Source organism: Paraburkholderia sp. BR10141, assembly GCF_056155635.1.
In genome coordinates this window covers 1-53867 of sequence record NZ_JBMIQH010000048.1, presented here as the reverse complement: position 1 = coordinate 53867, position 53867 = coordinate 1, and the positions used below count along the sequence as shown (strand labels likewise).

Sequence of the window (53867 nt, the reverse complement as noted above, 5' to 3'; positions counted from 1 at the left end):
CTGGGAGTCGGTGCCGTCGCAGACGGCTCTCGTGCAAACCTCCTTTGATCGCTATCCGGCGCTTTCGTGCTCGCTGTCTTGCACGTGACCATATTCATTGGACAGGCTTTGACGGATGGGCTTGCCGCATCGCAGATTCAGGTCCAGACGACAGAACGGGCTCGCGAGGATATCGTCGACGCGATTAGCGGGAAAGAGCGAGTGGAGCGTCAGCCTGATTGCTCGCCAGTCGGTAAAGGCACCGCTTTCGGCAAGTTCGAAGGCCCTCCTCCGGATAATCCCGCGGCACTCGATCGTGTCGGCGTCGGCCATATTTTTCATAGTCGCACCTCCTCCTGAGTAACAGTCATTCGTGCGTCATCCTGACGCGTAACTTCTGGGGAATTCCGGATCATGCGGCCTTGGCACGATGACGAGGAGCCCCCGGGCGACTACGTTGATGGTTTCTCTGCTGCGAACCACGATGCGCCACAAACTAAAAACCTGCCGCCGCCCGCTCGCGCACCTGCATTAGTGAACATGCGCGCGCGATTCACCCTCGATGTTGATATGCGTCAATGCTGCGAACGAGCCAACCAACACCGTGATGCGGCCGGAGTAGAAGTAGCGAATATAGTCCCTCAATCCCATCTCGTTGTACAGAAGTTCGTACTCTTCGCGCAGGATCTGTAAAGTGGCCCCCGGATTTGAGACAGTAATTTAGTCGACCCTGAAAAACTCGAAGCGCCTTGCGCGGCAAGGGTTTGAAGCTGATAGTTGTTGATGCATTTGCAGGAACTTCCCGCTCGCGGTGATTATGACTGGTGTCAACCGCAACGATCCCATTCAACTTCTAGCGTTCGTCGAGGCAATTCCGCCCATCCGTGGCAAGCCTGGCAAACCACTATCAAAGCCTCGGGTCGTTCAGGGCGATAGAGGTTACGACCACGACAAATATCGATGTCCACTGCATGCGGTCATGCATTGCAGAAATCGCTCGACGTGGTCAGCCTCTGTTGAGCAGACCATCTCGTGGCTTCACAACTTCCGCCGACTGCGCATCCGCTTCGAACAGATCGATTCCATCCACGGAGGCTTTCTTCAGAATTGCCTGCTGCATCCATATGCTGGCGACCACCTGAAAAAGTGATTCTGCAAACCCCTTACTGCCGGGGCTTTCCGACACAGCATCAACGTTGAGTGCAAAGTGAGCCACGTCACCCCCGAGCCGTGCGCGGGGCTTCTGCGAGAAGAATCAGCGAAGCATTATTCAGTCCCAGCTCGAACTCAAGAGCCGCGAGGAACCGGCTTTGCGCATGACGCTATCCGACGGCTAATGGGTCTACAGGCGGAGCCTTTTCCTCAGGCGTGACGTCAGCGCGCGGGCCGGCAGGCTCGCGAGCGAGGCAACGGCAAATACGGACAGGATCGTCACTGCATCTGCAGCGAGACCCAGCCACACATCATGCTGGCCGCCGGTTGTCCGGGCCAACACGGCATCGGCGCTCAGCGAAACTACGGTGCCGGCGACGAAGCACGGCAGGCTCTTACGGCCGATCGCTCCGACCCACGGTGCCCTCTCAGCAGCGTGTCGTATCCAGCCACGGCGGACGAGATCGGCGACCAGCCACGCCAGCGCGATGAAATTCACCGCGCGTGGCCATTCGAGGTCCCGCTTCATGATGCCAGGCGTTGAGGGCTCGATCCTCAGCTTGTAATAGGCACCAGAGGCGATGATCGCGAGCGCTGCAAGCCACGCGATCCTGCCGAAGCGCGCGGAATCGATGTGTTGATAAACGGGCTGGCAGCGCGCGAGTGCGCCGAGCACAAATACCAGTTGCCAGGCGAACGGATTGAAATCCCATCGGTTGTTCAGTGCGGCGGGAAGATACCAATATAAGGTTCCCGCGACCGCCCAGAGCCCTAACGATAGCGCTACAAGTAGCCACGGGCGCTCGCGTGCGAGCGGTACCATCACCGGTGCTGCCAGCGCGAAGAGTACGTACATCGGCAGCACCGACGCAAGATATGGTTGACGGCGTAACAGCACGATATCGCGCAGCACCGTTGCCGGCGACGCAATCAATTGCTGCAGATCACGTGCCGTGTGCGGCGTTTCGATGTGGAACGCGCGCAAGACGGCGCTCGCCAGCAGCAGTAAGCCAGCCGTGAAAAGAAATGCCCGATAGATCACCCACGCTCGTTTGATAAACCACCTACGCGCGGCCGCTTTGTCACGGTACGCTGCCAGAGTAGTCCACGCGGTGGCTGTCGAGTAGCCCGCGAGAAACACAAACGCTTCAGCAGTGTCGCAAAGCGCATACGTGTGCAACGTAATGTGCGACACGACGCTGCCGCTGACGTGATCGACGACAATGATCAGCAATGCGAGACCGCGGAGAAAATCGAGTTCTGGCAGCCGGGAGGTCGATGAATGCATGGAGTATGGATGGTGCGAGGCTGGAGCACTCACGGGCTGGGCGCTCGGGTGCAAACAGAACGCATGAAGGAAATTTCATTACGGAAAGGATTCGCCATCAAGAAGAGAGAACGAGCTACCACACTGCTGCCGACGTAGTGTCTTGAAGGCTTAATTTTGCCCGCTAATATGCCCAATATCATTGGGCTTTGCGAACCGCATCGGCTGGCATCTGGCCGTCCCGGGCAGGGCTTCGCTCCTGCTAGCCGCGCAAATATTCTTTCGACCGCGTAGACATGAAGTCTTCTATGCGCGTGTAATAGTGTGGAGCATCTGTTTGCGTCCAATCCAGAATCCGGGTTAGCTCTTCCCAATAGGCAACTGCAGATTAATTGGTTGTTGCATTCTGCTTCGTCGAACGCTTCGCTCTATAGCCATCACATGCCTTGCTGAACGCGCCTAGCATCTTCCGGCTCCTCGTCGCTTGAGGCGTGCCATTCAGGAGGCCACTGCAGCGCGAGTTGAAATGTGGATGCGTCCGTGTACAGTGCTTCCATGCCTCCGTCATCCGCGACTGCCTCCAACCGAACTCTTTGGCCAACCTGTGCGATTCCTTGCTTGTATAGCGAGTTGACGCGTAACTCGCTGCCGTCGATGACCGACGACCGCAGTCCGCCAGACGCGACGACGACAATCAGACATGCTCGAAGCGGAGCGCGTATTCATGTCCCGTCAAAGCGATATTGCCACATTGGATCAGTTATTGAATATGAATTTTTATTATGGAAACCTAACGCATACTAATGCGTGTATGCGTGGAAGATGATCTTGATGTCAGGTTCGTCAGGTTAGTAGGTATGGCTCAACCAGCATGAAGCCGCTCACCCTAGCGGCAACGCCCGATTTTCGTCCCATGATCGGTTGCAGCATTGTCATCTTTTCGGCACGGTGCTGCGTCGTTCGTAATACCGTAGATCACGTAGTTTCGCGGAGCTAAAGTCGAAAGTAATGGGATCGACGCCCCCACCCGAAGCGGCATCAATTTGCCAAATCTATGGTCCGCCCCATTTTTGCAACCCTGATTTTCGATGGCGAGTTGGTTTGCCTAAATCTATTCGGCGTCGTTTTGGGGGGCGCACCCCGCGCCACGATGAGATTCGCGCCTGACGATCCTTAACAGTGGGTCGGCTTCGAAAGCCTGCTTGGCACGCAGGTTCTTCGTCAGGCCGGTATGCCATGAAGCGTTGATGGAAAGCCCCCCTACTTGCCTCCTGGAGATCATGCGCGGCGCCGACACATTCACGAGAGTTTGCTTTCCATGCGCAAGCTGGACGACTTCGTCCCGAAGTCTGATCCGTTGCGTTCAATCCATGTGATGGCGAACGAAGCGCTGACGAAGATGGATCGGTTGTTTGCCGGGATGTACGAGGCCGTACATCAAGGGTGGGCGACCGAGCATCGCACCGGAGAAGTTGCTGCGAGCCATGCTGATCCAGGTCCTCTACAGCATCCGCTCGGAGCGCCAACTGATGGAGCAGGTGCAATACAACCTGCTGTTTCGCTGGTTCATCGGCTTGAGCATGGATGACGAGGTTTGGGTGCCGACCGTTTTCACGAAGAACCGTGAACGACTGATCAAGCATGATGCGATGATCGAATTTTTCAATGAAGTAGTGGCGATCGCCGAGAAGAAGCACGTTTTGAATAGACAGATCCGTGCGCTCCACGAACTGCGTTGCCGACAAGCAGATCAATATGGCCGGTTGAGTCTTCGAGACTTCCACGTCCGCGACGAGTTGCCGCGCTTCCGGGCGACATCGCAAGTCAGCGTCAAGGTGCTTCGGCGAGGCTGGGTAGGACGCTCGTGCGCTAACCTGGCTAATGGCTTTCGCGATTGCGTCGTCCTGTCCCAATCGTAAAGTGGCACTCGCCAACCCCCAACCAACATAACCCGAGCGATCGCCAGGCCGATAACTGGTCCGTCCTGTGAACAGGGTGATCTTCATGCGGCAGTCCGACAGAGATATAGTCATGCGACGTTCTCCACGTCCAGAATAACCGCACCTGTGCGCTGTCCGCTCTCGACCAGCTCGTGCGCGCGTGCGCAATCCCGAAGCGGCAGTACCTCATGGATTGGTACGTCGAGCGTCCCCAGCTCCAGAAGATGATTGATGCGCATAGCTGCGTCGGCTCGTTCCCCGGGTGTGAGCAAATAAACCAGCACGAACTGAAGCTCGATGCCCTTGAACAGAAACTTGTAGAACGGTATCTCCGGCCGCATCACCCTGGCTGAGCCATAGGTCACCACTGTCGCGCGATCCGAGAGCAGATCGGCCAGAGACTCCACATTGGCGCCGAATTCGACTTCAACGGCGTGATCGATTAGTCGCCCATTTGTCGCATCGAGCACGTCCGCAACGAAGGTGGGGCTCGTGTAGTCAACGAAGGCATCGGCACCAGCGCTGGTGATGCGTTTTTCATCAGCTGAGCCATGTCCGGATGCGACCACGAACGCGCCTGCCTGCCTGGCGAACTGCACGGCCAGCCGTCCGACTGTGCCGGCTCCGCCACTGATCAGGACGGTGCGCCCGGCCACGTCGCCGAAAGCTGTCGTGACGTGGCACGCCGTGAGGGTTGGAATGCCCAGTGCTGCGCCAACCAGGTAGGAGGCGTTGTCCGGGAGCGGGAAGACCAGCTTCTCGTCAATCGCAATGTACTGGGCAGCGGTGCCGGAAGCCCGTCGCCACTGCCCATTGCTTACCCAGACGCGGCTTCCAGGGGTGAGCCGGTTGCATCCAGGGCCACACTCGATAACGATCCCGGCACCGTCGCTGTGTGGAATGACGAACGCAAAGGCAAGGTCGCTCTTCCCGCCGCGAGCCCCCGCCCTCGCCTTGACGTCCGAGGGGTTGACGCCCGACGCATGGAGTTGCACAAGGACTTCCCCATGACCGGGGGACGGCATTGGACGCTCCCCGTTCACTAGCACCTCGCGTGCGGGTCCGACCCGCTCATACCAGACAGCTTGCATCGCGTTCTCCATTCATTTTCGTAACGAGGAAATCGTATCGCGGAGCCATCAAGCTGAAGAACGCATAATACCGATCGCAGCTATCGTTATTGGAGATTGATGTGCGAGACCTTGACATAGACCTCGTCCGCTGCTTCGTTGCTGTCTCGGATGCGCGGAGCTTCACCGGTGCATCGAAGCGCCTTTGCAGATCGCAGTCCGCGATCAGCACGCGGGTTCAGCGGCTTGAAGATTTACTCGGGGTCGAGCTTTTTTCCCGCAACAGTCGCCAGGTCGAGCTAACTACTGCCGGGGAACAGTTCCTCAACTACGCTGTCGGTCTGCTGCGTCTGAACGATGAGGCTGTCGGTATGGTTGGCCGCAGGAACCTCGAAGGGCGCCTGCGCCTGGGCATCGTCGAGTATCTTGTTCCTCACCGGCTGCCGGAACTGTTAGGCCGGATTCGTCGACTGCTCCCGCGGGTTGAGCTGAGCGTCAGGGTAGCGCTTAGTGAGGAGTTGCTACGTGCGTTCGATGCCGGTGACCTTGATGTCGTTCTCGTAAAGGAGCAGGAGGGTCGCGGCTCACCTCACCTGTTTCGCGAGGAAAAGATGCACTGGGTCGCGGCTCAAGATCTGGACGTCCCACCACCCTTGGTTGACCTGTGCCTGCTGCCCGCTCCCTGCGCGTTCAGAGCTGCTGCCATCTCGGCGCTCAATTCGGGCACGATCCAATGGCGAGAAGCGCTGACTTTGAGTGGCGTCGTCGGTGTCCAGTCCCGCATCAAGGAGGGCCTTGGCATTTCGGTCCTTTGCGAATCCGCGCTGGACGACGGACTTGTTACCTTGCCGCAAGGCAATGGTGCCTGGCCCGAATTGCCGGGGATAAGGCTGGTGACCTATGAGCGAAGTCCTGATCCACTTGGTCGTGCGCTGATTGACCTTCTGAAGGAGTGAGTGCGGCTACCCGTGCGGGAGTGGCGGCAATTTCCGGGCGCCTTCGTTAAAATGCTCGGTGCTGCGCGCGCCCAGCACCGACGCAATGCTTGACCGCTATCGTGCACGCCGAGCCGGGGCCAAAAAAAAATCGGCGCAGGCCCCGGCAAGAAGTTGTCTGTTGCATATGCGAATGCAACCGCGACTGTATGGCGTTCCTCCTTGAGGCCGAGCTTCGCGAGATCGAACTGCCCATTGCAAATGCGATGCGTCAACTCGATTCCTGAAATCGTGGTCGCGGCGCTCCCGAATCGCTTGAAACCAGGCATCACGTTCGTTCTGGACTTGATGTGGCGATGGCCTTGCTCGATCCCGTTGTTCAGATATTTTGAGGAGCGGACCTTCGTGTCTTCAGCCAGCAGACCATCGGTCTTCATTTCGCGTACCGCGCGGTGTGAGGCGGCATAGCCGTCGAGCGTGATGGTCTGCAGCGGCTGGCCCAGACGCTTGATGGCCTTGCTGAAAAGAGCTTTGGCCGCAGCCACGTCGCGTCGGACTCTGAGCATGAAGTCCACCGTCTGCCCAGCCCGATCCACTGCCCGGTACAGGTAGACCCACCTGCCGCGAATCTTCAGGTAGGTCTCATCGGTACGCCACGAGCGAGCCGCAGGTGTAGCAAAGCGGTTCCAGCGTTTGACGAACTCGGGTGTATAACGCCTCACCCAGCGCAGAATCGTCGTGTGAGCCAGCGACAATCCCCGTTCGGCCATCATCTCGACCAGATCGCGAAAGCTGAGCTTGTAGCGCAGGTACCAGCGAACGCACAGGATGATGATCTCCCGATCAAAATGGCGTCCGCCGAACAACTTCTCCGGACTCTTCAGCTTGTTCATCGCGGCTCGTCGGTTTGTTTTGTTCCGACAACTCTAACCCATTCGCCGGCCCTATTTGCACCAGAGCCCCACTGAGATGCCTCGATGCGCCATCATTCTTCCAGGTTTCTCAGACTGAGCGGATAGGCCACATACCAGCGCACGCAAGTCAGGATCACATCAAGCGGGTAATGCAGGCGTTTGAGCACGCGGGCCACGGTCGGATTCAGCGTCTTCATCCAGCTTTCAGTCGTTCGTCTTGTTACGAACATCATAGCCGACTCGACCTATTGCAACAAAACACAGCAACATCACGTCTAGCGGGTGATGCAACTGTTTGAGTACTTTTGCCACAGCTCGGATTGAGCTTCTCGGTCATCGATCAAGTCACACATTAAGGGCCGTCAGCATAGCAGACCGCCGTATTGCGACAGATCACCGCAGAGCAGAATTTTATGCGGTCGAGGTTTTGTACCTTCCGGATTTTCTCCTATGATCAATGCGGGCGCGGTACCTCACGCCGACGAGCCTGGAGTGTCAGTGTACGCGTCGTTTGCTCAACGCGTATTCGGCGGTCTGATTCACGAACGGAAGAGATTTAGGATTCCCGTTGCATTGAAAATCCCTGTGGCTGCTCGATGCCACCCGCAATTCGCGGGGCGACACGTAAACGCTGCGCCGCAATCGCACGTGTTATCGGATCGCCACAATTTGACCGGATTCACTCCGGGGACGAAGGAGCATTCAATGGGGCAAGCGAGCCGATCCATTTTTGCGCGCGCATGGCCGGCAGTGGTTGCGCGCCTCATCGGGCTGTCGTCCGGTCGGCGTCGCCATAGTGTGATACGTAGCGCATCAGAGGACGTCGCGCAGGCGGAGCCTGTTTCCACACACTCGTCCCGGACGTGTCCTGAGGCGAATGCCACGTATCCCGATCTTGACGGGCACGCGAGCTGGCTCGACGAGCGCTCGTTCTGCCTTTACGTACCGATCGTCGCAGGCAGTGGGGAAAGGGGGCTCGCCGTATGGGCGGACCGGTTGCGTACGCTCGGTCTCGCTTCGGTCGTGACGACGGTCGGTGAATCGTTGCGTGACAGCGTGGACGTCCTCCATGCTGGTTGCGATGCGGGTTTGGCCGAACCCGAACCTTATCTCGAAGTCCTCGTCGGCGGCGAGACGGGCGCTTTTCTCTACTATCGCGGCGACGAGATCGAAGACGAACTCTCCGCCTTACACGACGCGCTCGATCGTCGCAGTCATGCCAGCCGTCCACCATCCTGACAGGGCTTGTCGCCCGTATTTCACAGCGATGCACGCCGGCATCTGCGGTGCCGCGTGCGCGCTTGTTTTCGATAGGGGGTTACACGATGTTGAATGCAGTCATTCCGAGTCAGGCGACCGTCTATCAGCAATGGGTACAGGGCCTGAGCGACTCGAACGAGGCGTTCCGCAGGCTCGCTGACGCGCAGTTGCGCATCAGCGCTCTTGCGATCGACGTTGGCGTCGCGTCGCTTGTGTCGTACCAGTCGGTGCTGCGCGTGGTGATCGACGAGAACGTCGTTGGCAGGCTGTTCGGCCAGCCGCTACGGCAGGCGATGACGGCTGCGGTCAAAATGGCAGCGTGCGGATCGGCGAGCGACGGCGCCGTCGTCTCTCACGCGTCGAGGTAGGCTCGCGATGACGACCTTTCTGCAGCAGCGCATTCGTTCTTTCGGTCCGCGTCCGTGTCTCGTGTCGGCAGGCGAGACCGTCACCTATGATGCATTCGGCAAGCGGATCGATTTCTGGCACGGCGAACTCGACCGTTGGTGCGTGAGGCGCGGTGACACGGTGGCCGTGTGCGGTGACTATGCGCCTGATGTCTGCGCATTGCTGCTCGCACTCGCGTTTGCCGGAGCGATCATCGTGCCCATTGCGTCTGCCGGCGTGAAGCGCGACGAGTTTCTTGAGATTGCGGAGGTCGGCCTCGTCATCATGTTCGACGTGGCAGGTGCTCCCCGAGTTGAACGCCGGTCGATGCCCGTTACCGCGCATCCGCTGATCCGGCAGTTGCGCGCGGAAGGTGCCGCTGGCCTGATTCTCTTCAGTTCCGGCTCCACAGGCCGAAGCAAGGCTTCCCTGCTTGACTTTGACCGGATGGCAGCGAGGCTCGAACGGGCGAAGGGCCGCGCGTACATCACGCTTGTCTTTCTGATGCTCGATCACATCGGCGGCATCAACACGCTGCTGAACGTGCTGTGCCAGGGTGGGACGATTGTGACGCCGGCTACGCGGACACCCGATGCGGTGTGCGAAGCGATCGCGCGCTACCGTGTCGAGTTGCTGCCGACCAGTCCGACGTTCATTAACATGATGCTGATTGGCGGTGTTGCGGCGCGCTACGACCTGTCGTCGCTGAGGCTCATTACATACGGCACTGAACCCATGCCCGAAACGACCCTTGCCGCGCTGCACGGCGCACTGCCCGGTGTGAAGCTGAAACAGACGTACGGACTGTCCGAGCTTGGCATCCTGCCAACGCAATCGAAAGGCGCGGGTTCGTTGTGGATGAAGCTCGGCACGGACGGGTTCGAACACAAGATCGTTGACGGCGTACTGTGGGTACGTTCCGCAACGGCGATGCTCGGCTACCTGAATGCCTCGTCGCCCTTCGATGAGCAAGGGTGGTTCAACACCCAGGATGTCGTCGAGACTGACGGCGAGTATGTGCGCGTGCTCGGGCGCCGCTCGGAGATCATCAATGTTGGCGGCGAAAAGGTTTACCCGGGCGAAGTTGAGAGCACGCTGCTCGCTGCCGGTAACGTCCGCGACGTGACGGTGTCGGGCCGGCCCAATCCGGTGACCGGACACGTCGTCGTCGCGCGCGTATCCTTGATCGAGCCGGAGGCGCCGGCGATGCTTGCCGCCCGGCTCCGGGATTTCTGCGCGGGCCGCCTCGAACGTTTCAAGGTGCCGGTCCATATCGATGTCGATGACGGCGTGCATCATAACGACAGGTTCAAGAAAGCCAGAGTGTCACGACCGACGGAGCAGCCCGTATGAGCGATGCAGACGACGTAGTTATCATCAGTGGAGGAAGCAGGGGCCTGGGGCTTGCGCTGGTGCGCACGTGTCTGAGCGCTGGCCGGCGGGTCGCGACCTTCAGCCGTGCGCGCACCGGCGACATCGACGATCTGATCGAACGCGACACGCACGCCGCGCGGTTTCACTGGCAAGCAGTTGACAGTACCGACAGCGCGGCGGTCTCGCAGTTCGTTGCGGGCGTGGCGGACCGCTGGGGTGGCGTCAGCTCGCTTGTGAACAATGCAGGCGTGAGTCACGACGGGCTCCTGGCGCTGATGCGCGAGGATGCGATCGAACAGATGATCGCGGTCAATCTGACTGGCACGATCCTGCTCACGCAAAGCTGCACGAAGTGGATGCTCCGAGCGAACCGCGGCGCGATTGTGAACATTGCGTCGGTGAACGCGATTCGTGGCCACGCGGGGGTCGCCGTCTACAGCGCAACGAAGGCGGCGCTCGATGGCCTGACGCGCAGCCTTGCGCGCGAACTCGGTGCGTGCAACGTTCGTGTCAATTCGGTCGCGCCCGGTTACTTCGAAAGCGATATGGTGCAGCACCTCGACGAGAAGGCGCGTGCGCGGATTGCGCGACGCACCCCGCTCGGCCGGCTCGCCGATACGACCGACATCACAAACGTCGTCGAATTTCTGATATCCGATCGCGCCTCGTTCGTCACGGGGCAGACGGTCGCCGTGGACGGAGGCATCACATGCTGAATCAACGATTTGAGCGCCACGAGACCGAGCGGCTCGTCCATGGTGCCGTGAGCAAGATCATGAGCCAGCGCGGGCTGCCGGCGCGAGAACTGCGTGAGGACGACAGGCTGAATGCGACGCTCGGCCTGAGTTCGCTCGATCTCGCCCAGCTTGTGTTCGATCTGGAACTGACGTTCGGCGCCGATCCGTTCCAGACCCTCGTGCCGATCACGTCGGTCCAGACTGTCGGGCAGCTCGTTGGCGCCTATCTGCGGCTCTTCGACGACACGGGGCTGGCCGACCCGAATGACGAACTGGCCGATGCGCAGGCGGCAAGCGAGCGTCGCCGACAACGGCGGGGGGCGCGAGGATGACGGACGCGACCACGCACACGCCCAACGACGGAGCGAATACTTCTCCGTCGTCCTCCAGTCGTGGCATCGCGATCGTCGGGATCGGCTGCCGGTTGCCGGGGGCGAGCGACTGGAAAGCGTACTGGCAGAATCTCATCGATGGTGTCGAGTCCATTCGTTTCTTCGATGATGCCGCGCTGCTGCGCGCGGGGGTCGACCCCGCGCAGCTCGCATCGCCCGGTTACGTGAAAGCGTCGCCCGTCATTGACGACTTTGACCGCTTCGACGCGGGCCTGTTCGAATATTCGCCACGCGAAGCACGCGTGATCGACCCGCAGCACCGCGTCTTTCTCGAAGTTGTCCACGATGCGCTCGAGGATGCCGGTTACTGGCCAGATACGTATGACGGTTCGATAGGGGTGTTCGCTGGCGCGGGCGGCGTGGTCAGCAGCTACTTCGCGTCGAACCCTGCGTTGCGCGGCTCGACGGGCGGTGTCGAGCACATCGGCAACGACAAGGATTTTCTCGCGACGCGTGTGTCGTACAAGCTGAACCTGACGGGGCCGAGTGTCACGGTGCAGACTGCATGCTCGACGTCACTCGTCGCGATCCATCTCGCATGCAGCAGCATCCTGAACGGTGAATGCGACATGGCGATCGCCGGGGCGTCGACCGTACGCGTGCCGCACATCGCCGGGTACACGGCGCGCCAGGGCGATATCCTGTCTCCGGATGGGCATTGCCGCGCGTTCGACGCGCGTGCGCAAGGCACGGTGTTTGGCAGCGGCGCGGGCGCGATCGTGCTCAAGCACGTCGAAGACGCGCGTGCGGATGGCGATCACATCTATGCGGTGATCCGCGGCACGGCGATCAACAACGACGGTGCGTCGAAAGTGAGTTACACGGCGTCGAGCGTGAGCGGGCAGGCGAAGGCGATGCTCGACGCTTTCGCCTGCGCGGGCGTTGCGCCACGGGCAGTGGGCTACGTCGAGACGCACGGCACCGGCACGGTAGTCGGCGATCCGCTCGAAATCGATGCGCTGACAAAGGCGTTCCGGCGCCACACACAGGACAGCGCGTTCTGTGCGGTCGGTTCGGTGAAGACGAATATCGGACATCTCGAACAGGCGTCGGGGATCGCAAGCGTGATCAAGGTCGCGCTTGCACTCGATCGCGGGCAGATTCCACCGAGCCTGAACTTCGATACACCGAATCCCAGGATTGCGTTCCCGCAGACCCCGTTCTTCGTGAACACCGCGTTGCGCGACTGGCCGCGCGGCGCTGCGCCGCGGTTCGCGGCCGTCAATTCGCTCGGTCTTGGCGGCACAAATGCGTTCGCCGTGCTTGAGGAGGCACCCGTTCGGGCGCCGACGACCGTTGAGGACGACCGTCCGCTGCACGTGCTCACGCTGTCTGCCCGCTCCGGGCGCGCGCTCGGAGCGCTCGCGGACCGATGGCGCCAGTCTCTTGCGACGACAGACAAGCCGGTTGCCGACCTCTGCCATACCGCGAATACCGGGCGCCAGCCGTTCAACTGGCGGCTGACGGCGATCGGCGGCACAGCGAGCGAACTGGCGGCGCAACTCGCTGCGCCCCCGTCGGTGGAGCGCCTTGGCAAGCGCCCGCTTGCGTTCCTGTTTGCCGGGCAGGGCGCGCAGTACGCCGGGATGGCGGCCGCGCTGCATCGAACGCAGCCGGTATTCCGCGCTGCGCTTGACCGCTGCGACACATTGTTGCGCCCGCATCTCGGCAAGCCGCTGCTGTCGGTCCTGTATGGGGACGCGCGCTCAAAAGCGCGCATTGACCAGACCGCGTATGCGCAGCCAGCGCTCTTTGCAGTCGAATGGGCGCTTGCCGAACTCTGGCGGTCGTGGGGCATCATGCCGGACGCAGTGCTTGGGCACAGCGTTGGCGAATACGTGGCGGCCTGTGTGGCCGGCTGCTATGACCTCGAGACAGGCATTGCGCTGATCGCGGCCCGCGGCCGGCTGATGCAGGCGTTGCCGAAGGGCGGTGCGATGGCCGCGCTCTTCGCAGGGGGAGAGACGGTCGCGCAACTGCTTGACATTTGCGACCCGCAGGCAATTGGCATCGCTGCGTACAACGGGCCCGAGAACACGGTCGTGTCGGGTCGCGCAGAGGCCGTCGCCGAAGTGCTCGCGCGTGCGCAGCAGGCGGGCATCGGCGGGCGGGAGCTGAGCGTCTCGCATGCATTCCATTCGCCTTTGATGGCGCCTGCTGCGACTGGGCTCGAAGCGCTTGCGGGCAACTATTGCGCGGCCGCGCCGACGATCCCGCTCGTTGCGAACCTGACTGGCGCCTTCGCGGACGCTCCGCCGACACCCCGGTACTGGAGCGATCACGCGCTGCAGCCGGTGAGTTTCATTCGCGGTGTGCGCACGCTCGCACAGGCTGGCATTGTCGATTTCGTTGAGGTTGGCCCCGGCACGACGCTCGTGTCGCTCGCGCAGCAGATTCTGGGCGATGGCGAAGCAGGCGAGCGGCGCTTCCTCGCCTCGATCGGACCCGACCGTGAATGGAGCGAGCTGACGGCGTCGCTTGCCGCGCTGTGGCGCAGCGGCACGCCAGTCGACTGGCGTGCGTTCGACGCACCGTACTCGCGGTGCCGCGTGTCCGCCCCGACCTGTGTGTTCGAGCGCGAGCGTTACTGGCTCGACGCGGGCCGCGGCGTGCCGGCGGGAAACATTGGTTTTGCGGTCGGTACCGCAACGGGACCCGGAGGCGATATTCCGGGCAGGCGTCTGCTCTCGCCGCTCGCCGCGTGGCAGTTCGCCGCGACCTACGACCTCGACACGGTACCGTGGCTCACCGATCACCGGATTTTCGGGATGGCAGTGCTACCGGTGACAGCGGGGCTGGTTGCCCTCGCGGTGGCCGGGAACGAGCGTTTTGCAGGCGCGCCCGTGTCGGTTGAATCTTTGACGTACGACGATGCGCTCGTTGTCCCCGATGACGGCGCGCGCGCCGTTCAGGTCGTTCTGCAAGGCGATGGGAGTGACATTGATGCCGAACTCGTCAGCCGCAGTGCGACTGACGACGCGTGGCGGCGCCACCTTCGCGCGCGGGTGTGTGCGCGTGCCGCACCACGCCTCGCGCCGATCACGATGCCGTTACCCGCATCGGCAGACCTCGAAAGGATGGTGCCGATCGAGCCGTTGCGATACTACGAGGCGATCGCACCGCTCGGATTCGGCTACGGCCCGGGCTTTCGCGGCATCGTCGCATTGTGGCAGGGCGATGAGGAAGCGCTGGGCCGGGTGGAACTGCCCGCGCATCTCGAAGTGGCCGCGTATCCGCTGCATCCCGCTCTGCTTGACGCGTGCCTGCATATCTATCCCGCGCTCGTACCCGAGTACCGTAGCCTTACCGGCCTAGAACCGAAACCGGAAGGCACATGGTTGCCGATTTCAGTCGAACGGTTCGAGATCGAGCGCACGGGTGCCGGGCACGTATGGGTACGGGCGAAACGGCGCCCGGCGCAGGCGGACGTCGTCACACTGGATATTGAGATCTACGGCGATGACGGCGCTCCCGTCGCACTGCTCGGTGGACTGACGGTGAAACCGATCACGCGCACGCAGATTTCGCCGCAGGTCAACTCACGCAATCGCGCGCTGCATCGGCTCGAATGGATCGAGCGGCCCATGCAGCCGCTGCAGGACGCGCCTGCGGCCGGACCGTCGAACTGGCTGATCGTCACCAGTTCCGATCTCGGCATCGCCGACGCGCTCGACGCGCGGCTACGTGCACTCGGACACCATACGTCCGTGCTGCCGCTTCCGGAAAGCGGCACGGACGGCGACGGGCAGGCGTCGCTCGGCACCGCGCTGTCCGCGCACCCCGACGGGACCGGCTCCGTTGGTGTGGTGCTCCTGCATGGGCTCGGCGAGCGCGTGGACGAGGCCACCTCAGTCGACGCACTCGCCGCGGCCGAGCGCCGCTTCAGTGGCGGTACGCTTGCGCTCGTGCGTGCGCTCGCCGAAGCGAACATCGAGGCCGCGCCACGCGTCTGGCTCGTCACGCGCGGCGCGCACGCCCCTGTGGCGCGCGCGCCCGGCGGCGACCCGCTGCAGTCGTCAGTCTGGGGCATCGGACGTGTTGCCGCGCTCGAATATCCCGAACTATGGGCCGGGATGATTGACATCGGTGGGAACGAAGACGCCGCAGCACTGGCAGCGGAGTTGTTCGCCGTTGACGGCGAAAATGAGGTCGCGTTGCGCGCGGGGCGCCGCTATGCCGTGCGCCTCGATCAGGATGACGAACCGGCGCCCGAACGGATTGTTCCGCCGTTCGATCCGGCCGCGACCTATCTCCTTACCGGAGGGCTGGGGGCGCTCGGTCTGAAGGTCGCGGACTGGCTCATCACCGCGCAGGGCGTCCGGCATCTGGTGTTGACGGCGCGTCGCGCTCCAGGCGAACAGGCCAGGGCGGTTCTCGAGCGTTGGGAAAAGCAGGGGGCGAGTGTGGTCGTCAGGCAGGCCGACATCACGCGCGAGGCGGACACGCATGTGCTGATCCGGCAGATCGGGGCCGAGCTACCGGCACTGAAGGGCGTGTTCCACTGTGCAGGCAATCTTGACGATGGCGTGCTAGCACAGATGGACTGGGACAGGTTCGCGGGAACGACCGGTCCCAAGGTGCTCGGTGGCTGGGCGCTGCACGTCGCGACGCGTGACCTGCCGCTCGATCATTTTGTGTTGTTCTCCTCCGTGCTGAGCGTGACGGGGGCGATGGGGCAGGCGAATTATGTCGCCGGTAATGCATTTCTCGACGGTCTGACCGAATATCGGCGCCGGCTCGGTCTGCCGGCGCAGGCGATCAACTGGGGGCCGTGGGGCGGTGAGGGTCTTGCGACTGAGTCAGGAGAACGGGGCGCGGCAATCTGGCGCGCGCGCGGCACAGTGTACATTGAAACAGAAGAAGGGATCGCGCTGCTGCACGCGATTCTCGCGCGCGGGGTCCAGCAGAGCATCGTTTCGATCACTGAATGGCCGCAATGGGCCGCGCAGTACCCGAGGCGCCCGCTCCTGCTTGAGCGGCTCGTGCGTGGTGCGCCAGCGCCTGCTGCCAGCGCCCTCTTCACGCGCGCCCAGGTGAATACGCGGCTGGGATCGGTGCCGGACCACGAACGGCGTGACGTGCTGCGCGACATCGTCGGTCAGATGGTCCGCGCCATCCTTGAAGTCAAGGGCGCTTTCGATTCGACACAGCCGCTTCGCGAGCTAGGTCTCGATTCGCTGATGGCGATCACACTGATCAACCAGCTCGATGCGGCCATTGGCGTGAGATTGCCAGCCGCAGCAATGCTCAAGGGGCCAAGTCTCGATCAGCTTGTCGACGAACTGCTACCGAAGGTCAAGGTTGAGAGCGACGACGCCGTACCCGAACAGATGGGGGCAGCAATGCCTGCGCTTGTACAGACCACCTTGAGCACGACGGCTTCGGCGACTGTGCCGGCCGAACGATGGCTTGTCCGGATCCGGCCGAATCCCGACGCGCGTTACCGGTTGATCTGCTTTCCGTTCGCAGGTGGCGGTTCAGCCGTCTACCGCGCGTGGGCAGATGCGACAGGCCTGGATGCGGAGATCCTTGCGGTCGAGCCGCCCGGCCGGCTCTCGAGGATTAGCGAGCCGCCCGTGAACCGGATCGACGCGTTCGTCGATGGTCTGCTCGCCGAGCTGCGTCCGCTGCTGGACCGGCCGGTCGCATTCTTCGGGCACTGTGTCGGCGGTCTGACCATGTACGAAACGACGCGTGCACTGATCGAGCGCGAGGGCGTTACACCCGCGCACCTGTTCGCATCGGGTGCGCGTCCACCGCACCGCCTCGTTGCCGATGCCGCGTTCGAGCGCAGGCTCGCGGCGACGCTTGTCGAACTGCGTGAATTCGATATTATCGCGCCGCTCTACCGGCAACCGGATGACGTCCTCGCGGAAGCGCTGCGTCACTTCCAGATCGAGGCGACCGAGCGGATGCTCGCGATTCCGGAGTTGCGCGAGCTCGTGCTGCCTGTCGTGCGGGCGGAGTTCGAGATGGCAAGCCGCTACGTGTTTGTGCCGCGTTCGCCGTGGTCCGTGCCGATCACCAGCTTTCGGGGCAAGGACGACATCTATGTGACGCACGAGGACGCGCTCGCGTGGCGCGATTTCACAACAGGTGAGTTCAACCTGTTTACACGCGACGGGGCGCATTTCGGCGTCGTCGACGATCGCGCGTTCATTCTGGATGCGATTTCGGACGCGCTTGCCGGGTGAACACCGATGACAATGATGCCCGTAATGACGACTCGGTGGTTCCCCTCGGCGACCCCGACGACGACAGCGCGGCTGTCGCTGTTCTGTTTTGCGCATGCCGGCGGTGGCGCGTCGGCGTTTCGCGGCTGGCGTCGCCTCCTCGAACCTGCGATCGATGTGTTCGCTGTCCAGTTGCCGGGGCGCGAGAGCCGGCTCGACGAGGTTCCGCATACTCGCATGGACCAGGCTGCAGACGAGGTCGCAGCGGCAATGCAGCCCTATCTTGGTCGACCGTTTGCGTTGTTCGGACACAGTATGGGGGCGGCGGTCGCGTTCGAGGTGGCGATGCGGCTCACGTGCGCGCCCGTGCATCTGTTCGTGTCGTCGTGGCTGCTGCCTAAATCTGCGCCGCATCCGGGACGTTTCGTGAACCAGGTGACGGACACGGAGTTGCTCCAGGCGGTTTCGCGATACGGCGGCCTGCCCGACGGGCTGTTGCGCGACGCCGAATTCGCACAGGAATTCGTGCGCGTGTTGCGCGCCGACATGACGCTGCTCGATGCTTACCGGCCCGCCGTGGTGCAACTACGCTGTCCGGTGACCGTACTCGGCGGTGCAGACGACCCTGTTGTGCGTGCCGCCGAACTTGAACGCTGGAGGGGGTTCGAGCGCGTCGCGGCAGTGCGTGTCTTTCCGGGTGGCCATTTCTATCTGCGCGATTCGCAGTCGGCATTGCTCGACACGATTTCGCGGCAAATGCTTGGCTTGCCCGCCGACCTGCAATGAGCGGGGCTTCATGGTGACGCGGGAGGGGGAGCAAATGGACGACGATCTACAGTACCTGAAGGAAATGAAGCACCGGCTCCGGCGCATTCGCGAATATACACGGGAGGGCCGTCGCGCATTCATGGCGTCGAACATGATGCAGGACGCTGTCGTGCGCAACATTGAAATGATCGGCTACACATGGACCTGTCTCAGTCCAGAGTACCGGTTGAGGTTACCGGACTTTCCGTGGCGGCTGATCGGCGCGCGCGTCGACTACCTGATGCACCAGCGCAACCCGGAACGGTTGAGGAAGCTCGTCTGGCTCGCAGTGCGGCGTAGTGTGCCAGAACTGGAGCGGGCGATGCGCAAGCATGTTCCAGAGATCGATGGAATGCCCGTGGACCGCGGTGCATTGCCCGGCCCGCGTCCGGACCTGAAAGCCGTAGCGCAACGGGATGAACGGGCCGCATGACGGATCGGTCGCATCACCGTACCCTGTGTAGCACGATGTCCAATCCGGACGCAGACGTAGGCGAAAGGAGCAGTCATGAACCTTGCCGGAAAAACGTTGTTTATGTCGGGGGGTAGTCGCGGCATCGGTCTCGCGATCGCGCTGCGCGCAGCCCGCGACGGTGCCAATGTTGCGCTCGCCGCGAAGACCGCGACGCGACATCCCCATCTCGAAGGGACGATCTACACGGCTGCGAAAGTAATTGAGGACGCAGGTGGCCATGCGTTGCCGCTCGTCGCCGATATCCGCGACGAAGCGCGGGTGCAGGCAGTTGTCGATGAGACAGTTGCAGCGTTCGGCGGGATCGACATCGTGGTCAACAACGCGAGCGCGATTCGCCTGACCGGCACACTCGACACGCCTGTCAGTCGCTACGACCTGATGCATGGCGTGAACGGACGCGGCACGTTTGTCTGCGTACAGGCGTGCGTGCCGCACCTACGCAGGTCGTCAAATCCCCATATCCTCACACTGTCGCCACCGTTGTCGACGAACCCAAGGTGGTTTCGTGACTACCCGCCGTACCTGATCGCAAAGTACACGATGAGCCTGTTCACGCTCGCATTTGCGGCAGAATTCGCGGACCTTGGAATCGCCGTCAACTCGCTGTGGCCCAGAACGACGATTGCGACTGCGGCGGTGCGCAACGTGCTCGGTGGCGAGGACATGATCGCGGCGTCGCGCACGCCTGAAATCGTTGCCGACGCCGCGTACGCGATTCTCACGCAGCCGGCAGCCTCATGCACTGGCAGGTTTTTCATCGACGACGAGGTACTGCTTGCCGCAGGCGTGCGCGATTTCGCCTATTATGACATGCAGGCGGGCGCGCCCTTGCAGGCGGACTTCTTCGTCGATGCGTTGCCGGGCATGCGCTCTGCCGACATGTTCGCCAAACAGATCGCGTCGCGAACCACAAGGACATGACAATGAGCACATCCCGACTCAAGGCACTGATGCTGAAGGAAACGGACAATGGCGTCGTACCGTCAATCGAATGGCTGAACGTCGACAATCTGCCGGACGGCGATGTCGTCGTCGACGTCCATTACTCAAGCGTCAACTAAAAGGACGCGATGGCGATTGCCAATCGCGGGATTATTCGTACGTTTCCAGCGATACCGGGCATCGATCTCGCCGGCGTTGTCGCGACGTCGGCCAGCCCCGGGCTCCAGCCGGGCGACGCAGTCGTGCTGACAGGCTGGGGGATAGGCGAGCGCCACTGGGGCGGTTTGACACAGGTCGTCCAGTCGGACTGGCTCGTCCCGTTGTCGCCTGGTCTCACGCCAAGGCGGGCGATGGGGATCGGCACCGCCGGGTTCACGTCAATGCTTTGCGCATTCGCTCTGGAACCGCACGACGTCCGTCCCGCAGGCCGGAGAGATTCTCGTGACAGGCGCGAGTGGGGGCGTCGGTAGTTTCGCGATCGTGATCCTCTCACAACTCGGCTATCGCGTCGTCGCAATGACCGGGCGGCCTGAGCACGACAGCTATCTGAGGTCGCTCGGCGCGGCCCGGACCATCGGCCGCGGAGATTACGCGGTGGCGTGCAAGCCCGGGCGTCACGGCATGATGTCCGAACTGTTCGCGAGTGTCATCGATACCGTTGGCGGCCCCCGTGCTGTCGTCAGCGATTGCACGGCTCGCATCCGGCGGCTATGTGGCGGTCTGTGGACTCGTGGGTGGGACCGAACTTGAAACCACTGTGTTTCCCTTTCTGCTGCGCGCGATCAACGTCGTTGGCATCGACTCGGTGCGCTGTCCCACGCCGCGACGCGTCGAAGCGTGGGAGCGGCTTTCGGAATGCGTGCCAGGCTCAAAGCTCGACAGCATGATTCGCGAGATATCGCTCGAACAGCTCGTCGATGCTGCGGACGCGCTGGCAAAAGGGCGGGGGCATGGCAGGACGGTAGTCAATCTGAAGGCGGACCCCAGATTGGGGTGATGTGTCGGGTCGATGTCACATGCCTTTGTGAAGCGTTCGGTGTTGACCGGGCTTGGCGAGAGATGTCGCCGGGAGACATGACGGACGGGACGTCGCGAGGTCGTAGTCCCGCAGCGATGCGCGTCCGGCTGGTTGCTTCCCGCGCAGGATTCAGCTTGTGCAACAAGCTCGCGAAATGGGACAGGCCACCGGGTATCCGCGAAAACGCGGCGAGTCCCGGCATGTCCGTTACGGACGGCTTCGCGATGTGCAGGCCGCATTGCTGCTCGAAAGAGGTTCGAAGCGACCAATGGGATGCGTGAGATGTTCTGGCCTGGAGTGACACGCCCATGTATCAACAGTTTCTTTGCCGGCGCGAAACAGGCGTAGGTGTGCCCGACGATGTTCGCGTACTGCGGAGCGTACCGAAGCGCTTTCAGGCGCGGGCGTGACGCCCGTCATCCCACCGCCAGCTCACGCTGTCGGACACGGCGAGGAGCGAACCCGCCGGCATGACCAGATCGTCAGATACATCGAGGACAAAGGCATCTTGCATTTCACAAGAAATACGGCTACGTGTGCGCTCGCTGGTCGAGGCGCAGATCTCGCGCATCAAGCGCTGCATCGGCAAGCGCCTGCTGACGCAGGAGCTTGCGTCGCAGGAAGGCGAAGGCGTAATCATCGCCAACCTGCTGAACCGGTGGAACGCCTTCGGCAAACCGGTTTGCGTCAAAAATGCATAGTCGCGTCCATAGCACGGGAACTCGTACCCATCCGGACAAAGCCACTCGCCGAGCTGCTATCCGGCTATGGCTCCAAATTTCAAGTCAATTTCTCGTGAACACTTAGATCGCACTTACAAATGAATCAATATTAGGAATTCTTAATCGCATAGAAAAACATTTTATATCAGTGCGGCTGGCAATTAATGATACCGTGGTATTCATTTTGCATCGCATGGAGAATCCAGTTTTTTCGCCCTTGTGCGCGGCAATGAATTTGCGCAATTACAGCAATCCCCGTCTGGCCCTTGATGGCCGTCGGTGCCGACATGGATGATGGTCGTTGACGATCGGAAGTCAGAGATCTACACGTTCACTGGGCGGAGTTGCAGAGATTTAGCTCTTAACGGACTTCTAACGCGATATTGAGAACAGGAAATACTGAAAATTTCCTTGTTTTGTTATCAGTGCGGCAATGGAGGACGCAGCATGAATATAAAGATATTCGCAATATCCATGATTATGTCTTTTACGCCAGTAGCTGCCAGAGCGGATACTCCTTTACCGGTGATACCCTCCAGCTACGTAGTCGACAAAATTACTCAAAGGATGTTCGAGCCATCGAGTACCTCTTCCGATCTTGTCCTGCTGTCCGCCCACCGCGGATATTGGGAAATATATCCTGAGAACTCGTCTTACGCCCTACAAGATGCTTGGAACCGCGGATACGAAACTGTTGAGATCGATGCGCGATTTACCGCCGATAAACAGGTGATTGTCGCGCATGATTTTAATATAGACCGTATTTCGACAGGATCTGGCGCGGTGAGCAGCCTAACATATTCGCAACTTAAGCAGGTCGATCTGAAGGATCGGCATGGAAAAGTGTTTTCAGATGCAAATGGTAATAAAGGAAAATTCTTGGGCTTCTCAGAGGTTTTGGATCTTCTTGAACAGTACGTCACCTCAGACGGTCTAGGTTATGTCGTTATTGTTGACATCAAGACGGCGCCCGGCGGGTCCGGCCTGGAAATCATGCAGAAACTCCTGGACCTTATAGCTGCCAAAAATAATCCCTCACTAAGCAAGGCCGTTGTAATCAAGATTAACGCGAGAGATGCGGTTGATCTCGGGTCTGTACTGAGTCGAACTACATACAATCCCAACGTGAACGGCGGCTTGGTTCTCGTAGAAAATCCTGACGCCGACAACGTCAAGATATCAAATTATGATCCCAATCAGGACGTTAACTACGGTCAGTGGAACACCGCGCCATTCCCTATGCAGTTCGAGATGAATCAATACTATCGAGGTGATGGTCTCGAAAATTACTTCCATTATGCAGATCAGCAAAAGGGATTTGCTACGTATATAGAAAGCAATCTATTTCCAGAAGGAGTGGCTACCGCAGCCGGAATGTGTTGCGTAGCTCACATCACGGACCCGAAGTCTACAGCGTCGGCCCCAATCATCCCGGATTATCGAGGTGATCCGGAGATGGCAGTTATAAATCCTACCAACCTGATAACAACAGACTCGGTCGATGCAGTAGGGGATATGCTGCAGGCATTGGGGCGACGAAATATCAACTTACTAAAGCGATAGATTATTCCTGTCTTTTACAAGGTGGCTCCGTCATGTCAAAGCTTTTTAGACTCTTTGTGCTGCATGGCACTGCAATTGCTGGGCTATATATAACCGCAGCATCCGCGCAGACATGCTCCAACGAAGCAGAATGCCGGCAATCGGCAGGTGCCAAGCAAATACAGTTGCTAACACCTGTTGTAGTACCAATACAATATGACTATCCAAAGCTAATTATCCATAACCATGGGCCAGATTTCGACACTGACTATCAAGTTCCTAACGGAACAAAGATAGTTTACGACTTCTACACGGATCGCAATTCCTTCAACCTTCCCAGCCAGACGTCGATTATCACGGACGAAATAGCGCGGCTCGATCCAGCGAAGGGTTTTACAATTCTCGTTATTCACCGGACCCGTGATAACTTCGCAGCGAGCGGGGGCGCATCGGTCTCGCTACTCAGTTCGGCGGATAATACGGCTTATGCCTCCTTCATGCTTGGGTCTCAACCAAGTGCTACAGGGCAGAAGTGGTCCTTTGGTAAAAGCTTGCTGCAAAGTAAGCGTCCTCAGACAGCTTACTGGCAAAAGCCTTGGGACATGAACATTCTCGGACCAACCGGAAGCTTCTCAGGTACCGAATGGGTTTATTACACGTTTACGCCGGACGGCAAGGTCAAAATCGATCTGTTTGCGCCATATACATACTCTCTTGCCTTCACGGCGTATCAGTGGGATGAGGCGGTACTTGACAGCGGCTTCCCGCACTTTGCATACAAGGCTGGAGGGCCAACCTCACGACCAAATCAAGCTCCGTTCGGCTCTGTTGGCCCCTTGATGGTTGGTGCCGTGAATGTGCCTGGTCAAGGTTCTCCGACCCTTACTCCAGTCCAGGCTTTGCCAGGATTTGAACGTGCGGTCGTGTTCTCCGGGCCATTGTCCAATCGTGAGATAGTTGCCTTTCAAAAATCACTCAAGGGCAGCCTGTTTCTCGATGTCGACATGCTTCCCTGCAACAGCGGCGCTTTCCTCGCCGGAGAAATCCGCACGCCTTGTGGCAAGGGCAGTCCAGGCAATCCTCCCGCCGATGTCAGTAGCATCACTCCAGTTGGGCTAAATACCAATGTCGATCCCAAAGGGGTTACCCTAGCTGCCAACGACGGAGGGGGAGGTAGTTTTTCGACGATCAAGGCCGCAGTTGACGCGCTTCCGCCAAGCGGCGGCGTGATCCGGATCCCACCTAGCGTCTATACCGAGACATTGGACATTACGAAGCCGAACGTGAAGCTGATCGGCACCGGCACTGACGCATCGCAGGTTTTGATCACCGGCAATCACTCGGCGAACGCGACCGATCCGGGGACTGGGCAACCGTATGGAACGGCTGGCAGCTACACCGTGGCTGTGGACGCCAACGATGTCTACCTCAGCAATCTCACCATCCGGAATTCAGCCGATTACGAAGCTCCCGATTTTGGCGCCAAGGGCCAAGCTGTAGCCTTACGCTCGAACGGAGACCGGGATGTCTATCGAGCGGTACGATTACTTGGTGGCCAGGGTACGCTGTACGTTAATGGGCCGGGGCGAGCTTATTTCAGCAATTGCTACGTCGAGGGAAATGTCGACTATATCTTCGGTAATGGTAAAGCAGTGTTTGATGGTTGCACTCTCAAGACCAAGATTCATGACAGCCTGATCGGTGAAGCGACGATTACCGCACAAAAGCGTGAGAGCGCCAGCGAGGATAGCAGCTTCGGCTTCGATCACACGAAGAGCCCATATATGTCGAACGCTTGGCTAGGCCGTCCGTGGGGAAGTCACTCAACCGTCTACTTGCTCAACTCCACGATGGGACCGCAGCTCACCAGCGATGGCTGGATCGAGTTCATCCCGCCGCTGAACGGGCTGCCGGGCACTAACAATCTGCCGACCTCCACCTATCGTGAATACAATACGCGGTATGCCGACATGAATGGCCAAGGGGCCGCGCCGTTCGATATCGGCCAGCGCGAGACGACGTCGCCGAAGAGCAACGTCGCGCTGAGTTCGGCGGAGGCTGCCGCACTAGCACCTGACATTTATCTGGCTGGCACCGACGGTTGGCAACCTACCTTGGTGAGCGACGCCAGTCCGAACCTTGGGCAGCAGGTGCCAGTTCCCACTCCAGCCGCCGGGGTCCCCCAAGCCCCGCTGATCTCCGCAACGGTCGGCGGCAACGGCAACGTGCAGGTCACTTGGGCTGGCCAACCTGCCAATCCCGCAGAAACGGGTTATGTCATTACTGCGCGGCAACATGGCAAGAGTTGCGGACCGTTCCAGCTGCCGGCTTATGCTTATAGCGGGTATGTTGAAGTTGCCTTTATTGGCTCTGGTGCAAATAGCGCGGGGGCGAATCGGTTAAGGTGTCGGGCTGAACGAACTGAGAACCGATGATGAGCAAGCTGAAGAGCCTTGACGAACTGTTTGCTGGCCGTCACTTTGACCGCGATGTGATCATTCTGTGTGTTCGCTGGTACCTGCGCTACAAGCTTAGCTTGCGCGATCTGGTCGAAATGATCGCGGAACGGGGTCTGGCGCTGGCCCACACGACGATCCTGCGCCGGAGTTCGTCAAACGGTGGAATCGCTTCGGCAGGCCCACCGGCCAGTCCTGGCGTGTTGACCAACTGGTTGCTAGTTTCGCCGCTGACCATCCACAGGGCAGTCAGCCAAAGCGGCAGCATCAATGCATTTCGGGCACGGCATGCTGACAAAGCGACAACATGTTTCGGTATGCGAATATGATGATATCAGGAGGTCGTGCGCGATCGCAGCGCGGAGTAACGCGCCGGTGATGTTACCGCCAGTGGCTTTGTCCGGATGGGTACGAGTTCCCGTGCTATGGACGCGACTATGCATTTTTGACGCAAACCGGTTTGCCGAAGGCGTTCCACCGGTTCAGCAGGTTGGCGATGATTACGCCTTCGCCTTCCTGCGACGCAAGCTCCTGCGTCAGCAGGCGCTCGCCGATGCAGCGCTTGATGCGCGAGATCTGCGCCTCGACCAGCGAGCGCACACGTAGCCGTATTTCTTGTGAAATGCAAGATGCCTTTGTCCTCGATGTATCTGACGATCTGGTCATGCCGGCGGGTTCGCTCCTCGCCGTGTCCGACAGCGTGAGCTGGCGGTGGGATGACGGGCGTCACGCCCGCGCCTGAAAGCGCTTCGGTACGCTCGATGCTGTAGTACGCGCCATCGGCAATCACCCGATCCATCGGCACATCAGCGGGCAGCACGGCGTCCATTCCTTCGCTGTCCGATACTTCTGTAGTGGTGGTGCGGATCGCGTGTACGTTCATGTCAGCGTCGATCGACAGATGCATCTTGCGCCACGGCGTGCGCGCGGCCCTCTGACCGTACTTTTCCTCGTACCACTGGCTCGCCCGCCCAAAGCTCAATCCCGTGCTGTCGACGATGAGACTGATCTTCTCGCCGCGCGCGAGACGTCGGGCCAGCTGTTCGCAACGCTGCGTGACGCTCACCTCCAGTGAAGCGAACCGTTCGCCCAGCTGACTGGCGCTGGGCACCGGGATGTCCAGCCCGCGAGTCTTCCAGTAGTCCTCCATATAGCCGGTGATCTGCCGCATCCCCCAGCCGAACAGCCGGTAGAAGGTAAAGATCAGCTCGATGTACGCCGTGGTGTAGGTCGGCTCACGCCCCGACACGCCCGGCGTACGGATCTTTGCGTTGATAAGCTGCGCCTTCAGATCGCCGCCCGGCACATACAGGCTGATCATGCCGCGCTTTCTCAGGCTCTGGTTATACACCCGCGCGTTCGTCACCCGGTACCCCGGCTTCTTGCGCTTGCGCGGTTCACCCGTCTTTAGTCTGGCTTTATATGGCATTATTCAAGCTGGCTTCATGATGTTGCGCTTTTACACAACCCGTAGCATCTTTGCAATACCCCCTGAGCATGAGCACGTAAATCGATGGGGCAATGGGCAAGCTAAATGATGTAAAACGGGGGCGATGAAGCCCCCGTTGTTGTTTCAGAACGGCTCGTCGACGACCTGATGCGGCGGTTGCGTCGGACCGCGGTACCAAGGCTCGCGGTAGCGCCGGATCTGGGTAGCGTAGGCGCGGCTGAACCAGAGATAGAAGTCTTCGATGAAGAACTGCATCATGTAGGCGGCCTCGTCGGAGAGCTCGGGCAACGGCAGGCGTCGGGCCGCATCGGGTTTGTGAGGTGATGTTTTACGGGACATGTCATCGGGCTCCATTGGGTTGACGTGCGGGCGTTCGGCGCGAGGATGGCGTTGACGGGGCAAAGACCTCGAAGTACAGCTTCTCGTCGAGTTCGGTCAATTCCCTCTGCGCGGCGGTGGCGAGCAGATCGTTGGCAAGCGTGGTGAGCACGCGGTAGTTGCCCAGCGCGTGTTCGCACAGCGTGTGGCGCAGCGGCGGCGTCATCAGCTGCGGGGCGCCGGCGCTCGCGAGCAGATGATCGAGGCAGGCCAGCAGGTCATCCACCGTGGCCTTCTCGGCCGCCAGGCGCGAGCGGATGCGGCTGCCCAGCGGCAGCAGTTCGTCGCGCCGCAGCTTGTCGGTCAAGCGCGTATCGCCGGCGAGCACCACGCACAGCAGCGGTTGCGAATCGAAGCGTGCGCTGGCCATGAGCCGCAGTTCGTTGAGCACGCCGGCGCTCATCTCCTGGGCCTCGTCAATCAACAAGATCGGACGTCGGCGCGTGCTCTGCAGATGTGATAGCCACCGCTCGCGCAGCGACCGGAAGCCGCCCCAGCGGTTGTGTGCCTTGAGCTCCAGATTGAAGATGTCGCCCATCTCGCGATAGAAGTCGGCGAGACTGCTTTGCGGGTGATTGATCGAGACGACCATCAGATCGGTGAGCCGCTCGAGCTTCTCGGCCAGCACGCGCATGACGACGCTCTTGCCGGTACCGGGCTCGCCGTGGATCATCGCGAAGCCGCCTTCGCGCACGAGCGCGTTCTCGATGCGCCAGCAGAAGTTCTCGACGCGGGGCGGCACGTACAGCGCTTCGAGCGGCAGCTCCGGCGAGAACGGGTTCCACTTCAGGCCGTAGAGGGCTTGCAGGCGTTGGCTCATGCGCCCTCCTGCCAGTCAGCGGGAATCCAGGCCGGCGGCAGCCCGGTTGCCGCATGTTCGGCCAGCATCTGGCGCAGCAGCGGTGCGATGCCGGGCGCAGTGGCCGGTGGCGGCTCGACAATGACGGCATCAAGGCGACGGCGCTGGCCGTCGGCATTGGCGGCCTTGTCCAGTGGTCGCAGCGGGCACAGCACGGCGTCGCTGTCGGCGTCGATGAGATCGACGCGACTCAGGTCCCAGCGTGCGTAGCGCAGGCGTACGCGCTGAAGGTGCCGGTAAGCCGAGGGGATCTCGAAACGCGTGCCGGCCAGGCTCACGGTGCCGTCCGAACGCCGCTGGGTTCGTGTCACGTCAATGCGAAACGCGGCCCGTAGTGCATCGCTGGAGGGACACTCGCGCCGCACGTCGGGACCGGTCAGGTAGCGCTTGAGCGGCGTGCCGCCGATCTCGGAATGATGCGCGTGATGGTACTCGCGCTCGATCCAGGCATGCGTGGCCTGGTTGAGCAGTTCGAGCGTGAGATTGGGCTCGCCTTCGAGCATGGCCATCACGCGCCCCTCAATGCGTGCCCAGAACGTTTCCTGCTTCGCGTTCTGGTACGGCGAATATGGCAGCGTCGTCTGGTGCAGCACGCCTAGCGCGAGCAGCCCGGCAGTCGTCTCCTCGGCGAGCATTGCCGCACCGTTGTCGGTCATCAGCGCGCGCGGCAGCCCACGGCGCTGGAACGCCTGGGCGAGTCCGTGGATCAGGCTGCGCGCAGTCTCGTCGAGAAACCATTGCGCGTGACAGACGACGCGCGAGCGGTCATCGATCACGCACAGCAGCATCGGCGTGATCCACTGGCCGTCATGGGTGAGCAGCTTGCGCGAGCCATGATGGAAGTCGAGATGCCAGAGCGCGTTGACGTGCTCGACCTCGACGCTGCGGACCTCGAGCTTCTCGAGGCGATCGCGCGCGAGCATCGCGCCGGCGCTCGTGTGCCGGGGCTGGCGTTCCCGGAACAGGCCCTGCGCACGCATGTAACGGCGCACGGTCGTGTACGACGGCAGGTTCGCCGCACCGAGCGTGACCTTGAGGTTGTCGAAGTGCAGCTGGCAGGTCCAGCCGGGATGCTCGCGGTACTGCGTGCGGATCGCCTGTACCGTCCGAGGCGACAGGTTTGCGCCGGCACCACTGGGGCGCTTGCGGTTGCGCAGTCTCGCCACCGGATCGTGTGGCGCCTTGCGGGCCTGATAGAACCATCGTTCGATGGTCGAGCGGCCGAACTGGATATCGTCGCCAGTGACGGGATGACGCCAGCGTCTGGCGGCCAGTGCGGTGATGAGTTCGCGTAGCTGCCCCGACTCGGGCGGTGCTGCAAGCAAGGGGCCGACGATCGCAAAGCGCAGGCGCGCCCAACGATCCCGCACGGATAGATCGTGAAGTTCAGTCATGCGTTCTCCAAAGATGCGGCGCACCCGCCGCGATTCAGGGGAGAGGCGAGACTACAAGCGCTGTTCGGAGGGGGCGAGCGAGAAGTTCTGCGGGCGGCTACCGTCCCTCATGCACGGTGCTCATGGCGCTGCCGCTGGTGAGCGGCGAGAGCCAGCGCAGCAGGCACAGCAGCGGCTCAGGCTGTGACGCCGCAGCGAAGCGCTCGAGCAGGCTTGCCGGTGCCTGCACGGTCTCGACGGGCGGCACGAACGCCGCCCGCCCAAGCGTCCAGAACGGCGTGCTGACGAAGTCGGCCTGCCACCAGTGCCGCCATTGCGCGATCGTTGCGCGCGGCACGCCCAGCTCGCCGAGCTGATGCATCGCGGCAGCCGTGCCGGCACTGGCGCGCGTGGCACTGACGACGACCATGATCGCGGCAACGTAGACGCGGCGGCCGAGAAAGCGCACGGAGAACGGCGTGGTGCGACGGCGGCACTCGGCGCAGCAGAAGCTGTAGCGGAAATCGCCGCACTCGGCGCGGGCTTCCCGGGTAAGGCCGCGCGGTTTGCGGCGATAGCGGGCGCTGTGCAGAACGCCGCTGCAGCGGCGGCAGTGCTGCGAGCGGGTTTGCTCGGCGAAGTCTTGATCGATCCGCAGCAGCAGGCGGTAGAAGTCAGGATTACGGGCACTCGTGTGGCACACTGCAAAGGTCTCGGGTCTTGGAAAACGCGAGACTCTCCCTTGGGCGTCGTTTGTGCAAGATGCCTGAGGGAGATCCCCTCCGCTACATCACGCAAGTCGCTCAAAACGCCCCGAATCCCCATCGACTTGCGTGCTCATGCTCACCCCCATCCGGACAAAGCCAATCAGCGGAACTACAACTGCATTGCAACACCTTACGAGGCCATGGCCGGATCGGTAATGCTATCTGCACCGGTTTCGACGTGACCAGCAACCTTGCACATGAAATTGCTGTTTTCCTTAAGGGTGATGCTGAAGTTGTACCAACTCATGCTCGCGGTGAGATCGATCGGCAGTTCAACGGTTTGACCCGCCGAAACCCTGGTCGTCTGCGGCGCCATCTTGTAAGCGTTGTCGCTGACCGTGGCATTCACATCGCCCGAACCAACGTTAATCAGCGAGAGGCGGATCGAGCCATCGCTACCGTAGCACGTTTCAACTTGCAGGGCGGCGCTGGTGCTCGGAGTATCAACATACTCGCGAACGAAGCCGTTGGGACCGGTGACGCGCAAATCGTATGCACCGCTGGTTAATGTCCAGAAATCATCCAGAGTCTTGCTGTCTTCAACCGTGTAGTACTTTGGTGCATTCGACAGGTTCAGACGGTCAACAACGCGGTAGCACACTCCAACACCACCCGTGTTACCGAAGTGCACTGCAGGGCCACCACCGGTGACCGCGCACTTCGCGAACAGCTCATACGGAATTGCACGTGCCGGACGAGTGCCGGACTCAACCACCGGCTTGCCGACCGGCGTTGCCGGTGGCGTCGGAACAGGCTTGTTGATGTTTGCTGCCGTCACAGCAGCAAAATCCACGGCGTTAGTTGGCAGCGGCACTGACATATTGATAGTCGGAACCGAAGTCGGGAAAACATCGTTAGGCGTCTTGAAGTTAAATGCCGAAGTCAAGTCACCGCAAACTGCGCGACGCCACGGGGTGATGTTGCCGCAGTGCACGCCAAATCGCTGTTCAATGAAGCGGATCAGCGAAGTATGGTCGAACGTCTGCGAGCAAACATAACCTCCGCGACTCCACGGCGAAACGATAAACGTTGGCACACGATTGCCCAGACCGAAGGGGTTGCCGTCGCCAGGGTTGATTTCGTCGCTCGTTTCCACGGTGCTCAAACCGTTGGCCGACGTAGCCGCAGGGCGGGGCGGAGCCACGTGGTCGAAGAAGCCGTCGTTCTCGTCATAGGTTACGATGAAGGCGGTCTTGCTCCAAACATCCGGATTCGACGTCAGTGCGTCCAGAATACGTGCGATCCACTCGACGCCGTATGCTGGCGGCCACAGTGGGTGCTCACAGAAAATTCGCGGAGCGAACAGCCACGAAAGCTGCGGCAGCGTATTGGCCAGCACGTCTTGCTTGAATTGCGCCAGCGTTCGCGGGTTGACCCCACGGTCGTACAGCGGATTGCCCGGCCGAGCATTGACGAAATTCTGGAAGGCGAGAAGCACGTTCATGCCGCCATCGCTGTTGTCGTTGCTCGTCTTGTCGGTGCCTTGACGGTACGCGCCCCAGCTGATGCCTGCATTTTGCAGCGATTCAGCATAGGTCACCCAGCCCGGACCGTGCATATTGCCCTGACCATTGGTGAACTGGGTAATGTTGTTGTTATCGATAATCGGCCCAAAGCCGCCGAGACCATGCGGATCGTTACTGCCGGTCAGCATGTACAGACGGTTCGGGCAGGTCGGGCCGGGCATCGATGCGTGGTACGCGTCGCACACAGTAAATGCATCAGCCAGGGCGTAGTGAAACGGAATGTCCTGGCGGTTGATGTAACCCATCGTTGCCCCGCCTTTCGCCGGGACCCAATTATTCATGCGGCCGCCATTGATGGCAGCTTGACTATCCGCCCACGAGTGCGGCAGACCCTTCCAGATCGGGAAGTTAGTGTTGTTGGTATCAATGTGGAACGGCGTAACGATCCCACCATTGCGGTCCGGCTGAGACCAGATATCCGAGGTTACCGACGGGTCGTTGAAACCACGAACGCCGGACAGCGAGCCCAGGTAGTGGTCGAACGAACGGTTCTCGAGCATCAGAATAACGATGTGCTCAACGTCATTGATCGTGCCGGTACCGTTATTTGCCGGAGTAGCCAGTGCGCGTTGGATAGCCCCAGGGAAAATAGTCGACGCGACTGTCGTACCCGCTGCGGCTGCCGCAAGACGCATGAACTGGCGGCGGCTAATTTGCATGTGTTCCATTAGTTCGAGCACCTGTAGGTTTGCGGTTGGGGCGTGCTGGTAGCTTGGGCGCCGCTGTCAAGGCCTTTCCCCGAGCATGCCGCGAAAGATGAGGCGATAAGGATGGCGGCCGCCATCTTTATCATCAAAGATTTTCCAGTCATTATTTCCTTACGAGGTTGGTTGGGTAAAGTAAATTATCGATCGCGTTCGACGGTGGCGGAATCATCCGCAACACGCCGCTGACTGACCACGCTTCAGCCTGTGCGATGCTGTAGTACGCACCGTTGGCGATCACACAGTGGCTTTGTCCGGATGGGTACGAGTTCCCGTTCTATGGACGCGACTATGCATTTTTGACGCAAACCGGTTTGCCGAAGGCGTTCCACCGGTTCAGCAGGTTGGCGATGATTACGCCTTCGCCTTCCTGCGACGCAAGCTCCTGCGTCAGCAGGCGCTCGCCGATGCAGCGCTTGATGCGCGAGATCTGCGCCTCGACCAGCGAGCGCACACGTAGCCGTATTTCTTGTGAAATGCATAGATGCCTTTGTCCTCGATGTACCTGACGATCTGGTCATGCCGGCGGGTTCGCTCCTCGCCGTGTCCGACAGCGTGAGCTGGCGGTGGGATGACGGGCGTCACGCCCGCGCCTGAAAGCGCTTCGGTACGCTCGATGCTGTAGTACGCGCCATCGGCAATCCCCCGATCCATCGGCACATCAGCGGGCAGCACGGCGTCCATTCCTTCGCTATCCGATACTTCTGTAGTGCTACTGGTTGCAGGTTTTTCTCAGGTGTAAAAACAGGCGGAGAGGTGAGCTGGGTAAAGGGATTCGAGCGGTTGTCGTCGAAGCGGCTAGAATCCATCGCTTTGATGATGGAAAATGGCCCAACGCCAAGCCCGACGAGGGATTACGGTTGAATTGAGCGAAGCGCAATTCAACGAGTTTGTCTTGCCTCATTTGCCACGGCGTCGTCGTGGCCCGCTGCCGCGACTGCCACTGTACAGGATCTTCAACTACATCCTGAAGGCGCTGTACCTTGGATGCCAGTGGCACATGCTGCCGATCGACAGGAATCAGGGGTTCCAAGCCCAAACCCCAATAATTTTGGAATGCTTCTGAAAACAGAGGGTTAGGTTATGGAATGTAGGGAATAAGGCCGCGACGACAGGCTTCCTCCTGGAAATCGCATCGACGATGTAGCCGTTCACCTCAAGCATCCAGGCCATGGGATTTCTGGCCAACTGACTGGGCAGTGACCAGCGCGGATCCATCGCGCCAATTTTCAGCATCGCGATGATGGCGCTGGCCTTGGCGGATCCGGTTTTCGGGCTCACCCTGAAGTGTTCGCACAGCACGTCGGCCCGCATGTGCGGCGTCTGATCCCGGTAGAACAGGCCATTGACCCGACCCACGGCGTAGGCAATGCCGCAAGCCCATGAGCGCGCAGGGCCATTGATGAGTGGCGAGGGGCGTTTGCGGCACAGGGGCGCCGCCATGCGGCGACAAAGGTCGCGGTACTCGTCGGTCAGGTGTTGTCCACACACGGCGTCGGTCAGCGCGGTGATTTCGTCGTAGCGGGTCTGAAGCGCGTTCGGGATGCGTTCGGTCGACATAGGCGTGAGTTCAGTAGCCCGGAAAGGTTAGTCCTGCCAGAAGTCGCGGAACCGGTCCGAAGCCAGTTCGGTGTACCGCGTGGTGTGCTGGATGTTGCGGTGGCCAAGGTAATGCTGGATGGCGCGCGTGTCGTGTCCGTCGTTGGCCAGCTTGTAGCCGGTCGCGTGACGCAGCATGTGCGGATGAACCGGAAACGCAAGCCCCGCCTGCTGGCCCGCGCGGGTCACGATCTTGCGCACCGCATCCGGAGTCAGAGGTGCCTGGCGCTCGCTGACGAACACGTAGGCGCTGTCCGGACCCTCGCGTCGCAGCCGCCGCAACGCGCGCAGTTCAGGTCCGCGCAGCGGATGCACGGCGGGCATGCCGTGCTTGCGCCTCACGACATGCACGAGGGCCTGCGTCAGATCGACCTGATCCCAGCGCAGGCTGACCAGTTCCGAGACACGCAGGCCGTGACGGTAGGCGATCAAGATCAGCGCGGCATCGCGCGCGCCGTGCCGCCCTTCGCGGGCAGCGGCGGCGATCAGGTCCGCGACCTCCTTTTCCAGCAGGTATTCGCGACCGCGATAGGCGGCATTGGGCCGCCGTCGCGGAACTTTCCGGTTAACGATGTCTGGCACAGCTTGCTCGAGGACTCCGGAAGCCGCGTCCCGGCACAGGGCGGGGTCTTGAACTTTCCGTAATTGGGCCATAGAAACCGCGCAGGTGGGCAGGCTTCTGCTGCTCTACGTAGATGACGCCCTCGACGACACCCTGCCATTCGGTTCCGTGCGCCGCCAAGCCTTCAGCATCATGCCCAAAGCGGCCCTGCAGCAGACGGGACAGCGGTTGACCCGCAAACCCGTCAGCCAGATGGAGCTGCGCTGGCAGGCCATCGACGCGCTCGCCGGTCAGGTGCGCACGCGGCTGCGGCCGCAGGCGATGGCGCTGGAATTCTCCAGCCTCCGCGCCGACGATCCCTGGCTGGCTGCGGTACGCTGGATGAACGGCGTCTTCGGCCGGCGACAACGCCTCGCCCAGCGCCCGCTCGCAGAGATCCCCCCTGGCACCGTCCCGAAGCGACTTCGACCTTACCTGCTCACCTTCGATGATATCGGTCAGCCCAGCGGCCTGCGCGGTGATCGCTACGAATTCTGGATCTACCGGCAGATCAGAAAGCGGCTCGATCGCGGCGAGCTGCATCTTGACGACAGTATCCAGCATCGGCGTTTCAGCGATCATCTGGTCGCGCCCGAACGCACGGCAGCTGTGCTCGAGGAACTCGACCTTGCCTGGTTACGCCAGTCGCCCGACACCACAATCGACGCCCTGTTCAACGAACTTCATGAGCTCTGGCAAACCTTCGAGCTGCAATTGCGGCAGGGCAAGCTCAAGCATCTCGACTATGACGCGCAGCACAGCAAGCTGACGTGGCGGCAGCCCAGGGTCGAGAAAGAAGGCGCGCAGCAGGACAGTTTCTACGCGAAACTGCCCTCACGCGATATTGCCGACATCTTCCGGTTTGTGAATGAGCGCTGCGATTTCCTGCGGACGATGACACCGCTACAACCTCGCTACGCCAGGAAGATCGCCGCCGATACCGACAGCCTGATGGCCGTGATTGTGGCGCAGGCGATCAATCACGGCAATTCGGCCATGGCCGAAACCTGCGATATCCCGTATCACGTGCTGGCCGATACGTACCGGCAACGCTGCCGCTTGGCGACGCTGCGGGCCGCAAGCGACCGGATCAGCAACTTCATCGCGCAACTGCCGATCTTCGAGCATTACTCGTTCGATCTGGAAGTGCTATATCGCAGCGTCGATGGGCAGAAATTCGAAGCCGCCTCCGATTCAATGCGTTAGAGAACTTCGAGGCCGGCCAGCAGGACGCCAAGATCGATCGGATTCGCATTACCCTGAAAGGTGTAGTGACCGAGGAAGTGAATGTGCTGCCAGGCGACGGGCGAGATCCGCTTCAGCCTGGCGAGCGCCTTCTGGTTGCCATCGCGTTGATACCGCTCGAACAGCGCTGAGAGCAGCATCGAGTTGAAGGCGATCACGACATTGGCGAGCAGGCGTCCGCATTCGTTGCTGATCGCGACATCGAGGTCCGTCCTGCCGATCAGATGTTTCTTGCCGCTGACCTGGGCGAGCATGGAGCGCAGCTGATGGTAGGCCTCGATCCGGTTCTGGGACCGATGGACGTCGCGCTGCAGTTGCGGGTCCAGCAGATAGCGCAGCGTGTAGATACTGCGCACCAGCCTGTCGAATTCGAACACGGCCTTGCGCGTGGGATGATGGGGCGACAGCGCACACAGCTTGCGGATCAGGGCCTGCTGGCTCATTTCCTTGATGCTGAGCGACGCGATGATCTGTTCGATGCCGGCCCGCTGCTCAACGAGCAGTTGCCGGTCGATCTGTCCGGCAGGCTTGATCAGAAAGTGCTCGTAGTGTCTCTAAAGCATTCCAAAAAATTATTGGGGTTTGGGCGTGGAACCCCTGACACAGCGGCGGAATGGTCGCTGCGCGTGATACGGCAGCTGTCCTCATCGCGAACGCAAGGGTGCGATGCAATCCCGGCAATGCGCACGGTTCTAGAGTCCAATTCGCAGCTTGGCATGTCAATGTCATAGAGCCAGCGTGTATGGCGCCCGGATCGAAGGTTGGGCCTGGGCTGCTTTCTGTGTAGGCCTATCACCTCATGCCGGATATGATGCCACCCCTGTTATTGACGTGCTCGTTCGATACACGGCTAGCTGTTTCGTGCATGCGGATATCGCGGGTTGTGTTATTGCAACATGCAGCGAACGGGAAGGTGTTTCGGTCCACAAACGAAGTTTGACTCCATGTATTCGATCTCACCCACTAGCTCAGCGCGTTGCAATCTCGGAATCAGCTCATCGAACAGAATCCGCATCTCCATGTGCGCGAGATGTCGACCAAGGCATACGTGGCCGCCGACACCGAACGCGATATGTGGGTTGGGTCTGCGATCAATATTGAATGTGAATGGCGAAGGGAAGACTTCTTCGTCGCGATTCGCCGAGCCATAGCACAACATCAGCCAATCTCCCTTGCGAATTTTGCGGCCCCGGATATTAGTGTCGGCAGTCGCTGTACGCATGAAATGATGAACCGGCGATGCGAATCTAAGGCATTCATCGATAAAATGTGGAATGAGCGATCGATTTGCCTGAAGCTGTGGTAGCAACTCCATAAAGCGGCACAATGCCCACATTGCGACCGACGTGGACGACGACACTGTATGATGCCCTGCGGCAGCGATAATTACGTAATAGCCGAGGCGGGTTACGTCATCGATAGGCTGCCCATTGATGACCGCGTTGGCTAGCAAAGTCGCGACATCATTGCGCGGGTCCTTCCGGCGCGCTTCGTTTAAGCTTTCGAAGTACTCCCTGAAGTCGTCAACTACAGACAGGAGCGCATTGCCCGTCGCACTGCTCGCGTCGCCTTGGCGCACCGTATCGCGTGTGTATTCCTCGTCTTCACTCCCGAACATCTCGTAAGTTAGTGCAAGTATGCGAGGAAAATCCTCCTGAGGGACACCGAGAATATCCATGATTACGTGCAGTGGGTACTGCGACGCGAATGCGCCTGAAAAATCGATCACCTTTCCGTTGTGTTGCTGCAGCTTCGCGACCATCGCACGGGCTAGCGATCTAATACGGTCTTCAAGCTTGAGAATACTGTTCGGCATGAACCAGGATTGAGTCAGCGCGCGTAAACTTTTGTGTTCTTCGCCATCGATGTGCACGAGCGACCGAACAATGTTCGGTGAACCGGTCGTGGACATAATATGCTCTATCGATGCTCTAGGGCGACACACGACAGAATAATCTCCATTGTGGAATAGAGAATTATTCCGTGAGATCATAGAGACGTCGGCGTGTTTTGTAATCACCCAAAACGGGTCATGCCCGGCAGCCGTCGCTCTCCCGACAGGGTTGTTTGCGCGTGCCCAAGTGTAAATTTCGTGGAGGCCATCGATGTCCGTGTGGGACTTCGGATCGACGATGCGGTTCGCTATTTCTCTTGGTAGGTCATATTTTTGCATTCTGTTTGAGTCCAGGGAGGTTCGTGTTAGTGGACGCGCGACACGAAAGAGCGTCTACGCGCGCGATGATCCAGTCTGCTAACGTAGAGAGCTCATTTCAGTTGGTGCTTGCCGATCGATTTAACTTTATCGCAGGCGGGTGCTCCCCGCGGGTGGTGGTTGGTGTGGTGGCTGTCAATTTGCGTCCGGCGTATCTAATTATCATATTATGATTTCCCATTTCATCCTTAATCCATATCAACATTGTTCTTTGATATCGATGATATTGAGGATACGCGGCGGAACGTATGCAAATTAATGCGCGGACTGTAGTCTCCTGTTGAAGTTAAGATAATTAATTGGTGTGATGGTTTCGCCAGTTTAACCAATAAGACGCGACGCCGATCAGGAATGTCAGGAAGGTCAGAAAATTTAGTCATGCATCGAAAGTGGGGGCGTGACTCGCCAACGCTGGCAGCGTCAGTCGGGTCATTTGGGAGGATCGATCGGTGCTGTGAGTCGTTGCATTCCAGCATGTTTAGCTCTATTCAGAACTTTTGACGGATCGCGGCGCGAGCAAGGATCTGGCGATTGCTGGATGAGTCACCCACATTCGCGACGCTCGCAACAGCGGGAACCCCAAGAGACGATGTCCCAGATGCTTGTTGCCAACCGATTTCGAAATAGACGTCGGTTCGCTTGGATAAAAAGTAGTCTGTTGAAATCGTTACTTGGTTGAAGTGCTGGTTTCCGAGTATGTGTCCCGAAACGTCTTGAATGCCATTCGATTGCAAGTAGTCGTATGATGCTGCGACTGTCCACGCTTGGCTGAAACGATACATTATTCCGACATCGTAGTTGTTGAATATGACTGTTCCGTCCAGCTGAGGCAGGGCGAGATTCGCGTATTGAACATTAGAGAACGATGCTGCCACGATGACGCGGCCGATTGTGAAGTTGGATGCTACGACTACAGACTGATACGCTTGGGCGGAGGCATATCCACGGTTGATAGCACCTTGAAGAGGAGAGATTCCATTCAAATAGGCAGTAAAAAATCCTGTGCCTGGCGCTGCGGTGGGGTTCTTAAAGTACTCGAATGATGCCCCCAGTTTCAATGGCCCTTTCACGTAACCTGCACCTACCGAATAACCACTGGTAGATGTGAAGTTACCGGCAATACCACCAAAGCTGTACTCAATTCCGAAGCTCGCGCCGTAGATGTCAGGGCTCATGTATCGGACAGAATTATTCGGTCGAACCGTGTTGGACGCATTGTCCAGATCCCCTGGGTGTCCCGCCGGCGCGCCTCCGACCAGTGCTTCGGCAGTCAGCGGCTCGGGAAAGTAGAAGATCATGTCGTATTGACGTCCAAATGTCAGGCCGCCGCAGTTGTCGCTTTTGATACCGATGAAGGCTTGACGACCAAATAGCAGGCCGCCCTGACCAGCCTGACCTTGATTTAGGTTTACGCCTGACTCAAGGGTGAACGTTGCATGTAAACCGCCACTGAGATCCTCGCTCCCGGTCAGGCCCCATCGACTTCCCATGAGGGCGCTAAGCGAGTCAAGCGAAATTCTCTTGCTATCAGCAACGTTGCTTTGGTACATAATGCCTTCGTCGAGTACACCGTAGAGATTCACAGTCCCTTGTGCTTGAGCCAAGGATGACGCACCAAATAAAGCCAGAAATATCGACCTTTCCCAACCACGCATAATTAGATTTCCAGGAGCGTGTGAGTGAGAAGCTCTGTTTCGCTCGACGACATCTGTCTGTACAGCGCTGCGACGTGCTGCCACGATTGCGCCGATGTTGGTGTGCTCCAAAATAGAGCGCTACAGCGGAAGAAAGCCACTGTATCGTTGATATGTGCAGTTGCCTCTTTGCATTTTTTGGAGATCATATCTGTGCGACTTAGGCTTTACTGTATGGCGTCCAAGGTGTCAAACGGGTTGAGCGCAAGATCGTTTCACATTTCCAGAGCACAGATCGTGCCGACTCAGATTAGTCGGCGAAAAGGAGCCACCAGGCGCAGTGCGACGTCTTCAGGTGGATTGATATCCGATGAAGATTGTCGTGCGGACCGCCCGATGTGCGACAGTCCTCATTTCGTTTGTGAGCATTTGGTCAATACGCGACAATTGACATGGGCTGAAGAGCCGTCTATTCGAACAAGAACCCTCGTAAGAGATCGCGAAGCCGGTAGTGTCCTTGACTAGTCGTGTAAAACGGGGGGCTTGTCACGAGTCGCACTCAACAATTCGTCTCACGAGGGCGGCAGTCATGCCGCGAAGACCACTGGTGCCGAAGGTTGACATACCCCCGGAAGGCAGGGTGTGGGGACGAGGCCGTTGGAATTCCCACGATCTCAGTGCATCGCTCAGATGGTGGTCAAGCGATATCTGTAATCGCTTGTGGTTTCACGACGACTCATGCGGCTATCATCTTGGGCGGTCCGCGCATCAGGCGCCCGACGTGGGCCGGCGGCGCGGCTGGGGGCTATGCTTGGGCGCTGGGCCTCGACATCAAGAAGTTCTTCGGTAGTATCGAACTGGTAAATCATGATGCGACAACGAGGCTGAGCAAGGCGAGGCCGGCAACCATCGCAACTGGGCCAGGCGCTAGACTTCACCAACAAGCGCAGGCGTCGCAAGGGCGTCGTCGACGAGGTGGCGTGGCGCAAGAACCGCAACAAGTCGAAGATCCTAGCCCGAATCGAGCATGTGTTTGCGGTCGTGAAGCGGCTGTGGGGCTTCACGAAGGTTCGTTATCGCGGGCTGTCAAAAAACGCCAATCGCGCCTTTGTGGCGCTCGCGCTAGCCAATCTTTACATGTGGCGAGGTCGCTCGACAGCACAGGTGCGCCCGTAGAGGGCCAAAGACGGGCGACAAGCCCGTGCAGGGCCCCTCAAGGGGCCAACATGAGCAGGAATGCCTCGCTTTTACGACTGTTATTCGCGATCTCAAAAGTTTACACATCTCTTGATCGCAACCCGTTGTGTTTACACGGCTTGATCAGCGTAGCCCTAAGGCAATGCTGATCAAGTCCACCGTTCATGACTGTCGTGCGTTATAGCGTGGACGTGCAACGGCGAAAGTAAAAACGGGATGAAGCAACTGACACTGGCGATGGCTGTCGATCAATGCGGGCGATTCGGGGCGCAGCGCAAACCCACGCGACGCGAAGCGTTTCTCGATGAGATGAGCTCGATCGTGCCGTGGGCGCAGCTGTGCGCAGTGGTGGAGCCGTTTTATCCGACACGCTGCAATGGTCGCCCGCCGATTGCACTGGAGCGCATGCTGCGGATTCGCTTTGTGCAGCACTGGTTCAACCTTGCCGACCTTGCATGCGAAGAGGCTCTGTACGACAGCCTCAGCCTGCGCCGTTTCGTTGGCATTGACCTGGGCAGCGAAACGGTGCCGGACGCCACGACGATGCTCAAATTCCGGCATCTGCTGGAAGAGCACAAGCTGGGCGAGCGAATCTTCGCGGAAGTGGGAGTGGTGCTGCAGGCGCGGGGGCAAAGCTCAAGAGCGGCACGATTGTCGACGCCACACTGATCGGTGCACCCTCGTCGACGAAGAACAAGGAGAAGGCGCGTGACCCGGAAATGCATCAGACGCGCAAGGGCCAGCAATGGTATTTCGGCATGAAGCAGCACATCGGTGTGGACAGTCAGAGCGGGCTGGCTCATAGCGCGGTCGTAACCGCCGCCAACGTACACAGCAAGCATCCGCAGCCGCAGTTGCTGCACGGTGAGGAGCAATGCGTCTACGGTGACAGCGCATACGCGAGCCAGAAAGCACTGATTCACAGCAAGGCCCCGAACGCACGTGACTTCACCAACAAGCGCACGCGCCGCAAGGACATCGTCGACGAGGTGGCGCGCCGCAAGAACCGCAACAAGTCGAAGATCCGTGCCCGGGTCGAGCATGTGTTCGCGGTCATGAAGCTGCTGTGGGGCTTCGCGAAGGTCAGCCACGCCCGCCGCTCAATCGGCAACTACCTGAACTGGTATAACCAGAATCGGCCTCATTCTAGGCTGGCCGATCAGACACCGGATGAAGCATACTTCGCCACGCTGCCAGCGATAAAATCGGCAGCTTGAATGCCTCTGCGATTCCACTTAAAAACTCGTGGATCCTGTCCGAACGAATGAGGCCAACTCGGTTCGTTATCGCGGGCTGGCAAAGAACGCCAATCGCGCCTTCGTTGCGCTCGCGCTGGCCAATCTTTACATGTGTGGTCGCTCGACGGCACAGGTGCGCCCATAGAGGGCCAAAGACGGGCGAAGAGCCCGTGCAGAGCCCCTCAATGGGCCCAACATGAGCTGGAATGCCCGCTTTTGCGGCTGTTTTTCGCGATCTCGAAAGTTGACGCATGTCTTGGTCGCAACCAGTCGTGTTTACCGGGCTTGATCAGCGTTGCCCTAACACCTTCGAGAACAAGACTCGTCGATGTCGCAACGGTTCTTGGCGGTGTACCCGAGCGGTTGGTCGAGCGTGAACATCACAGATGCGATCGCCGAATAGCAGTGACGCTGCTAACGCCGAGTCGCTTAAATGCTTACCTGCGCGGCGACAGGCGTGCGCTGAATAGTGAGGAATTGCGCGGCTACCAGTTATTCAAGGCAAACCATTGCGCAACCTGCCATGTGGGCAAGAATCTGGGCGGGCAGTCGTTCGAGCGAATGGGTCTCCCGGCCGACTACTTTTCCGTTCGGGGCTACACGTCCGCAGGACAACGGTCGGGCGAATGTTACAAAAGAATCGCTCGATTGCCATGCGTTCAAGACGCCGACGCTGCGCAACGTGGAACTGACCGCGCCATATTTTTACGACGGTCGCCGTGCTGAACTGCATGCAGCTGTGCGCGACATGGCGACGTATCAGGTCGGCAGGCGATTGCCTCAGTGCGCCAGCTGACGGACTCAGTCGGTCGCGCGGTGACGGATATATCCGTTGGAAACGAGAATCTGTCCGCGCGTACCGAAAAGCACGCTGCATCCCTTTAGAAAACCGCATCAAGATGGCGCAGCTCACCGAGACGGTTCGAAACAACGCTGACAATGCTATTCAGGCGAGCACGCTTGCCTTGAACGCGACCGATCTGGCAGAACGTGGCAACGACGTGGTGTCAACCATGATTGGTACCATCGAGAAAATCAGTGACAGTTCTGCCAGAATTGCTGAGATCACGGGTGTAATCGAAGGCATCGCCTTCCAGACCAATATTCTGGCGCTCAATGCGGCGGTGGAAGCTGCCCGGGCGGGCGACCAGGGGCGCGGCTTTGTGGTTGTGGCAAGTGAGGTACGCAATCTCGCACAGCATTCGGCCACGGCGGCCAAGGAAATTAAGTCGCTTGTTGGTGACTCCGTGGCGGTCGTGGAGCATGGGGCAAGCCAGGCGGCCGACGCAGGAACAACGATAGGGCCAGTCAAGGATGCGATCAGGTGTGTCGCGGATATCGTCAGCGAGATTTCCTGGCGTCTGAAGAGCAAAGCGTCGGCATCAAGTATGTCAACACCGGCATCAGTGAGATGGACAGGGCCACGCAACAAAACGCGGCTTCATAGAATCTTTTATTCTCCAGTTTCAGGGATTGCTCACCCCTACGCCCGCCGACACGTTGAACACCGACACTGAATCCTCCAGTTCGACCGCCTGCGCGTTCAACGCCTGCACGCCGGCGGCTGCCTGCTCCACGAGCTCGCTTGCTCGACGACCTGGCGGCGCATAAAATCTGTACGTTGACCCAAACTCATGGAAGAGAATCATGCGGTGCCGGACCAGCATACACAACGGTTTCAGAGCCATTCGTGCTTGCGGTGTCGCTTGAGACAGGAGGGCGAGGCCCGGTCACATCGGCGGTCTGCCGAGTTACCGCTCGATCACACACGCGATAACGGGTTGGACTCGCCGTCTGGCCCCGTGATAGCAAGCCGGCACGCAGCGGACTCGCAAGCCAGTCCGACTACCCCACATTTCCGGGGTGGTTCAAACTGGGCAGGCGTGCAGCTATCTCCGACCAATAGAGATTCTTTACGTTGACGTGCCTTCAAGATCTGCTTCGCGAACTTGGCAGATTCCTCTGTCCTAGCCATTCACTCGATCCGGCGGAATACTAGCGTGCCGTTGGTGCCGCCGAACCCGAACGAATTTGAAATGGCAACATCAATCGGCATGCGTCGAGCTACGAGGGGTACATAGTCGAGGTCGCATTCCGGGTCGGGCTTTGTCAGGTTGGCGGTCGGCGGCGCAATCTGGTGGTGCACGGTGAGCGCGGTGTAGACGGCCTCGACACCACCCGCAGCGGCAAGCAGGTGCCCGGTCACTGATTTTGTCGAGCTGATCGCGAGGTCCTTGGCGTGCGAGCCAAAGGCTGCCTTCAGCGCGAGCGATTCCGCGCGGTCGCCGAGCGGCGTCGAAGTGCCGTGCGCATTGATGTATTGCACGCTGTCGGCCGCGACGCGTGCATTGCGCAAGGCATTGCGTATGCAGCGGGCCGCGCCTTCCCCGTCTTCCGACGGGCTAGTAATATGGAATGCGTCACCGCTTAGTCCGAATCCGGCCAATTCCGCGTAAATCCGTGCGCCGCGCTGGCGCGCGTGCTTCATCTCCTCGAGCACGATGATGCCCGCTCCTTCACCTAGCACGAAGCCGTCGCGCTCCGCGTCCCACGGGCGGCTCGCTGTCTCGGGACTTTCGTTGCGCGTCGAGAGCGCCTTGGCCCGGCCAAAGCCCGCGAGGCTGCTCTCGGTGATCGCCGCCTCTGCTGCCCCTGCAATCATGACATCGGCGTCACCATACTCGATCAGCCGGGCGGCGTCTCCGATCGCATGAGTGGCGGTCGAGCACGCCGTCGCCATGGCGAGATTCGGTCCCTTGAGCCCGTACCGGATCGAGAGATGCCCCGCGATCATGTTGATGATGGATGAGGGCACGTAAAATGGGGACACCCGCCGCGGCCCTTTGTCCCTGATCGTGAAGGCAGTGTCGACGAGGGTCTGTACGCCGCCGGTTCCGGACCCGACATGAACGCCGATCCGGGAGGCATTTGCTTCGGTCACTGTGAGGCCGCTGTCGACGAATGCTTCCATGCCGGCCACGACACCGAGTTGGATGAAGCGATCCATATGGCGGACCTCTTTTTCCGAAATGAAGCGAGTTGCGTCGAACCCCTTGACTTCGCCAGCGATTTGCGCCGGGAAATCGGTCGTATCGAAAAAGGTGACCCGGCCGATTCCGCTGCGGCCGGCAATGACATTCGACCAATTTTCCTCGACGCCAATCCCGACCGGGGAAATGGCACCAAGACCGGTGACGACGACTCTTCGGTTGTCCATTTTTTCTTATTTGATATCGAAAATCGACCAATACCGCGCGAAATGCTAAAGCTGTCGACCCGTGCGATCGATAGGGAGGGGCTTTACGGTTTGATCCGATAGTAGCCATGTGGCCGTCATCGTCCCACAAAAGCCGGCACCCACTATCACGATCGATACAGTCATTGCCACGGCTCCTATGGTTGTTCTCGTATCCGCTCCCGTAGAAAATTGATTTTGACGTTAAGATGGATATCCGCTCCGATAGCGTCGCTTGCATCGGGGCATGTCGGGAAAGTTCTCTTTCCGGCACGGATAGTCGGAAGCTGTGCCGCGCGTCGCAGGAAGCGACTATGCGGCATCTCGCCTCGAACTACAAAATCAATTGTTTGGATAACACTGATTCGCATCGCAAATGAATATCTGCGAAGGACCGGCATGACGAACGCGCGCATCGTCGATGTTCTGCGCAGCGAGCGGATAGTGCAGTCGCTTCAGAACCTTCGCAATTCCTGGGCAAGGGCCGTTCGTGGGTGCCTTCTTGATCATCGGGTCAGAACCGGTTCGTCAGACGCGCATTCTAGCGCCCCCGCACTAATGCGACACAACCCTTCAATGACGCTTAGTGTTGGTATCAATGCATTTGACGCCTTTCTTCTGGTAGTTGCACAGAGAGTCGCGTAACGTGCCGTGTTAGGTAGGTGGGTAGTACGACGACCCGCAGAGCTTAGGTTAATTAACATTTTCCCGATAAGGATTGTGTATGGAAAAGATAAACAACTGATTGCGGGTTTTCCGAAAGGGCGGAATTTGCTTGCGTGCCCCGTCGGGACTGGCTCGCGGGGTTGGCGAGGGCGGTCGGATTAAAGTCAAGGCTTTGCGGATACGAGAATGGCTGCAAAACATGGCCGGCAGGCGATCCCCACAACATTGACGGATGAGCAGTCGGGCATTTGTATTGCAGCATCTGAGCCGTGGCCGCCGCCGACGTTGCTGTTACAGAAGGTGTTCAACTACGGGTGCGTGATGCGTTCCTTCTGCGCGGCAGTCACGACTTCGACGATCTAACTGACGCGCTGTTCCTCTCATCCAGATTGCCGCGCCACAACTCGTGCAGGTTCGCCTCACCGCACGCAGAGCGGCGCGCCCCAATGCAAGCGATCGCAAGCAACGATCTATCCAAATTGGAACTGCACAGATGGGCCAAGTTAATCGTTATATGCTGTTGACCGGCGCCAGCCGCGGTATCGGTCATGCCACAGTTAAGCTTTTTCAGGAAAACAACTGGGAGGTGTTCACTGTCTCACGGCGACCGTTCTCGGACAGTTGCAAGTGGCCTGCGGCGCGTGAAACGCACATCCAAGCAGACCTCGCGGACCTCGATAACATCGACCGGATCGCTTTGGAAGTCAGGCGACGGCTACCTGATGGACAACTACATGCGCTCGTCAACAATGCTGGAATCTCGCCTAAAGGCGAGAACAGATCGCGCCTCGGAATTCTCAACAGCGATATTCAGACATGGATGACTGTTCTTAACGTGAATTTGGTATCCAACGCATTACTGGCGCGATCGCTGTTCCCAGAATTGGTCCGAGCAAAAGGAGCGATTGCCAACGTAACATCGATCGCCGGGGTGAAGGTTCATCCTTTCGCGGGTACTGCGTACGCAGCTTCAAAGGCTGCGCTCGCAGCTCTAACACGAGAAATGGCACACGAGTTTGGCCCCGAGGGCGTACGCGTCAACGCTATTGCGCCGGGCGAAATTGATACCTCGATCCTGTCGCCCGGCACTGAGGAGATCGTGGATCACGGTATTCCTATGCGTCGTCTCGGAGATCCGGCCGAAGTCGCACGAGTAATCTACTTCCTCTGCACTGAGGCCTCGTCGTACATCAACGGAGCAGAGTTGCACGTCAATGGAGGGCAGCATGTCTGAAGTCATGCGTCGGCACATAAAGACCGACGCCATGTGGCATATGGGCTGAGCCGGCGAAATCTGGAAGAGATGATGGCTGAACGTGGCATCGATGTCGACCATTCAACCGTGCACCGATGGGCGATCAAGTTGCTGCCCGCTCCGGAAAGGCATTTCGACGTCGCAAGCGCGCAGTCGGCAGGAGCTGACGCGTGGATGATACGTATATCAAGGTCAAGGGACAGTGGAAGTACTGTACCGGGCCGTGGACAAAGCGGAAGATGATCGATTTCCTGCTGCGCGCCCACCTTGACAAGGCTGCCCCGAAGCGCCACTTCGAAAAGTCGATCGAGCGCAGCGGCGAACCCGAGGTGGTAACGATCGACAAGAATGGGGCGAATCTCGCTGCGCTTGAGGCTATCGACGCCGGGCGCGAGACGCCGACCAAGATCTGTCAGTCGAAGTATCTGAATATCATCGTCGAGCAGGAAGAAACGCAGCAACGAGACACATCAGTCCAGGACCGACCCCGATGCGCAATTCTATCGCAAAGGCAAAACGGCCAGCGAATTGGGGTAATGGGCCGTACGCTGACCGATAACCGGCACGGTCTGGTGGTCAATGCGCGCGTGACACGCGCCGACGAACATGCTGAGCGTGAAGCGGCTAAGATCATGATCCACGACGCACGGCAAGCGGCAGACGATGCCAGCGCAGACATCACACTGGGCGCGGACAAGGGTTACGATGGCCAGGAGTTCATCGAGGCGTGCCAGCAGATGAGGGTCACCCGCACGTTGCGCAAAACACGCAAAACACCTCGAGGCGGCGTTCGGCAGTGCCCGATACGATTGCCCCGAGCGTGGGCGACGCCATTTCGCAGGCTGCAAGTGCTTGGGGTGAGAACTGGCATGGCGAGAAGCGCAGCAACGACACGCATGAATTCAGCGCGGACAGTCAGCCGCGGCTGTTTCGCAAGAGTCGTGGTACGGGCGCGATGCTTTCTGATATGGGGCACGTGCTGACGGATAGCCGGCATGGCCTCGTGGTGAACGCACAGGTGACGCAGGCCAACGGCACAGCCGAGCGAGACACAGCGACCGAGATGCTTGCGTATGCCGCGCAGTTTGCCAGTACATCGATTATGGTCGGCGCTGACAAAAACTACGACACGGCTGGTTTCGTGGCAACGTGTCGCGCAAATGGCGTGACGCCGCATGTTGCGCAAAACGATGGTCGCGCGGGCAGCTCGGCCATTGACGGACGTACAACGCGCTGATCCGGCTACGCCATCAGTCAGCGCAAGCGCAAATGCATCGAGCAGTTTTTTAGCTGAAGCAAGACAGTCGGCAGGATTCGGCAGGTGATGTCTCGAGGGCTGCAGCGCGTTGACCACCGCGCGGTACCGCGCGACGGGCACGCCCCTTCCGGAACCGCAGGTCGCGCGGCGGCTCGCTGGAACGATGGGCCGCTTGGTCGGCAACCGTATGGCAGCGTTTAGACGGTGTTATGAACTTTCGGCCAGACCTGGTACCCTGGCGGGATGAAAAACGCAGACCCTACCCAACGGATGTATCGAATGAAGAGTGGTCCTTCGCCGCTCCGTACCTGAAATTGATGAATCAGGACGCGCCTCAGCGTCGCTACGAATTGCGCGAAATGTTCAACGCCTTGCGCTGGATTGTCCGCGCGGGTGCACCGTGGCGTCTGCTGCCCAATGACTTTCCGCCGTGGGAGTTGGTCTATCAGCAGACACAGCGCTGGATTCAGGCAGGCTGTTTCGAAGCCATGGTCAATGACCTACGTTCGATTATCCGCGTGGCGCAGGATCGCCGGGGGCATCCCAGTGCAGTCATCCTCGATGGCCGTACGCTGCAGTCGACGTGCGAGAGCGGTCCACGCGCAGGCTATGACGGGTACAAGCGTAAGAAAGGCAGCAAGGTGCATAGGCGGTGGATACATTGGGGCAACTGCTTGCGGTGCATGTGACGCCGGCCAACGAACAGGAGCGCGCAGGTCGCGGAATTGGCTCGTCAGGTTCAGCAGGCCACGGACCACACAATCAAAGTGGCGTTCGCCGATCAGGGCTATACCGGAGAGGAGCCGCGCAGGCGGCACTCGATGAAGGCATTGAGCTTCAGGTAATCAAGCTGTCGGAGGCAAAAAAGGGGGGCGTGTTGCTGCCACGCCGCTGGGTGGTTGAGCGCAGCTTCGGCTGCGCTCAACCGTTTCCGCCGACTGGCAAGAGACTACGAGCGCCTGCCTGAAACCTTGGCCGGTCTGCATTTCGTCGTCTTTGCCATGCTCATGCTCGTCCATGCTGTGCCCAATATCCAAAGGATCTAACATTCTCTAGAAACGAATCGGCGATCAACCTCCTGCCGGTGCTGCGTCCGCTCATTTCGCCGAGTAATATGGTTGCCGCTTATCCATCAAATAATACGATCGTCGTCACTGACTATGCGGATAACATCCGCCGCATCGAGCAGATCATCGAGGGCGTAGATTCTGCGGCTGGCCAGCAGGTGCAGGTAGCATACCTGAAGAACGCGAATTCGCTCGACGTTGCGACCCAGATGACCCAAGATGCTTGACCCTGGGGCGATCGGCAATGTGGATGCGACGCTGAAGGTCTTGGTGCAGGCTGATCCGCGCACGAATTCGCTAATGCTGCGTGCGTCGAACGCAGCGCGCCTCGCGGCGCGCTAACCCAACTGCCCGATGGTCGCCCCGAGGCGCTTTTCCAATTTTAGATAAAGCCGAACCGCTCGAAGACGCTCTTCATACGAGTACATGAACTACGTCTAGGTAGTCCAAGTTTTCGTCCGCACCCCCGGGGGGCAGTACATCGGCGCTAACAGCCTCGGACATTCGACCATGAAACATCGAAATGCGAAGCCATCTCTGAATCCCGAAACGACAGCCCGTGCTGTCCCGTTTGTTATCTAGATGACGTCGGCTGTAGGAATTCGTTCAATTGATTGCGTGGTTGTGCAATCACTTTGACCGTCGGCGGTCTCATTTTTGCAGGCATGCATCTTGTATGCGAATCGACCTAGCGGGCTGTTGAAGACTGAAACGATCCGTGGAGCAGATGGCAACGCCAAAGCGATGTTCACAATGGCAGCGCTGGATGACTTTGAGGCTACGAGCCACCCCTTGCGGCCGATTCGTATCTGGCGGAATGATGCGCGCAAGCGCATGGGCCGGGTGTTCGCACGCTTGTACGCGAGTCATCCGAAGTGCAGTTGCCGTGCAGCGCCAAGGACAAACTGATTCGTGCGCTGCTGGTGCAGGTGTGGTATTCGGTTCGAAGCGAGCGTACGCAGAGACAGGGGCAAGACGGTCGGTATCAATTCGATACGGACCAGACAGATGCGGCAGTTCTTGGGAGGTTACTCGAGCTGGTGAGCTGTATCTCAGCAGACTACCAGGAGTTGCAGACCGCCCCGTTGCCGCGTATGAAACTCTCCCAGTATTCGTACTGGACTTTCTTGAACCAGAGCCAAAGGAGATAGAAAATATGCACCGGAAACAAGGGAGTGGCGAGGCCGCAGGACACCACGGGGAGCTCCTCCAGGGAATGTTTGAAGACGATGATGGTTTGCTGTGGCGTGGTTTAGTCTCCATGCCTTACCGGAGTCTCAAGTCAAGGGCAGAGTTCCTGCCGAACGAGAACAAGCGAGAAGTAGACGTTTTTCCAAGCCGTTGCGAAAAAGCCAAACGCGCCGCAGAAATCACGCTTGAGCGGTTCTCGGCTGCGAGGGTGGGGGGGGTACTTGGGCTTACGAGCAATATCCCTGTTGCGCGTGGTATGGGGTCATCCACAGCTGATGTAGTGGCCAGCATCTTGGCAGTTCTTGAATCGCTTGATATCGAGCTGCCGCCTAGCGATGTTATGCAAATTGCAGTAAGCGCTGAGTCGGCATGTGATTCAACAATATTCTCGCAGCAGGCGGTACTATTTGCGCAACGAGATGGATTTGTTCTTGAAGCATTCAGGAGACCGATTCCTCCGATTGACTTTATAAGTGTGACTGCGGATACCGAACAGACTGTCAACACGCTTGATATGGAATTGCCCCAGTACAACTTAGAAGAGGTCGAGAACTTTCGACCGATTCGAGCTCTATTGCGTAAAGGGATTGATACATCCGATATAAAATTGCTCGGCCGCGTCGCGACAGCAAGCACTTGGCTTAATCAGCGATTTTTACGAAAGCCACGTCTACGCGATATTGAAGAAATTGGGCGAAAATATGGTTCAGTTGGACTACAGATAGCACACAGCGGAACGGTTATTGGCGTGATGTTCGATCCGGCGAGCGAAAGAACTGCGGAGAACATGTATTTGGCTACCCGTGAATTAGTGTGTTCAGGATTTGAAGCTACTGTTATCGCGAAGTGATAAAAACACTGGGAATAAAAGGATGATGAATCGAAATATTATGCGAAACCTTGAGGATTTCGAAAATCCACGGATCGTCAGGCTGGATGCTAATTTTTATGGGGCAAGCTTCTTTCTGATGAAGCTGCTTCCGGCGCGGTTCATACTCGAACAAGCTGTGTCGGAGGGGCTGCTCAAACCGGGTGCCACCATCTGCGAGTCCTCCTCTGGTACATTTGGTCTAGCGTTAGCCATGTTAGCCGTTCAGTATGGCTATAAACTCATATTGGTAAGCGATTGGGCAATCGATCGTCACCTTAAAAGCCGCCTTGTAGAGCTTGGTGCACACGTAGAAGTTGTGAACGATCCGGCACCACAAGGGGGGCTACAACAGGCTAGGCTAAATAGGTTGGCTAAATATCTGAAGGAAATCCCTGGCAGCTTCTGGCCGTCTCAATATTCTAACACCGGCAATCCACTGGCCTACGGTAAGTTCGCGGAACTACTGATCCAAAAACTTGTGAAGGTCGACTGCCTGGTGGGGCCAGTTGGTTCCGGTGGGTCGATGTCAGGCACTACTAGATTTTTAAGAGTGCCATTCCCTGAGTTACACGCTATTGGCGTGGATATGCCACATTCTGTTTTGTTCGGACAGCCCTGCGGAGATTTGGGGGATCTTAGTGGGCTCGGGGGGGAAATTGTGCCTTCCAACGTGGATCATCGGCAGTTTGACGAGGTTCACTGGCTGACGCCTGCAGAAGTGTTTCATGCAACTCATCAACTACATCGAGAACATGGGCTATTTATGGGGCCGACCAGTGGCGCAGCCTATAGAGTGGCAGATTGGTGGTCCAGGAAGAACCCCGGGAAAAACGTTGTGGCGATTTTTCCAGATGAGGGACACCGCTATGTCGATACTATTTATAACTATGAAGGCGACTGGCTTTCGTCTTTGTCCATTACGTCTTCTTATGTGCGGGAGGCACCGGTAACTGTGGAGGCACCCACGGAGGTGTTGAGCGGTTGGTCGTGTTATGCGTGGGGGAGACGAACACTTGACGAGGTTCTTTCTCGTGTCATTGAAGAAGAGAGGCCCGAGCTTGTCTCTCGACAGCAAAAACTGGAAGTCTCACAAGCAGTCGCCAGTGCCTCAGAACAATCCTTTTGCACCGCACCGACCTCCCACATTGTGGCAGGCGATGCCAGGCTGTTAGAATTGTCGTGTCTCGACAGTGCTACCGTCGCGCACCTCAGGCTGGATGCCGATCAATGTCAATATGTCGACCCGTTGTACGTAGTGTTTTCAGAACTGAGGCAAAGCCAAAATTCGGAATTCGAGCATTGTTTTTCAGTCGTAGCGCATGACGATGTTGTAGGTTTTTTTGTCCTTCGAGAAAAGGCCGCAGTGCCAGAATGGGCGAATCCGGACGCTATGACGATGCACAGCCTGCGGGTGGGCCTATCATACCAAGGTAAGGGGTACGGTAAAGCTGCGGCAGAACTAGCTATTGGGTGGATCGCGTCCAATCGCCCAAATGTCGACCGTTTAATGCTTGCCGTCAATGCGCGGAATGTGGTAGCTAAACGCATGTACCTAGGCTTTGGCTTCAGAGATACAGGACTAACCTACTGCGGCCCGATTGGTATTCAGAATATTTTTGAATATGAAATTACACCAGAAAAGTGATTGCCTTCAACTGGCTTTTGACTGAGCGTTTCTTGTCTCGGCCCAAGCCTAGTATTTCGTCCCAGAAATGACTTAACGTAAATTCAGATTGGTCTATGATCGAATCACGGTGAGTTGGGGGCGATCATGGGACGCAAAGGAATCGAGCTTGTCGTGTCGGAGCTGGAGCGAGAGCAATTTTTCTCAATGAGCCGCTCGCGTTCGCTGCCTCACTCTCTCGTGCGCCGGGCAAAGATTATCTTGATGGCCGCTGACGGTCATACGGGTCAAGAAATTGCGACGCAGTGCGAAGTAACACCGCCTGCAATTACGCACTGGAAGAAGCGCTTTGTTGCCCACGGACTTGCCGGTCTG

The 53867-nt window shown here is 59.2% G+C and carries 42 protein-coding genes and 14 pseudogenes; 35 read left to right on the top strand and 21 right to left on the bottom strand.

All coding sequences use genetic code 11. The features are described 5' to 3' along the window. Window positions 1–51 precede the first annotated feature (51 nt). A complete protein-coding gene (locus tag ACOJB8_RS37335; protein WP_342922778.1) occupies window positions 52–321 on the bottom strand; it encodes a hypothetical protein in 270 nt (89 codons plus the stop codon). 451 nt (window positions 322–772) lie between these two features. Here ACOJB8_RS37335 and ACOJB8_RS37330 point away from each other — a divergent pair. Beyond that, window positions 773–1179 (top strand): annotated as a pseudogene (locus ACOJB8_RS37330) (transposase family protein); the annotation flags it as partial. A 142-nt stretch (window positions 1180–1321) separates the two neighbouring features. Here ACOJB8_RS37330 and ACOJB8_RS37325 read toward each other — a convergent pair. Beyond that, window positions 1322–2419 (bottom strand): OpgC domain-containing protein, encoded by a 1098-nt coding sequence (locus tag ACOJB8_RS37325; RefSeq protein WP_368605756.1) that lies wholly within the window; start codon window positions 2417–2419, stop codon window positions 1322–1324. A gap of 416 nt (window positions 2420–2835) precedes the next feature. Further along, window positions 2836–3054 carry a gamma-glutamyl-gamma-aminobutyrate hydrolase family protein gene (locus ACOJB8_RS37320; protein ID WP_475017161.1) on the bottom strand — a complete coding sequence of 73 codons (219 nt, stop codon included), beginning with the start codon at window positions 3052–3054 and terminating at the stop codon, window positions 2836–2838. A gap of 624 nt (window positions 3055–3678) precedes the next feature. On the opposite strand from ACOJB8_RS37320, the pseudogene ACOJB8_RS37315 reads away from it, so the two are divergent. After that, window positions 3679–4104, top strand: a pseudogene (locus tag ACOJB8_RS37315) (transposase); the annotation flags it as partial. Between the two features lie 323 nt (window positions 4105–4427). Here the strand turns inward: ACOJB8_RS37315 and ACOJB8_RS37310 are convergent. Continuing rightward, entirely contained in the window at window positions 4428–5363 is a 936-nt protein-coding gene (locus ACOJB8_RS37310) for an NADPH:quinone reductase (protein ID WP_475017159.1), read from the bottom strand. 167 nt (window positions 5364–5530) lie between these two features. Between ACOJB8_RS37310 and ACOJB8_RS37305 the strand changes: the two genes are divergently transcribed. Then, window positions 5531–6364 (top strand): LysR substrate-binding domain-containing protein, encoded by an 834-nt coding sequence (locus ACOJB8_RS37305; RefSeq protein WP_069269255.1) that lies wholly within the window; start codon window positions 5531–5533, stop codon window positions 6362–6364. 197 nt (window positions 6365–6561) lie between these two features. Here the strand turns inward: ACOJB8_RS37305 and ACOJB8_RS37300 are convergent. Both ACOJB8_RS37300 and ACOJB8_RS37295 read right to left on the bottom strand, forming a co-directional pair. Then, a pseudogene (locus ACOJB8_RS37300) lies at window positions 6562–7236 on the bottom strand (IS6 family transposase); the annotation flags it as partial. Window positions 7237–7334: 98 nt separating this feature from the next. Continuing rightward, window positions 7335–7454, bottom strand: a pseudogene (locus tag ACOJB8_RS37295) (IS6 family transposase); the annotation flags it as partial. Window positions 7455–8055: 601 nt separating this feature from the next. Here ACOJB8_RS37295 and ACOJB8_RS37290 point away from each other — a divergent pair. The 12 genes from ACOJB8_RS37290 to ACOJB8_RS37235 all read left to right on the top strand — a co-directional run bounded on the left by ACOJB8_RS37290 (window position 8056) and on the right by ACOJB8_RS37235 (window position 21523). Beyond that, window positions 8056–8496, top strand: coding sequence for a hypothetical protein (locus ACOJB8_RS37290; protein ID WP_368729510.1), 441 nt, complete (start codon window positions 8056–8058; stop codon window positions 8494–8496). Between the two features lie 86 nt (window positions 8497–8582). Then, a complete protein-coding gene (locus tag ACOJB8_RS37285) occupies window positions 8583–8885 on the top strand; it encodes a hypothetical protein (RefSeq protein WP_069269246.1) in 303 nt (100 codons plus the stop codon). 7 nt (window positions 8886–8892) lie between these two features. Continuing rightward, window positions 8893–10257, top strand: a complete 1365-nt coding sequence (locus tag ACOJB8_RS37280) for an ANL family adenylate-forming protein (protein ID WP_069269247.1) — start codon at window positions 8893–8895, stop codon at window positions 10255–10257. Further along, entirely contained in the window at window positions 10254–10994 is a 741-nt protein-coding gene (locus ACOJB8_RS37275; protein WP_069269248.1) for an SDR family NAD(P)-dependent oxidoreductase, read from the top strand. Before ACOJB8_RS37280 ends, ACOJB8_RS37275 begins: the two co-directional genes overlap by 4 nt. Next, window positions 10988–11347: an acyl carrier protein gene (locus ACOJB8_RS37270; protein WP_069269249.1), complete on the top strand. Its 360-nt coding sequence runs from the start codon at window positions 10988–10990 to the stop codon at window positions 11345–11347. The genes ACOJB8_RS37275 and ACOJB8_RS37270 overlap by 7 nt, the downstream gene beginning before the upstream one ends. Continuing rightward, window positions 11344–17601, top strand: coding sequence for a type I polyketide synthase (locus ACOJB8_RS37265; protein ID WP_475017154.1), 6258 nt, complete (start codon window positions 11344–11346; stop codon window positions 17599–17601). The genes ACOJB8_RS37270 and ACOJB8_RS37265 overlap by 4 nt, the downstream gene beginning before the upstream one ends. A gap of 24 nt (window positions 17602–17625) precedes the next feature. After that, entirely contained in the window at window positions 17626–18366 is a 741-nt protein-coding gene (locus ACOJB8_RS37260) for a thioesterase II family protein (RefSeq protein ID WP_475017153.1), read from the top strand. 34 nt (window positions 18367–18400) lie between these two features. Further along, a complete protein-coding gene (locus tag ACOJB8_RS37255; RefSeq protein ID WP_141710950.1) occupies window positions 18401–18820 on the top strand; it encodes a HepT-like ribonuclease domain-containing protein in 420 nt (139 codons plus the stop codon). A 75-nt stretch (window positions 18821–18895) separates the two neighbouring features. Continuing rightward, window positions 18896–19783 carry an SDR family oxidoreductase gene (locus ACOJB8_RS37250; RefSeq protein ID WP_475017151.1) on the top strand — a complete coding sequence of 296 codons (888 nt, stop codon included), beginning with the start codon at window positions 18896–18898 and terminating at the stop codon, window positions 19781–19783. A 2-nt stretch (window positions 19784–19785) separates the two neighbouring features. Continuing rightward, window positions 19786–19923, top strand: a complete 138-nt coding sequence (locus ACOJB8_RS37245) for a hypothetical protein (protein WP_342949899.1) — start codon at window positions 19786–19788, stop codon at window positions 19921–19923. A 539-nt stretch (window positions 19924–20462) separates the two neighbouring features. Further along, the gene (locus tag ACOJB8_RS37240) at window positions 20463–20801 is read left to right on the top strand and encodes a hypothetical protein (protein ID WP_475017149.1); all 339 of its coding nucleotides are present in this window, start codon (window positions 20463–20465) and stop codon (window positions 20799–20801) included. 557 nt (window positions 20802–21358) lie between these two features. Next, complete coding sequence (locus ACOJB8_RS37235; RefSeq protein WP_475017147.1) at window positions 21359–21523, top strand: transposase; 165 nt, start codon at window positions 21359–21361, stop codon at window positions 21521–21523. A gap of 166 nt (window positions 21524–21689) precedes the next feature. Here ACOJB8_RS37235 and ACOJB8_RS37230 read toward each other — a convergent pair whose 3' ends face one another. Then, window positions 21690–21833 carry a hypothetical protein gene (locus tag ACOJB8_RS37230; protein WP_342949900.1) on the bottom strand — a complete coding sequence of 48 codons (144 nt, stop codon included), beginning with the start codon at window positions 21831–21833 and terminating at the stop codon, window positions 21690–21692. Between the two features lie 158 nt (window positions 21834–21991). Between ACOJB8_RS37230 and ACOJB8_RS37225 the strand changes: the two genes are divergently transcribed. The 3 genes and pseudogenes from ACOJB8_RS37225 to ACOJB8_RS37215 all read left to right on the top strand — a co-directional run. Further along, on the top strand, window positions 21992–23107 hold the full coding sequence (locus tag ACOJB8_RS37225; protein ID WP_475017145.1) for a glycerophosphodiester phosphodiesterase family protein: 1116 nt from the start codon (window positions 21992–21994) through the stop codon (window positions 23105–23107). Window positions 23108–23139: 32 nt separating this feature from the next. Continuing rightward, window positions 23140–25521, top strand: coding sequence for a pectinesterase family protein (locus ACOJB8_RS37220; protein ID WP_475017143.1), 2382 nt, complete (start codon window positions 23140–23142; stop codon window positions 25519–25521). Beyond that, window positions 25521–25688 (top strand): annotated as a pseudogene (locus ACOJB8_RS37215) (IS6 family transposase); the annotation flags it as partial. The gene ACOJB8_RS37220 and the pseudogene ACOJB8_RS37215, both read left to right, overlap by 1 nt. 188 nt (window positions 25689–25876) lie before the next feature. On the opposite strand, the gene ACOJB8_RS37210 reads toward ACOJB8_RS37215, so the two are convergent. From ACOJB8_RS37210 to ACOJB8_RS37170, 9 genes are all read right to left on the bottom strand, one after another. Then, a complete protein-coding gene (locus tag ACOJB8_RS37210) occupies window positions 25877–26971 on the bottom strand; it encodes a transposase (protein WP_475017141.1) in 1095 nt (364 codons plus the stop codon). A gap of 144 nt (window positions 26972–27115) precedes the next feature. Next, window positions 27116–27331: a hypothetical protein gene (locus ACOJB8_RS37205; protein WP_028231560.1), complete on the bottom strand. Its 216-nt coding sequence runs from the start codon at window positions 27329–27331 to the stop codon at window positions 27116–27118. A 1-nt stretch (window position 27332) separates the two neighbouring features. Beyond that, window positions 27333–28190, bottom strand: a complete 858-nt coding sequence (locus tag ACOJB8_RS37200; protein WP_475017139.1) for an ExeA family protein — start codon at window positions 28188–28190, stop codon at window positions 27333–27335. Then, window positions 28187–29623, bottom strand: coding sequence for a DDE-type integrase/transposase/recombinase (locus tag ACOJB8_RS37195; protein WP_475017137.1), 1437 nt, complete (start codon window positions 29621–29623; stop codon window positions 28187–28189). The genes ACOJB8_RS37200 and ACOJB8_RS37195 overlap by 4 nt, the downstream gene beginning before the upstream one ends. Before the next feature lie 97 nt (window positions 29624–29720). Further along, on the bottom strand, window positions 29721–30305 hold the full coding sequence (locus ACOJB8_RS37190) for a hypothetical protein (protein WP_475017135.1): 585 nt from the start codon (window positions 30303–30305) through the stop codon (window positions 29721–29723). Window positions 30306–30499: 194 nt separating this feature from the next. Continuing rightward, window positions 30500–32563 carry a phosphocholine-specific phospholipase C gene (locus ACOJB8_RS37185; RefSeq protein ID WP_475017133.1) on the bottom strand — a complete coding sequence of 688 codons (2064 nt, stop codon included), beginning with the start codon at window positions 32561–32563 and terminating at the stop codon, window positions 30500–30502. A gap of 325 nt (window positions 32564–32888) precedes the next feature. Further along, window positions 32889–33053, bottom strand: a complete 165-nt coding sequence (locus tag ACOJB8_RS37180; RefSeq protein ID WP_018310015.1) for a hypothetical protein — start codon at window positions 33051–33053, stop codon at window positions 32889–32891. Window positions 33054–33619: 566 nt separating this feature from the next. Next, window positions 33620–34159, bottom strand: coding sequence for a DUF6398 domain-containing protein (locus ACOJB8_RS37175; RefSeq protein ID WP_368607163.1), 540 nt, complete (start codon window positions 34157–34159; stop codon window positions 33620–33622). 27 nt (window positions 34160–34186) lie between these two features. Continuing rightward, entirely contained in the window at window positions 34187–34852 is a 666-nt protein-coding gene (locus ACOJB8_RS37170) for a tyrosine-type recombinase/integrase (RefSeq protein WP_475017131.1), read from the bottom strand. Between the two features lie 13 nt (window positions 34853–34865). Between ACOJB8_RS37170 and ACOJB8_RS37165 the strand changes: the two genes are divergently transcribed. Beyond that, entirely contained in the window at window positions 34866–36005 is a 1140-nt protein-coding gene (locus tag ACOJB8_RS37165; RefSeq protein WP_475017129.1) for a Tn3 family transposase, read from the top strand. Here the strand turns inward: ACOJB8_RS37165 and ACOJB8_RS37160 are convergent. From ACOJB8_RS37160 to ACOJB8_RS37150, 3 genes are all read right to left on the bottom strand, one after another. Beyond that, entirely contained in the window at window positions 36002–36559 is a 558-nt protein-coding gene (locus ACOJB8_RS37160; RefSeq protein ID WP_475017157.1) for a Tn3 family transposase, read from the bottom strand. The genes ACOJB8_RS37165 and ACOJB8_RS37160 overlap by 4 nt on opposite strands. Window positions 36560–36930: 371 nt before the next feature. After that, window positions 36931–38217 carry a cytochrome P450 gene (locus ACOJB8_RS37155; RefSeq protein ID WP_069268846.1) on the bottom strand — a complete coding sequence of 429 codons (1287 nt, stop codon included), beginning with the start codon at window positions 38215–38217 and terminating at the stop codon, window positions 36931–36933. A gap of 527 nt (window positions 38218–38744) precedes the next feature. Then, window positions 38745–39911, bottom strand: coding sequence for a porin (locus ACOJB8_RS37150; protein ID WP_475017127.1), 1167 nt, complete (start codon window positions 39909–39911; stop codon window positions 38745–38747). Window positions 39912–40799: 888 nt separating this feature from the next. Here ACOJB8_RS37150 and ACOJB8_RS37145 point away from each other — a divergent pair. The 5 genes and pseudogenes from ACOJB8_RS37145 to ACOJB8_RS37125 all read left to right on the top strand — a co-directional run. Next, window positions 40800–41066 (top strand): annotated as a pseudogene (locus ACOJB8_RS37145) (transposase); the annotation flags it as partial. Window positions 41067–41303: 237 nt separating this feature from the next. Then, a pseudogene (locus tag ACOJB8_RS37140) lies at window positions 41304–42178 on the top strand (IS5 family transposase); the annotation flags it as partial. Next, window positions 42152–42304, top strand: a complete 153-nt coding sequence (locus ACOJB8_RS37135) for an integrase core domain-containing protein (RefSeq protein WP_370684338.1) — start codon at window positions 42152–42154, stop codon at window positions 42302–42304. The pseudogene ACOJB8_RS37140 and the gene ACOJB8_RS37135, both read left to right, overlap by 27 nt. Window positions 42305–42848: 544 nt before the next feature. Beyond that, complete coding sequence (locus ACOJB8_RS37130) at window positions 42849–43121, top strand: hypothetical protein (RefSeq protein ID WP_176733001.1); 273 nt, start codon at window positions 42849–42851, stop codon at window positions 43119–43121. Next, a pseudogene (locus ACOJB8_RS37125) lies at window positions 43100–43766 on the top strand (methyl-accepting chemotaxis protein); the annotation flags it as partial. The gene ACOJB8_RS37130 and the pseudogene ACOJB8_RS37125, both read left to right, overlap by 22 nt. Before the next feature lie 25 nt (window positions 43767–43791). Here ACOJB8_RS37125 and ACOJB8_RS37120 read toward each other — a convergent pair. Together ACOJB8_RS37120 and fabF are read right to left on the bottom strand one after the other, a co-directional pair. Beyond that, window positions 43792–44013, bottom strand: coding sequence for a hypothetical protein (locus ACOJB8_RS37120; protein WP_305120854.1), 222 nt, complete (start codon window positions 44011–44013; stop codon window positions 43792–43794). A gap of 287 nt (window positions 44014–44300) precedes the next feature. After that, window positions 44301–45542, bottom strand: a complete 1242-nt coding sequence (fabF, locus tag ACOJB8_RS37115; RefSeq protein WP_069268843.1) for a beta-ketoacyl-ACP synthase II — start codon at window positions 45540–45542, stop codon at window positions 44301–44303. An 870-nt stretch (window positions 45543–46412) separates the two neighbouring features. Between fabF and ACOJB8_RS37110 the strand changes: the two genes are divergently transcribed. From ACOJB8_RS37110 to ACOJB8_RS37060, 11 genes and pseudogenes are all read left to right on the top strand, one after another. After that, window positions 46413–46589, top strand: a complete 177-nt coding sequence (locus ACOJB8_RS37110) for a hypothetical protein (protein ID WP_176733000.1) — start codon at window positions 46413–46415, stop codon at window positions 46587–46589. A gap of 130 nt (window positions 46590–46719) precedes the next feature. Continuing rightward, entirely contained in the window at window positions 46720–47460 is a 741-nt protein-coding gene (locus ACOJB8_RS37105) for an SDR family NAD(P)-dependent oxidoreductase (protein WP_083245643.1), read from the top strand. Between the two features lie 24 nt (window positions 47461–47484). After that, window positions 47485–47930: pseudogene (locus ACOJB8_RS37100) on the top strand (IS6 family transposase); the annotation flags it as partial. Between the two features lies 1 nt (window position 47931). Then, a pseudogene (locus ACOJB8_RS37095) lies at window positions 47932–48322 on the top strand (transposase); the annotation flags it as partial. 18 nt (window positions 48323–48340) lie between these two features. Beyond that, window positions 48341–48772, top strand: a pseudogene (locus ACOJB8_RS37090) (transposase); the annotation flags it as partial. Window positions 48773–48948: 176 nt separating this feature from the next. Beyond that, window positions 48949–49785 (top strand): annotated as a pseudogene (locus tag ACOJB8_RS37085) (IS5 family transposase). A gap of 8 nt (window positions 49786–49793) precedes the next feature. Then, window positions 49794–50142, top strand: a pseudogene (locus tag ACOJB8_RS37080) (secretin N-terminal domain-containing protein); the annotation flags it as partial. A 378-nt stretch (window positions 50143–50520) separates the two neighbouring features. Then, window positions 50521–50762: pseudogene (locus ACOJB8_RS37075) on the top strand (IS5/IS1182 family transposase); the annotation flags it as partial. Window positions 50763–50962: 200 nt separating this feature from the next. Then, window positions 50963–51847, top strand: a complete 885-nt coding sequence (locus tag ACOJB8_RS37070) for a GHMP family kinase ATP-binding protein (protein WP_083245642.1) — start codon at window positions 50963–50965, stop codon at window positions 51845–51847. Between the two features lie 22 nt (window positions 51848–51869). Beyond that, window positions 51870–53513 carry a pyridoxal-phosphate dependent enzyme gene (locus ACOJB8_RS37065; protein WP_083245641.1) on the top strand — a complete coding sequence of 548 codons (1644 nt, stop codon included), beginning with the start codon at window positions 51870–51872 and terminating at the stop codon, window positions 53511–53513. Window positions 53514–53639: 126 nt separating this feature from the next. Continuing rightward, the coding region (locus tag ACOJB8_RS37060) for a helix-turn-helix domain-containing protein (protein WP_475017124.1) at window positions 53640–53867 on the top strand (228 nt) is incomplete at its 3' end.

Excerpts from the sequence above, each read along its gene's own strand:
- ACOJB8_RS37170 (WP_475017131.1), bottom strand. The coding sequence starts at position 34,852 with ATGGCCCAATTACGGAAAGTTCAAGACCCCGCCCTGTGCCGGGACGCG.
- fabF (WP_069268843.1), bottom strand. The coding sequence starts at position 45,542 with ATGGACAACCGAAGAGTCGTCGTCACCGGTCTTGGTGCCATTTCCCCG.
- ACOJB8_RS37205 (WP_028231560.1), bottom strand. The coding sequence starts at position 27,331 with ATGTCCCGTAAAACATCACCTCACAAACCCGATGCGGCCCGACGCCTG.
- ACOJB8_RS37270 (WP_069269249.1), top strand. The coding sequence starts at position 10,988 with ATGCTGAATCAACGATTTGAGCGCCACGAGACCGAGCGGCTCGTCCAT.
- ACOJB8_RS37110 (WP_176733000.1), top strand. The coding sequence starts at position 46,413 with ATGGCTGCAAAACATGGCCGGCAGGCGATCCCCACAACATTGACGGAT.
- ACOJB8_RS37070 (WP_083245642.1), top strand. The coding sequence starts at position 50,963 with ATGCACCGGAAACAAGGGAGTGGCGAGGCCGCAGGACACCACGGGGAG.
- ACOJB8_RS37250 (WP_475017151.1), top strand. The coding sequence starts at position 18,896 with ATGAACCTTGCCGGAAAAACGTTGTTTATGTCGGGGGGTAGTCGCGGC.
- ACOJB8_RS37280 (WP_069269247.1), top strand. The coding sequence starts at position 8,893 with ATGACGACCTTTCTGCAGCAGCGCATTCGTTCTTTCGGTCCGCGTCCG.
- ACOJB8_RS37105 (WP_083245643.1), top strand. The coding sequence starts at position 46,720 with ATGGGCCAAGTTAATCGTTATATGCTGTTGACCGGCGCCAGCCGCGGT.
- ACOJB8_RS37230 (WP_342949900.1), bottom strand. The coding sequence starts at position 21,833 with ATGTCGGCACCGACGGCCATCAAGGGCCAGACGGGGATTGCTGTAATT.
- ACOJB8_RS37260 (WP_475017153.1), top strand. The coding sequence starts at position 17,626 with ATGACGACTCGGTGGTTCCCCTCGGCGACCCCGACGACGACAGCGCGG.
- ACOJB8_RS37185 (WP_475017133.1), bottom strand. The coding sequence starts at position 32,563 with ATGGAACACATGCAAATTAGCCGCCGCCAGTTCATGCGTCTTGCGGCA.
- ACOJB8_RS37150 (WP_475017127.1), bottom strand. The coding sequence starts at position 39,911 with ATGCGTGGTTGGGAAAGGTCGATATTTCTGGCTTTATTTGGTGCGTCA.
- ACOJB8_RS37220 (WP_475017143.1), top strand. The coding sequence starts at position 23,140 with ATGTCAAAGCTTTTTAGACTCTTTGTGCTGCATGGCACTGCAATTGCT.
- ACOJB8_RS37200 (WP_475017139.1), bottom strand. The coding sequence starts at position 28,190 with ATGAGCCAACGCCTGCAAGCCCTCTACGGCCTGAAGTGGAACCCGTTC.
- ACOJB8_RS37195 (WP_475017137.1), bottom strand. The coding sequence starts at position 29,623 with ATGACTGAACTTCACGATCTATCCGTGCGGGATCGTTGGGCGCGCCTG.
- ACOJB8_RS37285 (WP_069269246.1), top strand. The coding sequence starts at position 8,583 with ATGTTGAATGCAGTCATTCCGAGTCAGGCGACCGTCTATCAGCAATGG.
- ACOJB8_RS37245 (WP_342949899.1), top strand. The coding sequence starts at position 19,786 with ATGAGCACATCCCGACTCAAGGCACTGATGCTGAAGGAAACGGACAAT.
- ACOJB8_RS37275 (WP_069269248.1), top strand. The coding sequence starts at position 10,254 with ATGAGCGATGCAGACGACGTAGTTATCATCAGTGGAGGAAGCAGGGGC.
- ACOJB8_RS37130 (WP_176733001.1), top strand. The coding sequence starts at position 42,849 with ATGTGGGCAAGAATCTGGGCGGGCAGTCGTTCGAGCGAATGGGTCTCC.
- ACOJB8_RS37175 (WP_368607163.1), bottom strand. The coding sequence starts at position 34,159 with ATGTCGACCGAACGCATCCCGAACGCGCTTCAGACCCGCTACGACGAA.
- ACOJB8_RS37335 (WP_342922778.1), bottom strand. The coding sequence starts at position 321 with ATGAAAAATATGGCCGACGCCGACACGATCGAGTGCCGCGGGATTATC.
- ACOJB8_RS37265 (WP_475017154.1), top strand. The coding sequence starts at position 11,344 with ATGACGGACGCGACCACGCACACGCCCAACGACGGAGCGAATACTTCT.
- ACOJB8_RS37310 (WP_475017159.1), bottom strand. The coding sequence starts at position 5,363 with ATGCCGTCCCCCGGTCATGGGGAAGTCCTTGTGCAACTCCATGCGTCG.
- ACOJB8_RS37210 (WP_475017141.1), bottom strand. The coding sequence starts at position 26,971 with ATGCCATATAAAGCCAGACTAAAGACGGGTGAACCGCGCAAGCGCAAG.
- ACOJB8_RS37155 (WP_069268846.1), bottom strand. The coding sequence starts at position 38,217 with ATGCAAAAATATGACCTACCAAGAGAAATAGCGAACCGCATCGTCGAT.
- ACOJB8_RS37120 (WP_305120854.1), bottom strand. The coding sequence starts at position 44,013 with ATGGCTCTGAAACCGTTGTGTATGCTGGTCCGGCACCGCATGATTCTC.
- ACOJB8_RS37225 (WP_475017145.1), top strand. The coding sequence starts at position 21,992 with ATGAATATAAAGATATTCGCAATATCCATGATTATGTCTTTTACGCCA.
- ACOJB8_RS37255 (WP_141710950.1), top strand. The coding sequence starts at position 18,401 with ATGGACGACGATCTACAGTACCTGAAGGAAATGAAGCACCGGCTCCGG.
- ACOJB8_RS37065 (WP_083245641.1), top strand. The coding sequence starts at position 51,870 with ATGATGAATCGAAATATTATGCGAAACCTTGAGGATTTCGAAAATCCA.
- ACOJB8_RS37325 (WP_368605756.1), bottom strand. The coding sequence starts at position 2,419 with ATGCATTCATCGACCTCCCGGCTGCCAGAACTCGATTTTCTCCGCGGT.